General features: G+C 71.2%; 48 protein-coding genes, 1 tRNA gene and 2 pseudogenes (2 of these 51 only partly in view). 29 read left to right on the top strand and 22 right to left on the bottom strand.

Features of this window, described 5'->3' with window-relative positions:
• The 3 genes from ABT299_RS15805 to ABT299_RS15795 all read left to right on the top strand — a co-directional run.
• Positions 1–1,143 carry the 3' portion of a tyrosine-type recombinase/integrase gene (locus tag ABT299_RS15805; protein ID WP_500251186.1) on the top strand. It extends 294 nt beyond the left edge of the window, so only the last 1,143 of its 1,437 coding nucleotides appear in the window; its start codon lies beyond the left edge, outside the window; the stop codon is at positions 1,141–1,143.
• Between the two features lie 938 nt (positions 1,144–2,081).
• Complete coding sequence (locus ABT299_RS15800) at positions 2,082–3,137, top strand: hypothetical protein (RefSeq protein WP_500251185.1); 1,056 nt, start codon at positions 2,082–2,084, stop codon at positions 3,135–3,137.
• A 934-nt stretch (positions 3,138–4,071) separates the two neighbouring features.
• The gene (locus ABT299_RS15795) at positions 4,072–5,424 is read left to right on the top strand and encodes a hypothetical protein (RefSeq protein WP_500251184.1); all 1,353 of its coding nucleotides are present in this window, start codon (positions 4,072–4,074) and stop codon (positions 5,422–5,424) included.
• Positions 5,425–5,491: 67 nt separating this feature from the next.
• On the opposite strand, the pseudogene ABT299_RS15790 reads toward ABT299_RS15795, so the two are convergent.
• From ABT299_RS15790 to ABT299_RS15780, 3 genes and pseudogenes are all read right to left on the bottom strand, one after another.
• Positions 5,492–5,764: pseudogene (locus ABT299_RS15790) on the bottom strand (type III PLP-dependent enzyme); the annotation flags it as partial.
• Positions 5,765–5,917: 153 nt separating this feature from the next.
• Positions 5,918–6,529 carry an alanine racemase gene (locus ABT299_RS15785; protein ID WP_500251183.1) on the bottom strand — a complete coding sequence of 204 codons (612 nt, stop codon included), beginning with the start codon at positions 6,527–6,529 and terminating at the stop codon, positions 5,918–5,920.
• A 250-nt stretch (positions 6,530–6,779) separates the two neighbouring features.
• Positions 6,780–6,861 (bottom strand) — tRNA-Tyr (locus tag ABT299_RS15780).
• Between the two features lie 151 nt (positions 6,862–7,012).
• On the opposite strand from ABT299_RS15780, the gene ABT299_RS15775 reads away from it, so the two are divergent.
• Positions 7,013–7,501, top strand: coding sequence for a YajQ family cyclic di-GMP-binding protein (locus tag ABT299_RS15775; RefSeq protein WP_387029358.1), 489 nt, complete (start codon positions 7,013–7,015; stop codon positions 7,499–7,501).
• A 183-nt stretch (positions 7,502–7,684) separates the two neighbouring features.
• A complete protein-coding gene (map, locus tag ABT299_RS15770) occupies positions 7,685–8,452 on the top strand; it encodes a type I methionyl aminopeptidase (protein WP_500251182.1) in 768 nt (255 codons plus the stop codon).
• On the opposite strand, the gene htpX is transcribed toward map, so the two are convergent.
• The 7 genes and pseudogenes from htpX to ABT299_RS15735 form a co-directional block, all read right to left on the bottom strand.
• Positions 8,453–9,307: a zinc metalloprotease HtpX gene (gene htpX, locus ABT299_RS15765; RefSeq protein WP_387029355.1), complete on the bottom strand. Its 855-nt coding sequence runs from the start codon at positions 9,305–9,307 to the stop codon at positions 8,453–8,455.
• A 109-nt stretch (positions 9,308–9,416) separates the two neighbouring features.
• Entirely contained in the window at positions 9,417–10,907 is a 1,491-nt protein-coding gene (locus ABT299_RS15760; protein WP_500251181.1) for an NADH-quinone oxidoreductase subunit N, read from the bottom strand.
• The gene (locus ABT299_RS15755; RefSeq protein WP_500251207.1) at positions 10,907–12,502 is read right to left on the bottom strand and encodes a complex I subunit 4 family protein; all 1,596 of its coding nucleotides are present in this window, start codon (positions 12,500–12,502) and stop codon (positions 10,907–10,909) included. Before ABT299_RS15755 ends, ABT299_RS15760 begins: the two co-directional genes overlap by 1 nt.
• An 11-nt stretch (positions 12,503–12,513) precedes the next feature.
• Positions 12,514–14,565, bottom strand: a complete 2,052-nt coding sequence (locus tag ABT299_RS15750) for an NADH-quinone oxidoreductase subunit 5 family protein (RefSeq protein WP_500251180.1) — start codon at positions 14,563–14,565, stop codon at positions 12,514–12,516.
• Positions 14,566–14,717: 152 nt separating this feature from the next.
• A pseudogene (gene nuoK, locus ABT299_RS15745) lies at positions 14,718–14,999 on the bottom strand (NADH-quinone oxidoreductase subunit NuoK); the annotation flags it as partial.
• On the bottom strand, positions 14,999–15,568 hold the full coding sequence (locus tag ABT299_RS15740; protein WP_500251179.1) for an NADH-quinone oxidoreductase subunit J family protein: 570 nt from the start codon (positions 15,566–15,568) through the stop codon (positions 14,999–15,001). The gene ABT299_RS15740 and the pseudogene nuoK, both read right to left, overlap by 1 nt.
• Entirely contained in the window at positions 15,565–16,125 is a 561-nt protein-coding gene (locus tag ABT299_RS15735) for a NuoI/complex I 23 kDa subunit family protein (RefSeq protein ID WP_387029349.1), read from the bottom strand. Before ABT299_RS15735 ends, ABT299_RS15740 begins: the two co-directional genes overlap by 4 nt.
• 117 nt (positions 16,126–16,242) lie before the next feature.
• Between ABT299_RS15735 and ABT299_RS15730 the strand changes: the two genes are divergently transcribed.
• Positions 16,243–17,367, top strand: a complete 1,125-nt coding sequence (locus ABT299_RS15730) for a ComEA family DNA-binding protein (RefSeq protein WP_500251178.1) — start codon at positions 16,243–16,245, stop codon at positions 17,365–17,367.
• A gap of 47 nt (positions 17,368–17,414) precedes the next feature.
• On the opposite strand, the gene ABT299_RS15725 is transcribed toward ABT299_RS15730, so the two are convergent.
• Genes ABT299_RS15725 through ABT299_RS15710 form a run of 4 tightly spaced genes read right to left on the bottom strand, consistent with a single transcriptional unit; the run spans position 17,415 to position 20,489 of the window.
• Positions 17,415–18,371, bottom strand: coding sequence for a complex I subunit 1/NuoH family protein (locus ABT299_RS15725; RefSeq protein WP_190865669.1), 957 nt, complete (start codon positions 18,369–18,371; stop codon positions 17,415–17,417).
• On the bottom strand, positions 18,364–18,975 hold the full coding sequence (locus ABT299_RS15720; RefSeq protein WP_500251177.1) for an NADH-quinone oxidoreductase subunit C: 612 nt from the start codon (positions 18,973–18,975) through the stop codon (positions 18,364–18,366). Before ABT299_RS15720 ends, ABT299_RS15725 begins: the two co-directional genes overlap by 8 nt.
• Positions 18,972–20,057, bottom strand: coding sequence for an NADH-quinone oxidoreductase subunit B (locus ABT299_RS15715; protein WP_500251176.1), 1,086 nt, complete (start codon positions 20,055–20,057; stop codon positions 18,972–18,974). Before ABT299_RS15715 ends, ABT299_RS15720 begins: the two co-directional genes overlap by 4 nt.
• Before the next feature lie 60 nt (positions 20,058–20,117).
• Positions 20,118–20,489, bottom strand: a complete 372-nt coding sequence (locus tag ABT299_RS15710; RefSeq protein ID WP_190865665.1) for an NADH-quinone oxidoreductase subunit A — start codon at positions 20,487–20,489, stop codon at positions 20,118–20,120.
• Between the two features lie 152 nt (positions 20,490–20,641).
• Here ABT299_RS15710 and ABT299_RS15705 point away from each other — a divergent pair, with 152 nt between their 5' ends.
• The 7 genes from ABT299_RS15705 (at position 20,642) to ABT299_RS15675 (ending at position 29,924) form a co-directional block, all read left to right on the top strand.
• Entirely contained in the window at positions 20,642–21,973 is a 1,332-nt protein-coding gene (locus ABT299_RS15705) for an EGFR-like transmembrane domain-containing protein (protein WP_190865663.1), read from the top strand.
• Positions 21,974–22,092: 119 nt separating this feature from the next.
• A complete protein-coding gene (locus ABT299_RS15700) occupies positions 22,093–23,649 on the top strand; it encodes a LolA-like protein (protein ID WP_500251175.1) in 1,557 nt (518 codons plus the stop codon).
• A 66-nt stretch (positions 23,650–23,715) separates the two neighbouring features.
• Positions 23,716–23,862: a putative leader peptide gene (locus ABT299_RS15695; RefSeq protein ID WP_387029342.1), complete on the top strand. Its 147-nt coding sequence runs from the start codon at positions 23,716–23,718 to the stop codon at positions 23,860–23,862.
• A gap of 325 nt (positions 23,863–24,187) precedes the next feature.
• Positions 24,188–26,029: a 2-oxoacid:acceptor oxidoreductase subunit alpha gene (locus ABT299_RS15690; protein ID WP_190865659.1), complete on the top strand. Its 1,842-nt coding sequence runs from the start codon at positions 24,188–24,190 to the stop codon at positions 26,027–26,029.
• A gap of 79 nt (positions 26,030–26,108) precedes the next feature.
• Complete coding sequence (locus ABT299_RS15685) at positions 26,109–27,101, top strand: 2-oxoacid:ferredoxin oxidoreductase subunit beta (RefSeq protein WP_433155223.1); 993 nt, start codon at positions 26,109–26,111, stop codon at positions 27,099–27,101.
• A 236-nt stretch (positions 27,102–27,337) separates the two neighbouring features.
• On the top strand, positions 27,338–28,897 hold the full coding sequence (locus tag ABT299_RS15680) for a SecDF P1 head subdomain-containing protein (RefSeq protein ID WP_500251174.1): 1,560 nt from the start codon (positions 27,338–27,340) through the stop codon (positions 28,895–28,897).
• 49 nt (positions 28,898–28,946) lie between these two features.
• Positions 28,947–29,924, top strand: a complete 978-nt coding sequence (locus ABT299_RS15675) for a LysR family transcriptional regulator (protein WP_500251173.1) — start codon at positions 28,947–28,949, stop codon at positions 29,922–29,924.
• Between the two features lie 262 nt (positions 29,925–30,186).
• Here the strand turns inward: ABT299_RS15675 and ABT299_RS15670 are convergent, their stop codons facing one another.
• Positions 30,187–31,014: a YceI family protein gene (locus tag ABT299_RS15670; RefSeq protein WP_500251172.1), complete on the bottom strand. Its 828-nt coding sequence runs from the start codon at positions 31,012–31,014 to the stop codon at positions 30,187–30,189.
• Positions 31,015–31,095: 81 nt separating this feature from the next.
• Positions 31,096–33,738 carry an MFS transporter gene (locus tag ABT299_RS15665; protein ID WP_206700266.1) on the bottom strand — a complete coding sequence of 881 codons (2,643 nt, stop codon included), beginning with the start codon at positions 33,736–33,738 and terminating at the stop codon, positions 31,096–31,098.
• A 119-nt stretch (positions 33,739–33,857) separates the two neighbouring features.
• Here ABT299_RS15665 and ABT299_RS15660 point away from each other — a divergent pair, with 119 nt between their 5' ends.
• The 3 genes from ABT299_RS15660 to ABT299_RS15650 all read left to right on the top strand — a co-directional run bounded on the left by ABT299_RS15660 (position 33,858) and on the right by ABT299_RS15650 (position 38,638).
• Positions 33,858–34,484, top strand: a complete 627-nt coding sequence (locus ABT299_RS15660; protein WP_500251171.1) for a TetR/AcrR family transcriptional regulator — start codon at positions 33,858–33,860, stop codon at positions 34,482–34,484.
• 313 nt (positions 34,485–34,797) lie between these two features.
• Positions 34,798–37,380, top strand: coding sequence for an alpha/beta fold hydrolase (locus ABT299_RS15655; RefSeq protein ID WP_500251170.1), 2,583 nt, complete (start codon positions 34,798–34,800; stop codon positions 37,378–37,380).
• A 421-nt stretch (positions 37,381–37,801) separates the two neighbouring features.
• Positions 37,802–38,638: an ABC transporter permease gene (locus tag ABT299_RS15650; RefSeq protein WP_500251169.1), complete on the top strand. Its 837-nt coding sequence runs from the start codon at positions 37,802–37,804 to the stop codon at positions 38,636–38,638.
• Positions 38,639–39,164: 526 nt separating this feature from the next.
• Here ABT299_RS15650 and ABT299_RS15645 read toward each other — a convergent pair.
• The 3 genes from ABT299_RS15645 to ABT299_RS15635 form a co-directional block, all read right to left on the bottom strand.
• Positions 39,165–39,476, bottom strand: coding sequence for a hypothetical protein (locus tag ABT299_RS15645; protein ID WP_387029328.1), 312 nt, complete (start codon positions 39,474–39,476; stop codon positions 39,165–39,167).
• 331 nt (positions 39,477–39,807) lie between these two features.
• Positions 39,808–41,751: an ABC transporter permease gene (locus tag ABT299_RS15640; protein WP_500251168.1), complete on the bottom strand. Its 1,944-nt coding sequence runs from the start codon at positions 41,749–41,751 to the stop codon at positions 39,808–39,810.
• A complete protein-coding gene (locus ABT299_RS15635) occupies positions 41,745–42,482 on the bottom strand; it encodes an ABC transporter ATP-binding protein (protein WP_190865639.1) in 738 nt (245 codons plus the stop codon). The genes ABT299_RS15640 and ABT299_RS15635 overlap by 7 nt, the downstream gene beginning before the upstream one ends.
• A 422-nt stretch (positions 42,483–42,904) precedes the next feature.
• On the opposite strand from ABT299_RS15635, the gene ABT299_RS15630 reads away from it, so the two are divergent.
• Complete coding sequence (locus ABT299_RS15630; protein WP_500251167.1) at positions 42,905–44,227, top strand: sensor histidine kinase; 1,323 nt, start codon at positions 42,905–42,907, stop codon at positions 44,225–44,227.
• Positions 44,206–44,871 carry a LuxR C-terminal-related transcriptional regulator gene (locus tag ABT299_RS15625; protein WP_190865635.1) on the top strand — a complete coding sequence of 222 codons (666 nt, stop codon included), beginning with the start codon at positions 44,206–44,208 and terminating at the stop codon, positions 44,869–44,871. Before ABT299_RS15630 ends, ABT299_RS15625 begins: the two co-directional genes overlap by 22 nt.
• Positions 44,872–44,877: 6 nt before the next feature.
• On the opposite strand, the gene ABT299_RS15620 is transcribed toward ABT299_RS15625, so the two are convergent.
• On the bottom strand, positions 44,878–45,384 hold the full coding sequence (locus ABT299_RS15620; protein WP_387029324.1) for a GNAT family N-acetyltransferase: 507 nt from the start codon (positions 45,382–45,384) through the stop codon (positions 44,878–44,880).
• An 89-nt stretch (positions 45,385–45,473) separates the two neighbouring features.
• Between ABT299_RS15620 and ABT299_RS15615 the strand changes: the two genes are divergently transcribed.
• From ABT299_RS15615 to ABT299_RS15605, 3 genes are all read left to right on the top strand, one after another.
• Entirely contained in the window at positions 45,474–46,022 is a 549-nt protein-coding gene (locus ABT299_RS15615) for a TetR/AcrR family transcriptional regulator (RefSeq protein ID WP_387029322.1), read from the top strand.
• Positions 46,023–46,081: 59 nt separating this feature from the next.
• Positions 46,082–46,630 carry a YciI family protein gene (locus ABT299_RS15610; RefSeq protein ID WP_190865628.1) on the top strand — a complete coding sequence of 183 codons (549 nt, stop codon included), beginning with the start codon at positions 46,082–46,084 and terminating at the stop codon, positions 46,628–46,630.
• 63 nt (positions 46,631–46,693) lie between these two features.
• Positions 46,694–47,806 carry a PP2C family protein-serine/threonine phosphatase gene (locus tag ABT299_RS15605; protein ID WP_500251166.1) on the top strand — a complete coding sequence of 371 codons (1,113 nt, stop codon included), beginning with the start codon at positions 46,694–46,696 and terminating at the stop codon, positions 47,804–47,806.
• Between the two features lies 1 nt (position 47,807).
• On the opposite strand, the gene ABT299_RS15600 is transcribed toward ABT299_RS15605, so the two are convergent.
• Complete coding sequence (locus ABT299_RS15600; protein ID WP_500251165.1) at positions 47,808–48,170, bottom strand: hypothetical protein; 363 nt, start codon at positions 48,168–48,170, stop codon at positions 47,808–47,810.
• A gap of 70 nt (positions 48,171–48,240) precedes the next feature.
• On the bottom strand, positions 48,241–48,390 hold the full coding sequence (locus ABT299_RS15595; RefSeq protein ID WP_500251164.1) for a DUF6980 family protein: 150 nt from the start codon (positions 48,388–48,390) through the stop codon (positions 48,241–48,243).
• Positions 48,391–48,562: 172 nt separating this feature from the next.
• Here ABT299_RS15595 and rarD point away from each other — a divergent pair, with 172 nt between their 5' ends.
• The 8 genes from rarD to ABT299_RS15555 all read left to right on the top strand — a co-directional run.
• Entirely contained in the window at positions 48,563–49,453 is an 891-nt protein-coding gene (rarD, locus tag ABT299_RS15590; RefSeq protein ID WP_500251206.1) for an EamA family transporter RarD, read from the top strand.
• A 59-nt stretch (positions 49,454–49,512) separates the two neighbouring features.
• Positions 49,513–49,887 carry a hypothetical protein gene (locus tag ABT299_RS15585; RefSeq protein ID WP_500251163.1) on the top strand — a complete coding sequence of 125 codons (375 nt, stop codon included), beginning with the start codon at positions 49,513–49,515 and terminating at the stop codon, positions 49,885–49,887.
• A 386-nt stretch (positions 49,888–50,273) separates the two neighbouring features.
• Positions 50,274–51,641: a cytochrome P450 gene (locus ABT299_RS15580; protein ID WP_500251162.1), complete on the top strand. Its 1,368-nt coding sequence runs from the start codon at positions 50,274–50,276 to the stop codon at positions 51,639–51,641.
• Positions 51,641–52,594, top strand: coding sequence for a terpene synthase family protein (locus tag ABT299_RS15575; protein ID WP_500251161.1), 954 nt, complete (start codon positions 51,641–51,643; stop codon positions 52,592–52,594). The genes ABT299_RS15580 and ABT299_RS15575 overlap by 1 nt, the downstream gene beginning before the upstream one ends.
• Positions 52,591–54,276: a serine/threonine-protein kinase gene (locus ABT299_RS15570; protein ID WP_500251160.1), complete on the top strand. Its 1,686-nt coding sequence runs from the start codon at positions 52,591–52,593 to the stop codon at positions 54,274–54,276. Before ABT299_RS15575 ends, ABT299_RS15570 begins: the two co-directional genes overlap by 4 nt.
• A gap of 313 nt (positions 54,277–54,589) precedes the next feature.
• Positions 54,590–57,055, top strand: coding sequence for a sensor histidine kinase (locus ABT299_RS15565; protein WP_500251159.1), 2,466 nt, complete (start codon positions 54,590–54,592; stop codon positions 57,053–57,055).
• Positions 57,052–57,477, top strand: coding sequence for a roadblock/LC7 domain-containing protein (locus ABT299_RS15560; protein ID WP_190867929.1), 426 nt, complete (start codon positions 57,052–57,054; stop codon positions 57,475–57,477). The genes ABT299_RS15565 and ABT299_RS15560 overlap by 4 nt, the downstream gene beginning before the upstream one ends.
• Positions 57,474–57,671: the beginning of a DUF742 domain-containing protein gene (locus ABT299_RS15555; protein ID WP_190867931.1), read on the top strand. 231 nt of this gene lie beyond the right edge of the window; the window shows 198 of its 429 coding nt (coding positions 1–198); the start codon lies at positions 57,474–57,476; its stop codon lies beyond the right edge, outside the window. Before ABT299_RS15560 ends, ABT299_RS15555 begins: the two co-directional genes overlap by 4 nt.

Below are 57,671 nucleotides of genomic sequence, written 5' to 3'. Positions count from 1 at the left end.
AATCACCGGCGAGGTATCGCAGAGGCTCTCACGGACGCGACAGAAGCCCTCCTAAAGTCTCCGCAGGGCGCCCCGCACCGCGAGGAAATCCGCCACGCCCTGCGTAGCTGGGCTTACAGTGAGCGGCTCCAGAAGGGCGGAGAACCACCCGCGAGCATCGTTCCCACGCTCCGATGGTTGGAGCGGAACACCGTCGACATGGCGGACCTCTCCCCTGACCGGGGCGGCGCCACCATCGCGCGGTCCGTTCTCGACAGGCTCAGCCGGAAGAAGGACGGCAGCCCGGCCGCCGGCACCACGGCCACTCGGAAGCGCGTCACGTTCAACAACGCCATGGAGTACGCGTGTGAGCGCTCAATCCTGCCCGCCAACCCACTCAAGCGAGTGAAGTGGATCAGGCCCCGGATGGTACAGACGCTCAACATGCGGACGGTTGTGAACGCAGAACAGGCCGCTCGTCTTCTCAACGCCGTCAGGCAACAGGGCAAGCGGGGGGAGCGCATGGTCGCGTTCTTCGGCCTCATGTACTACGCCGCGCTGCGCCCTGAGGAGGTTATAGACATCAGACGCGAGAACCTCGTTTCGCTTCCGCCGGAGGGTTGGGGGGAACTGCGCCTCACACACTCCGAGCCCCGTAGCGGGTCCAGGTGGACCAACGGAGGCGCGGCCCGCGACCGGCAACCACTCAAGCACCGCGCCCCTGGAGAGACGCGTTCCGTTCCACTACACCCGGAACTCGTGCGCCTCCTGCGGCACCACATCGAAGCGTTCCGGGGCCATCCTGGCGCCCGCCTATTCATCGGACCGCGCGGCGGGATCATGACCGACCGGACGTATTTGAGCGCCTGGCGCACAGCGAGGGCGAAGGCGCTAACGCCCGAAGAGGCCGCCTCGCCACTCGCGGAGACGCCGTACTCCCTACGGCACGCCGCCGTATCCACCTGGCTGAGTGCGGGAGTTCCCCCAGCGCAGGTAGCCGAGTGGGCAGGCCACAGCGTGGCCGTCCTCCTTCGCGTCTACGCCAAGTGCGTGGCCGGACAGGAGGAGGAGGCCAAGCGCCGCATTGCGGAGGCAACAAAGGTCATCAGGAAGCCCACCGTAGGCGAGTCGGGCACCTCCGGAGGCTCTGGAGAGGTCGCCTAGGGGCTTCAGAAACGTGGGCCCGCGTTGGGCCTTCACAGCCGCAGACGTCCGCGTCAGAGACAACCGGACAGCGACAAGACGGCCTCTTGCCAGAGCCTTACCTGGCGAGAGGCCGTTCTTGTGATTGTTGCAGGTGCAGAGTTCGAACCTGCATAGGCTGAGCCGACGGACTTTCAGAGAGAACACATCTGCAGCCTTAGCCACATCTTGACTTGCACATATACTCAGTTAACGGCGCGACAACTCGGACCCAGTCCCGCCGGGATTCCCACGTGACTTCCTGCCGCCACACAAGCGCCGAACGGGCGATACTGGCCCGCGTTCTCTAACTCTTCTTAGCTCTCCCATTACAAGTTATCGCCACAAATCCAGCCATCGGCGTCAAACAAGGCCTGCCAGACTCATGCCAGGCGGCCGGGAAGGCGGCCGGCGTCTAAGGTGCAGGCAGGAGGCGATGGCCAGACGAAGAGCCGACCACTTTTGGCCATTGCCTCACTGGGCTGACCTATGCGAACTTAGATTCACGGGGTCAGTTCATTCAGGCGGCTCCTCCTTCAGACTATGTGACCGATCGGATAATCCCAGCAAGAGGAAGATGCCGCAGCGAATATACGTCCCCAAGGTGACAACAATGCGACTTAGCAAGCAATAACCAGAGATGAACTTAAGAGGGATCCTTACACATGCAGTTCAATCTCACACGATCGGCCACGTTAACGACAACTCGTCGCCACCTCATGTTCTTTGTCAATCTTATACGTCGCCAGATAAGCAAGCGAGCATATAAGCGCATAGCCGGGTCTGTCCGAAAAAAAATCCATGAAGAACTAAGGTGGGCCGTTGAACGCGTCGATGGGATTAAGCAACTCGAAGACGAAGATAGGGGCCGACTGCGCGCACGTGTTACTAGGCTGGCTATGCGGCGAGGAACATACTGGATGGTCACGCCCACATGGGGCTACACCCTGCATGGGATTGCTCTCATTTTTGTATTGGTTCTGGGCGTCTTATTTGGATCCGCGATCAGCGAACTGAGAGGAAGCTCCACTGGGCAAGCAGTGCGGTCGACAATGCTCGTCTTTATCGCTCTTGTGTGGCTTGCCGCTGCGCTTACTGCCCCGGCAAGTCGTCGACTTGACCACAAACTTAGTAGGTTGGATCTTAGAAAGCCCGGAAGGCGTCGAAAGTGGCAACTTCTTCTACTGTTCAGCGCACTTTGTTCTACTTATACGATTGCGACACCAGATCAGAAGGAGGGCGACCCGACCAGCGGAGACTGGAGCGTATTGGCCATTGAGATTTTCATTGCCACGATCTTCACGTTTGTCTGGCAGGCCGCTAGCGCCGACCTGTTTTATCTGTCATGGCGCCGAAAGAATCCCGGCCCAAGCCAGCTTGACCTCATTATGATGCGCATTCTCGACATTACATATTGGGTTGAATGGTGTACTCATGACAACAGATGGTCCAACAGATCATTCTGCGTAATCTTAACAGGTGAGCTAGAGAGAATTGCTCGCGAATCCGAGCGATTTGCATTGCGCAGAGTGCCCTGGTGGGACCTGCAAGCGCGTCGCGAAGCAAGGCGGCTTGGTTTACGACTAGCGGCTATTATTCGTATGCACAAGGTTCCACTCGCAACCGCCGTCGGCATGGGGGACTTTATTCGCGTTGAGGCGTCGCTCTTAGGCGGGTTGATTGCGTGGCAAAATGAAGATTTAGAAGAGCTTCTTAAAGCGGTTCCCGAGGTCGGCTTACGCGCCTGGATCCGCCCTCTACTGGGACGCGCTTGGTCAGGACTCATCCTTGCCTTAATGGCTCTCTGGTTGCCGAATACTTCGGCGTTTCACAATTCTCCGCAAGCGGCCGATAGCGTCAGGGCAGCCTTGCTCATTAGTGCCATCCTCGCACTGATAAGCGGCGGCGTTGCGGCTCCGGAACGCGTGAACGCGGTGCTTGATAAGGCCCTGCCATTCGGCCCAAAGAAGGAGTGACTGCCCTTAGAGTGCAACGATGGAGCGCACCTCGGTGGCGTACGACTGGCGTAGACGCTTATGGAGCGTCCCGGTTCGATGCGCAGCGTCTCGCCGGGCTGGGCAAGGCCGGCGAGCTCGGCACCGTACTGCTTCCAGTCGAATCGAGTACCGGGCGTGCTGTAGTCAACGGCCAAGCCGCCGCAGAGGTTGAACTCACGGGGCCCGGCATGGCCGGATCCTGTCCAGCCACGCACGGTCTCGCGCGATGATTTCAGCCAACTGGGCCGCCATGGTGGACGCGTCCAGCCCGGACGCCAGATGCGCGTGGATTCCGCGTTAGCGGACGTGCGGCAGGGCGGTCAGGATGTCCGGGTACGGGGAGATCTCCGGCACGCTCGGCGCCAAGAGTGCCGCCTTGCGTAGCCGGCCCGGGGGAAGAGGCCAAGCACCACTGGGAACCGAGGTCATCAGAAGGCCCGGCGACGGCCCGAGCGACGCCTGCGGCCGCAAACGATCAGAGACAGCCGGACAGCAGCGAAACGGCCCCTCGCCAGTGTCATACCTGGTGAGGGGCCGTTCCCTGCGAGTGTGGCGGGTGCAGGGTTCGAACCTGCGTAGGCTAAGCCGACAGATTTACAAAGGGACCTCGTTCTATGCTCGCAATAGGCTCTGACCTGTGGAAGCCATCCTCTCAGCAGCGATCCGCGCTTCCTCTGTCCCGTGATAAGCCCGAGAGCCCGTCATCCCCTGCGACTACCCTCGTATCTCCCCACCTCCGTAGACGAACTACCAGACTGGCGCAGCGACACGCATGGTTGCTGCGGCCTCCTACGCCCTGCGGCGCTCGCAGCACTCAGTCTTGTGATGTCTCGTGGTTGAAGACCACTTTAGGACGAAGTCGCTCTCCTGAACCCGGTGCGCTACCCATGAGCAGCGCCTTATGCTCTCCAGCATGACCGAAGAGGGAACGGAACTGCCCGCCCATGTAGATATAGATGATCTCAAGCGCAGACTTCCGCCGGACGATCCACGCCTCAATGTCGAGGCTCGATGCATCGCCGCGAATATCGATTATGAGTGGCTCGTGGAAGCCGTCGAAAAAAAGCTTCAGATCGGCTTGCGAGTAGACCTTCCCAACGGCAAAGAAAAACGGCCGGTTTATCTAAACTTTTCCGATTGTGTACGCCTACTGGGAGCGAACTTTCAGGAAGCCAAGTTTCTCGGTGATTACTGGGCGGTCCACTATATTGACGCTGGCATAATTGAGGCTCGCATAAAGGGGGTTGCAACGCCGCCGTCGGCACTGAGACGATTTTCTGGGGTAATGACTAAGCGTCAGTCCACCCTATTCGACGAAGACGAAGAATCATCCTTCTTTGAGGAGACAGACGACCCTACTTCACCATGGCGATTGCAGTTCAAAAACTCTGGATCACTTCCCCTGTCAGCCGAGATCGGTACCGCAAGTGATCGGTTCGCGATCCTGACGTCGATTCACCGTCCTCTGATCGTTTTGCGGCTAGAAGGAGTAAAAACCGTTCGCCATGACGAAGCACTGGATCTGCTTAGACGCGTATCCAGTGCCATCTTCTTCGATCTCGACGTCCGTCATGACATCGCGTGCGGACTGTCCGATTATCCGCGTACGCAAATTCGATTCGCCGGACGACGAAACAGACGCGCCGGGAGTGTTCCACAGCTCCCACGCTATGAATACCAACAAAAGCCCTTCGACTTGTATCAGTATGGCCGCTCGGCGCCAGGAATGCCGCTGCTGCAGTTCCTTGCCTTTTATCAGGTCTTGGAGTATAGCTTTCCTAGCTTCAGCCACAGGGAAGCACTCGACCGCCTCAAAAATGAGGTTCGCGATCCGTCCTTTGATCCAGAGAAAGACAGCGACATAGGGCGACTGCTCGCCTTAGCTCAGTCCTTCGGAAGGAGCTATGGCAACGAGCGTGACCAACTTAAGGCAACGATTCGCGGCTGCATAGACGACAACCGTTTGAAGGCCTTCGTCTCTAGAGACAAAGAGAGCCTCAAGTACTTCACAACCGCCCACCCGATACGTGGGCTAAAGCTGTTGGATCCACAAAACAAGAACAACGACATCCGCGATCAAGTCGCAGCTCGAGTCTACGACATCCGCTGCCGAGTCGTCCACACAAAGGATGAGGGAACTGAATCGGCGCCTGAGCTGTTGCTGCCATCTTCACAAGAAGCACAGTCCATGGACAAAGACATCGAGTTGGTCCGTTTCTTGGCCCAGAGAGTCTTGATCGCTACTGCATCCAAACTTCGCATCTGAAACCATTTTGAGCTCAAAATAGAAGACGGCTTCGCCGAACTGGTCGGCGAAGCCCTCTCATATGCCGTCACCCGTCTAGGTAACGGACGACGGGCTTTGGGTGCATGAGGAAATCGTGGTGAGAGATGTTCCAGGCGTAGGCGCGGGCCAGGGAGAAGGCGACCAGGTCGCCGACTGCGATGCGTTCCGTGGGGACCTCGCGTGCAAAGACGTCCTTTGGTGTGCGGAGCTGACCAACGAGAGTGACGGGCTCGTTGGCGGACCGCGGGACCGTCGCCGGTGCCGGTGAGGATGTCGAACGGCTGTGCTGCTTGGTGACCGGCGTCCGGATGTGCATGGTGCCGCCGCCTAGGACGGCTTACCACTGGCCGTGTGCCTTCTTCACGTCCAGTATTTCGGTGATGTACCACCCGGCGTAGACGCTGATGGAGCGGCCCGGTTCGATGCGCAGTGTGTCGCCCGGCTGCGCGAGGTTGGCGACCTCGGCGCCGTACTACATCCAGTCAAAGCTGGTGCCGGGCGTGCTGTAGTCGACTGCCATGCCACCGCGGAGGTTGAACTCACGTGCCCCGGTGTGGCTGATCCTGTCGAGCCACGCGCGGCCCCACGCAAGGATCTCGGCGGACTGGGCCGCCATGGCGGACGCGTCGAGCCCGGACGCTAGGTGCGTGTAGACGCCGCGTAGACGCACGTGCGGCGAGGCGGTCAGGGTGTCGGTGCAGGTGTCCATGAGTTCGGGGTCCATGCTGAATGGGCCGCTCATGGCCAGCGCGACGCCGCTGCGGTCGCCGGCGAGCTTGACCCGTAGCAGGACTTCGACCTCGCGCCCAGCCGCCTCGGCGATGCGCGCGAGGCGGGATAGTTCGTGCGGGCTTTCGACGTGGATGCGCTCAACGCCGAGGTTGAGCGCCAGTTCGAGTTCGTCATCGGTCTTGCCGGGGCCGCCGAGCGCCAACCGCGCGTCCGGGAAAGCCTCACGCACGTGCGCCAGTTCGCCGCCGGACGCGACCTCGATGCCGTCGACGTACGAAGCGAGCGCTCGAAGGATCGGGACGTCGGGGTTGGCTTTGGCGGCATACAAGATCTCCGGCACGCTCGGCGCCAAGAGTGCCGCCTTGCGTAGCCGGCCCGGGGGAAGAGGCCAAGCACCACTGGGAACCGAGGTCATCAGAAGGCCCGGCGACGGCCCGAGCGACGCCTGTGGCCGGTGTGGGGGCCGCCTACGCCCTCCGAACGCGGGCCCGTATTGGGCCCGCGTAGCCGTAGACGGCCGCAAACGATCAGAGACAGCCGGACAGTAGCGAAACGGCCCCTCGCCAGTGTCATACCTGGTGAGGGGCCGTTCCCTGTGAGTGTGGCGGGTGCAGGGTTCGAACCTGCGTAGGCTAAGCCGACGGATTTACAGTCCGCTCCCATTGGCCACTCGGGCAACCCGCCGTGGCGTCGCTCTCGCGACGGCACTGGAAAGAATAGCGGACGCGGCGAGTGGTCGTGACATCGGAGGCGGGCGGTGCGGAGCCGCGGGGGCGGGTCGCGAGTCGCTACGCTCTCAGGACCGCGAAGGTGCTGCTGAGGGGAAGTGTGCGCGATGGCCGACAGCTCGTTTGACATCGTCTCGAAGCTCGACCGGCAGGAGGTCGACAACGCTCTGAACCAGGCCGCCAAGGAGGTGGCCAACCGGTTCGACTTCCGGAACGTGGACGCCGGGATCAAGTGGTCCGGGGAGAGCATCGAGATCCAGGCGAACACCGAGGAGCGGGCGAACGCCGTGCTCGACGTGCTGAAGGACAAGCTGGTCAAGCGGGGGATCTCGCTGAAGGCGATCGATCCCGGCGAGCCGCGGTTGTCGGGGAAGCTCTACAAGCTGGGCGTCGGGCTGAAGGAGGGCATCTCCCAGGAGGACGCCAAGAAGATCGGCAAGATCGTCCGGGACGAGGGGCCGAAGGGGATCAAGGCCCAGATCCAGGGGGACGAGCTGCGGGTGAGCTCGAAGAAGAAGGACGATCTTCAGCAGGTCATCGCCCTGCTGAAGAGCAAGGACCTGGACGTCGCCCTCCAGTTCGTCAACTACCGGTAGAGCGGACGAGAGCGCGCCGGCCGCCTCCCCCGCAGAGGCGGCCGGCGCGCTCTCGTGGGTTATGACGCGGCGGCGGGCTCGTCGGTTCGCTCTGATTCGGAGAAAGGTTCGAGGCGGGCGGCGCCGAGGGTCCGGCCCCGGTCGCGCTGCTCGTCGGTGAGGGGCGTGGTTACCATCTCCGCCATGGTGACGTACCGAACCCCACTGGAGTGGGAGCTCATGCGGGAGGCGGGACGGGTCGTGGCCCGCATCCTCGCGGGGACGCGGGAGGCCGCGGAGCCGGGCCTGCCGCTCGCGGAGCTGGACGCGGTGGCCGGGCGGATCCTGAAGGAGAACGGGGCGACGTCGCCGTTCCTGCACTACAAGCCGAGCTGGGCGCCCGTGCCGTATCCGGCGAACATCTGCGTGTCGGTCAATGACGTGGTCGTGCACGGCGTTCCGGACGGGCGGGTGCTGCAGGACGGGGACCTGGTCTCGGTCGACTGCGGGGCGACGCTCGACGGGTACTGCGGGGACGCGGCCGTGTCGTTCTTCGTCGGGGCCGGGGACGAGGCGGGCCGGCGGCTTCTGGACGTGACCGAGACCGCGCTGCGGCGGGCGATCGCGGCGGCCGTGCCGGGGAACCGGATGGGCGACATCGCGAACGCGGTGGAGCGGACGGCGCGCAAGGCCGGGTTCGGGATCACGCGGGGCTGCGGCGGGCACGGCATCGGGACGGAGATGCACGAGGACCCGGCGGTGCCGAACGTGGGCAAGGCGGGCAAGGGGATGCCGCTGCGGGAGGGCCTGACGATCGCGATCGAGCCGATGTTCCACGAGGGCGGGTCGGACGACTCGCGGCTGCTGGCGGACGGCTGGTCGATCGCGACGGCGGACGGCGGCCGGGCCGCGCACTTCGAGCACACCATCGCGATCACACCGGACGGCCCGCTGGTCCTGACGGCGCCGTAGCTAGCGGCGGCCCGCCATGCGTTCGAGGCGGGCGATGCGCTCGGCGGTCGGCGGGTGGGTGGAGAACAGCTTGCCGATGCCGGCGCCGCGGAACGGGTTGGCGATCATCAGGGCGCTGGTGGTGGCGAGCTCGGGGTCCTGCGGCAGCGGCATCGCCTGGGTGCCCGCCTCGATCTTGCGGAGGGCGGACGCGAGGGCGAGCGGGTCGCCGGTGAGGCGGGCGCCGGCGGAGTCGGCGGCGAACTCGCGGGTGCGGCTGATCGCCATCTGCACGACGGCGGCGGCGACGGGGCCGAGCACCAGCATGAGCAGGGCGCCGAGGACGCCGGGACCGTCGTCGTCGTCCGCCCGCCCGATCGGCAGGAAGATCGCCAGGTGCGACAGGTACGTGATCACGGTGGCGATGGCGGCGGCGACGGACGAGATCAGGATGTCGCGGTTGTAGACGTGCGAGAGCTCGTGGCCGAGGACGGCGCGCAGTTCCCGCTCGTCCAGCATGCGCAGGATGCCGCGGGTGCAGCAGACGGCGGCGTTGCGCGGGTTGCGGCCGGTGGCGAACGCGTTCGGCTGGCGGGTCTCGGAGACGTACAGCCGCGGCATGGGCTGGCGGGCGGTGGTCGACAGCTCGCGGACGAGCCGGTAGAGCATCGGCGCCTCGACCTCACCGACGGGGTGGGCGCGCATGGAGCGCAGCGCGATCCGGTCGGAGAAGACGTAGGCGACGCCGTTGGTGGCGAGGGCGATGACCAGCGCGATGGTGAGTCCGGCGGTGCCGCCGAACGTCCAGCCGATCGCGAGCATCAGTGCCGACAGCGCAGCGATCAGTGCCGCCGTCTTGACGCCGTTGAACCGCACTCCGCACCGCCTCCCCGTCCGGACCCACCATGAACAACAACGGTGTGACCAGCCTCAACGTTCCCGCTTCGCGGGCGGCCGCCGGCCGGGCCGGGGCCCTGCCTCCAGGTTAGGTCGCGGCTGAGACGGTCTGGAGGACGATCTGCGGCGCGACCGACAGCACGACCGCGCCCGCGGCGGTCGCGGCGAGGGCGGCGCGGACGGGCCATCCGGGCAGCGGGTCGGCGAACGGGCGGACCGGCGGGGTGAACAGCCGGACGGCCCAGGCGAGGTAGTAGTACAGGCCGATGGCGGTGTTGATCGCCATGATCACGGCGAGCCAGGTGACGCCGCCCGCGACGGTGGCGCGGAACACCACGACCTTCGCGAACAGCCCCATGACGCCCGGTGGGAGGCCGGCGAGGCAGATGAGGAAGAACGCGAGGGCGGTCGCGGTGGCGGGGCTGCGGTGGGCGAGGCCGCGGTAGCCGTCCAGGGTGTCGCGGTGGGGCCGGGCGCCGTCGAGCCGGCGCCGCGCGAACCCGGTGACGACGGTGAACGCGCCGAGGTTCATGACGGCGTAGAGGGCGACGTAGGCGGTGGTGGCGGCGACGGCCTCGGGGAGGCGGTGCGACCCGACCGACAGGGGCGCGAGCATGTAGCCGGACTGGGCGACGGACGACCAGGCCAGCAGCCGGATCGCGGTCCGCTGGCGGAGCGCGAGGAGGTTGCCGAGGGTCATGGTGAGCGCGGCGAGGACGGCGATCACCGGGCCCCACACGTGCCCGTACGCGGGGAGCCCGAGGGCGAGGACGATGGCGAGTCCGGCGAACCCGGCGGCCTTCGACACGACGGACAGGAACGCGGCGACGGGCAGCGGCGCGCCCTCGTAGACGTCCGGGGCCCAGAAGTGGAACGGGACGGCGGCGACCTTGAACGCGAACCCGGCGAGGAGGAGGACGACGCCGACGGCGGCGACCGGGTCCAGGTCGGCGGGGACGCGGCCGAGGGCGGGCGCGATCCGGTCGAGGTGCATGGCGCCGGTCGTCCCGTACACCAGCGAGATGCCGAACAGCATGATCGCGGTGGAGACGACGGAGACGAGGAACAGCTTGAGCGCGGCCTCGGACGCGCGGCCGTCGTAGCGGCGGAGGCCGACGAGGGCGAACACCGGCAGCGACAGCGTCTCCAGCGCGACCAGCAGCAGGACGAGGTCGCGGGCGGCGACGAGCGTGAGGGCGCCGACCACCGCGCACAGCAGCAGGAAGTGGTACTCCCCCGCGGGGATCTCCGAGTCGGTGATCTCCTGGAGGGACAGCAGCACGACGACCAGGGCGGCGGCGAGCACGAGGCCCTGGAACAGCAGGGTGAAGTCGTCGGTGACGTAGGAGCAGGAGCGGGGGCCGCCGCCGCGCAGCGCGTCCGGCACGCAGAAGGTGGCGCGGCGGTCGCCGGGCGCCAGCGCGATCACCGCGATCAGCGCGGCGCCGAGCGCACCGCAGCAGGCCGGGCCGAGGACGCGGCGCGGGACGTCGAACGCGTCGGCGAGCAGCAGGCCGAGCGCGGCGACGGCGACGATCAGCGGGGGCGCGATCGCCGCGTAGTCGATGCCCTGGATCATCAGCCGCCTCCGAACAGCGCGCGGACCGGCGCGGCGGTCACGTCCAGCAGGGTCTTCGGCCACAGCCCGACGAGCAGGGTGAGCGCGATCAGCGGGACCCAGGCGGCGTACTCCTGGGCCGACACCACGGCGCCCGGACCGGCCGCGGCGGCGGGTTCGAGGTCGGCCGCGGCGGGTTCGGGGCCGCCCACCCCCGGTTCCGGCGCGGGCCCGGCGGTGGATTCGGGACCACCGGCCGGGGCCGGTCCGGCGGCGGGTTCCGGCGCGGGGCCGTGGGTGATCTTGGCGAGCATGCGCAGGAAGTAGCCGGCGGTGAGCAGCGCACCGATCCCGGCGACCGCCATGAACGTGACGAACGCGCCGCGCGGCAGGTCGGCGTGCGGCCGATACGCGCCGACCATCGCGAGCATCTCGCCCCAGAACCCGGCGAGCCCCGGCAGCCCGAGCGAGGCGACGGACGCGAAGGTCAGCACGGACGCCAGGCGCGGCGCGGTGCCGAGCATGCCGCCGCCGATCCGGTCCATGTCGGTGGTGCCCCAGCGGTCCTTCACCGCTCCGGCCAGGAAGAACAGCAGCCCGGTGATCAGGCCGTGCGCGATGTTGCCGAACAGTGCGGCGTTGATCCCGACGGGGGTGAGCGTCGCGATGCCGAGCAGCACGAACCCCATGTGCCCGACGGACGAGTACGCGATCATCCGTTTGAGGTCGCGCTGGGCGAGGCAGGCGAGCGCGCCGTAGACGATCCCGATCACGGCGAGGAGCCCGAGCCACGGCGCCCACACCCGCGCGCCGTCCGGAGCGAGCGGCAGCGCGACGCGGACGAGCCCGTAGGTGCCCATCTTCAGCAGCACGCCCGCCAGCAGCACGGACCCGACGGTGGGCGCCTCGGTGTGCGCGTCCGGCAGCCAGGTGTGCAGCGGCCACATCGGCGCCTTCACCGCGAGCCCGACGGCCATCAGCGCGAAGGCGGCGATCTGGATGCCGTGGGAGACACCGGAGCCATGCCGCGCGGCCAGTTGGACCATGTCGAGGGTGCCCGCGTTGACGGCCACGAGCAGCATCCCGGCGAGCAGCAGACCCGACCCGAGCAGCGTGTACAGGATGAACTTGGTCGCGGCGGCGCGGCGCCCGTCGCCGCCCCACAGCATGATCACCACGTACATCGGGATCAGCACGGTCTCGAAGAACACGAAGAACAGCACGAGGTCGAGGGCCGTGAACGTGCCGATCAGGCCGACCTCGAGGACGAGCAGCAGCGCGGTCAGCAGCCGGATCCGCCCGCCCGCCGGGGGATGCCGCAGCGTGTACAGGAAGCACAGGAACGTCAGCAGGGCGGTCAGCACGACCAGCGGCAGCGAGATCCCGTCCGCGCCGAGGTGGAACCGCAGCCCGATCGCGGGCGCCCACGCCCAGTCCGCCTGGAGCTGCGTCCGCGAGGTGTCGCCGAAGTCGAACGCGGTGAGCGCGGAGACCGCGACGAGCAGCGTCGCCGCGGACACGCCCGTACCGAACGCCCGGACGGCGAACCCGGTGCGCAGGAACCGGTCCGCCGGGACGAGCAGCGCCACCGCCCCGAACAGCGGGATCGCCATCATCCACAGGAAGATCACCGGAAGATCACCACCAGGGCCGTGATGACGACGACGCCCGCGAGCAGGCCCGTCAGGTACGTCTGCGGGTTGCCGTTCTGCGGGATCCGCAGCAGCCCGCCGAGCCGCCGCGCGCCCCGTCCGGCCCCGACGACGGCCGCGTCGACGCCGCGCCGGTCGAACAGCACGACACCGCGCGCGAGGGCCCGGACGGGGCGGACGATCGCCATCGCGTACAGCTCGTCCAGGTAGAAGCCCCGCGCGAACACCCGGCGCACCGGCCCGAGGGCGACCGCCGGATCGGACGCCGGGTCCCGGTTCCAGAGCAGGTACACCGCGCCCCCGCCGATGATCAGCAGCGCGATGCCGAGCAGCGCCGGGCCGGCGTGCGGGCGCAGCTCGCTCGCGCCGAGCCCGAAGAACCCGAGGATCGCGGCGGGCACCGCCAGCGCCGCCACCGTCCACGACATGAACTTCGACGGCTCGCGGATCTCGTACGTCCCGCGCGGCTCCCCGAAGAACGTCATCAGCCAGGCCCGCATCGCGTACGCCGCGGTCAGCGCGACCGTCAGCAGCAGCCCGAGGTACACCAGCCACGCCACCCCGGACGGCAGGTCGACATAGGTGACGCTCGTGGACAGCTCGCGCAGCGGGGTCTTCGCGAACCCCGTGATCTCGTCGCTGAACGGCGGCCGGCCGCCCATCACGGGCAGGTCGTGCGGGAGCCCGCTCGGGGACGGCCCCGGAAGCGGGGCCGCCGGCGGTGCGGCGGAACCGTCCGAGGTCAGCGGGGCGTAGGCGAACCAGCCGGCCTCGGTCGTCTCGTGGCCGTGGAGGGCGGCGTGCTGGGCGGCCTCGATGACGGAGTCCTTGCTGAACCAGCCGCTGAACGGCGGGACGCCCGCGAGGGCCGCGAACCCGGCCGTCATCGACCAGAAGGTGATCGGCATGCCGCGCCGCAGCCCGCCGTGCTTCGCGAGCAGCGTGGACCCGGTCGTCGCGATCACGCAGCCGGCGGCGAGGAACAGCAGCGCCTTGAACGCGCCGTGCGCCAGCAGGTGGAAGATCGCCGCGGACCTCGCGCCGACCGCGAGCGCGGCCGCCATCACGGCGAGCTGGCTGATCGTCGAGTAGGCGAGGACGCGTTTCAGGTCGTCCTGGGCGAGGGCCGCGAGCGCCGCGCCGACCATCGAGATCACCGCGATGACGCCGAGGACGGCCAGCGCGCCGGGCGCGGCGACGAACACCCCGTACAGCCGCGCGACGACGTAGACGCCGGCCGCGACCATCGTGGCGGCGTGGATCAGCGCGCTGATCGGCGTCGGGCCGGCCATGGCGTCCGGAAGCCAGGTGTGCAGCGGGAACTGGGCGCTCTTGCCCGCGACGCCGGCGAGCAGCAGCAGCGCGGCGGCGGTGAGCGTCGAGCCGGGCATCGTCCAGACCCGGGCGAGGACGCCGTGGATCTCGAACGTGCGGGCGCCGAGCCCGAGCACGATGATCCCGATGAGGAAGCCGACGTCGCCCAGCCGCGTCACCAGGAACGCCTTGACGGCGGCGCGGGAGTTGGCCCGCTCCTCCCAGTGGTGGCCGACCAGGAAGTACGAGCAGATGCCCATGACCTCCCAGCCGACGTACAGGACGATGAGGTCTCCGGCGAGGACCACCAGCAGCATCGCGGCGGTGAACAGCGAGATGAACGCGGCGTAGGACGAGTAGCGCCGGTCGCCGTCCATGTAGGCGACCGAGTACACCTGGACGGCGAGCGCGACGCAGCAGACCATCAGCGCGACGACCGCGGACAGGCCGTCCACCTGCAGCCCGATCCGGATCGGCACCGAGCCGGTGTCGATCACCGCCAGCGAGCCCGTCCGTTCGCCGGGGTCCCGCCAGACGACGAACGCGACGATCGCCGACAGGACGAGCGAGACGGCGACGGGGGCGCAGGCGATCAGCGCCGGGCCGTTGCGGCGGGGCGAGCCCAGCAGCCGCCCGAGCGCGGGGCCGAACAGCATGCCGCCGAACGCGGCGAGGAACGGCAGCAGGATCGCCAGGGACGCGAGCCAGATCACGGCGTCGCCCCCTCGACCGGCTCGGCGCCGGTCTCCGACCCGGTCTCGGCGGCGGGCTCCGGCTCGGGCTCGTCAGTTCCGGACTCGGGCTCGGCGGCGGACTCGGGCTCGTCGGCGGGCTCGTCGTCGGACTCCGCCAGCGCGCAGAGCCGGTCGATGTCGACCATCTGGCGGTTCCGGAACACCAGCAGGACGATCGCCAGGCCGAGCCCGACCTCCGCCGCCGCGATCACGATCGTGAACAGGGTGAGCACCTGCCCGCCGTGCAGCCGGTCGCGGAACCGCATGTCGAACGTGACGAGGTTCAGGTTCACCGCGTTCAGCATCAGCTCGACCGACATCAGGACGAGGATGGCGTTGCGCCGCGCCAGCACCCCGTACACGCCGACGGAGAACAGCAGCGCCGCGACGACGGTCGGGTAGGCCAGGTGCATCAGCCGCGCCCCTTCCCCCGGCCGGAGCGGCCGGAGCTGCTGGAGCCGTTCGAACGGTCGGAGCGGCGGGAGCCGATGTCCGTGCGGGACAGGACGATCGCGCCGACCAGCGAGGCCAGCAGCAGCACCGACAGCACCTCGAACGGCAGCACCCACGTTCGGAACACGCCGGCGCCCAGCGCGCTCGCCGACCCGCTGCCCGCGCGCAGCGGCATCCGCTCGTCCCGGAAGCCCATGACCATGACCGTGACCAGGACCGCGGCGGTGGCCACCGCGACCGCGGCGGCGGCCCACCGGTTGCCGGAGTCGAGGTCGGCGGAGTCACCGATCGGCGCGCGCGTCAGCATGATCCCGAACAGCAGCAGCACGACGACCGCGCCGACGTAGATCAGCACCTGCACCCACGCGACGAACTCCGCGGTCAGCACCAGGTAGCCGCCCGCGAGCGCGCCGAACGACAGCACCAGCCACAGCGCCGCGTGGACGAGCCGCCGCGTCGTCACGACCATGATCCCGGCCCCGACGGCCACCACCCCGAGCAGCGTGAAGACGATCTCCTGGCCGCTCACCGCCGGCTCCCCGGCGGGCCGGGCGGGCCGGAGGGCGGGCGCCGCGCGGCCCGCGCCGCCGCCTTCTCCGCCGCCGCGATCTCCTTCGGCGGCTCGGCGGCCGGGTCGTGGGCCTGCGGCGGCGGGACGGTCCACATCCACTCCCGGAGCCGCTCCTTCTCGTGGGTCAGCTCCGCGATGTCGTACTCGGCGTACTCGAACTCCGGCGACCAGAACAGCGCGTCGAACGGGCAGACCTCGATGCAGATGCCGCAGTACATGCACAGCGCGAAGTCGATCGCGAACCGGTCGAGGACGTTGTGGACGCGCGGCCGCCCGCCGCCCTCCGCGGGGACGGTCTCCTTGTGCGAGTCGATGTAGATGCACCAGTCGGGGCACTCGCGCGCGCAGAGCATGCAAACGGTGCAGTTCTCCTCGAAGAGCGCGATCACCCCCCGGCTGCGCGGGGGCAGATCGGGCTGCACCTCGGGGTATTGACGCGTGATGGAGCGCCGCGTCATAGTCCGCAACGTGACGGCCAGCCCCTTGGCCAGCCCGCCTCCTGGCAACCGTCCCACCCGCAACATGATTGCGCACGAAACGCCGCCGTGGAACGCGGCGGGTTCCGCGTTCGTCGGACGATACGCGGGCACCCGCGGTCCGCGCTCCTGTACGCCTGCGGGCAAGGAGGACATGTGAGCCACCATGCGGACGGACAGTACGACCCCGGAGCCGACCACGCCCGCCCGCAGCCCTCCGCGCCGCCGGGCCCCACACCGCCGAACACCACACCGTCGGACGCCGCTCCTCCGAGCGCCACTCCTCCGAGTGCCACGCCGCCGGGCGGGACGCCCGTGCAGGGGACGCCGCCGGGCGGCCTGCCGGTGCACCGCACCACCAAGCCGGACGGTTTCACGCCGCCGCGCGGCACCTCGGTGCCGCACCCGCCCGTCCCGCCGCAGCCCGCCGCCTCCCCACCGCATCCGGTCGCGCCGCCTCGTCCTGCGGCCGCGCCGCCGCCTCCACCGGCCTTACCGCCCCGTCCGGCGGCACCGCGTACTTCCGTCCCGCCCCCAGTGGACCCGCGGCGTCCCGTGCAGCCGCCGGGACCGCCGGACCGGTCCCCGACCTGGGGGTCCGGCGGGTATCCGCTTCCGCCGCTGCGTCCCGTGCCGCCGCTTCCGCCGCCGCCCGAGCAGCCGAACGGCGTGCTGTGGGCGATCATGCCGTTCCTCACGTTCGGCCTCGCGACGCCCGTGACGTTCTTCTACGCCGCCGTGAAGCGCGGATCGTGGAACTACGGGGCCGCCGCGGCCGGCTACGGGATCGGCCTCGTGACGATGCTGGCCGCCCTGAACAGCGGGAACGTGCTGCTGATCGCGCTCGGCACCATCCTGCTGCTGACGCTGTGGCCCGCGGGGACCGCGCACGCCTTCGCCGTCCGCCGCCAGGTGTACCCCCGCGAGGTCCCGCGCAGCCACAACAACGAGAACGCCGTCGAGTACGCCAAGTACCGCCGGAACCTGCGCGCCGACGCCCGCGCCATCGCCGCCGACGACCCGGCGCTCGCGCACGAGCTGCGGATCGGCCGCCCGGACGTCCCGCGCGCCTACGACGACGGCGGCCTCGTCGACGCCAACCATGCCCCGGCCGAGATCATCGCGGCCCTGCCGGGGATGACGGAGGAGCTGGCCGAGCGGGTCGTCGCGCACCGGGACGAGCACGGCACGTTCGTCTCCGTCGAGGAGATGGCCGTGGACTGCGACCTGCCGCCCGCGATCATGCCGCAGCTCGCCGAGTACACGATCTTCCTCCCCTGACCGTCCCGCCCCACCGTGTCCCGCCCCACCGCGTCGCGTAGGAAGGGCTAGGCGAACGCGACCTTGAGGACGCCGGTCAGCGCGAGCTGTACCAGCGACAGCGGGACGAGCCACGCCCACGCGAGCCTCTGGAGCTGGTCCTCGCGCATCCGCGGGTAGCTGACCCGCAGCCAGATCACGCAGAACGCCAGCACCGCCGCCTTGATCAGCGTCCAGAGCCAGCCCAGCTCGGTGTTCAGGAACGGGCCCTTCCACCCGCCGAGGAACAGCACGGCCGTCAGCGCGCACAGCACCACGATTCCGGCGTACTCCGCCAGGATGAACAGCGCGAACCGCAACCCGCCGTACTCGGTGTACGGGCCGAAGATGATCTCCGAGTCGGCGACCGGCATGTCGAACGGCGGGCGGCGCAGCTCCGCGAGGCCCGCGACGAAGAACACCACCGCGCCGATCGCCTGCCACGGCAGCCACCACCAGCGCCACTCGCCGACGATGCCCTGCAGCGACAGCGTGCCCGCGGCCATCGCCACCGACGACGCCGCGAACACCATCGGCAGCTCGTAGGACATCAGCTGCGCCGCGACCCGGATCCCGCCGAGCAGCGCGTACTTGTTCGCGCTCGCCCAGCCGGCCATGATCGCGCCGATCACCCCGACGCCCATCACCGCGAGCGCGAAGAACACCCCGACGCCGAGGTCCAGCGCGACCTGCCCGCCCGGACCGACCGGCACCACGATCAGCACCAGCAGGTACGGGACGAGCGCGACGCCCGGCGCCAGCTTGAACACCCACCGGTCGGCGTCGCGCGGGACGACGTCCTCCTTCTGCGCGAACTTCACGCCGTCCGCGACGAGCTGCGCCCAGCCGTGGAAACCGCCCGCGTACATGGGGCCGAGGCGGCCCTGCATGTGCGCCATCACCTTGTGCTCGGCCTGCCCGACCAGCAGCGGCAGCAGCGCGAACGCGGCCGCGACCAGCACCAGCTTCCCGATGGTCTCAAGCATCCGGACCCCGCTCCTGCGGTGGGCGGCCGGCCCGGCGGCGCTCCGCCGCCTCCGCCCACGGGCCCTCGTCGGGCACGCCGGGCGGCCGCACGCGGCGGCGGCTCGGCGCGCCGTGCCCCGACTCGCCGGGCTCCTTCGCGCCCGGCCACGGCTTCGCGACCCGCGCCGCCAGCACGAAGTCCTTGCGCAGCGGATGGCCCTCGAAGCCGTCCGGCAGCAGCAGCGGGACGAGGTTCGGGTGCCCCTCGAACACGACGCCGAACATCTCGGCCGTCTCCCGCTCGTGCCACGCGGCGCCCCGGTAGACGCCGATGGCGGTCGGGAGGGACGGCGCGTCCCTCGGCACCCGCGTCCGGACGAGCAGATGGTGCCGCCGCTCCAGCGAGTACACGTGGACGACGACGGCGAAGCCCTCGCCGAGCTCGTCGACGCCGGTCAGCCAGTCGAAGAAGGCGAAGGCCAGGTCGTCGCGGGCGAAGGTGAGCGCCTCCACCCAGCGGTCGGCCGGCACGCCGACGGACAGCCCGCCGGCCGTCTCCTCGGTCGTCACGTCGTCGCCGAACCGGTCCGTCCAGGCGGCGGTCAGCTCCGCGGCGGCGCTCACCGGCTCCGCCCGATCTCGTCGTCGTTCCCGTCGTCGGCGAGCCCCGGGATGATCGACGGGTCGTGCTCGGACCGAGGCCGCCGCCGCGGTTCGCCCGCCCGCGGCTCGTCGGCGGGCGGCTCTTCGGCGGGCGGCTCGGCGTACTGCGGCTCCTCGGCGGCGGGGATCGGCCGCGTCTCGTCGTCGGGACGCACCGCGCCGGGCTCGTCCGCGGGTTCCGGTCCGGCGGCGGGCAGCGGCATGGTCCCGCCCTCGGCGGCCGGGGCGGTGCGGGGCCCCTCGGCCTCCGGTTCGACGGGCGGAAGGGGACGCGTCTCATCGTCCGGACGCACGTCATCGGCTTCGGGCGCGGGCCGGCCCGCCGGCGGCGGCGGTTCGGGCGGCGCGACGGGCAGCGTCACGTCCGACGGCGACGCTTCTTCCCGCGCCGAAGGCTCGCCGGACGGCTCCTCGGCGGACGGTTCGTCGGCAGGCGGCTCGTCGGCGGGCGGCTCGTCGGCGGGCGGCGGCTGGAGGGGGCGGCGCAGGACGGTGGCCGAGAACGGCCGCGGCGCGGGCGGCGGGCTCATCGGGTCGCCGCCGTCGTAGCGGTCGCCGAGCGACTCGGCGGCGATCTTCTCCTGCAGGTGGACGATGCCCTGGAGGAGCGCCTCTGGACGCGGCGGGCAGCCGGGGACGTACACGTCCACCGGGATGATCTGGTCGACGCCCTTGGTCACGCAGTAGGAGTCCCAGTACGGGCCGCCGCAGTTGGAGCAGGCGCCGAACGAGATCACGTACTTGGGCTCGGGCATCTGCTCGTACAGCCGCCGGACGGCGGGCGCCATCTTGTCGCTGACGGTGCCGGACACGACCATCAGGTCCGCCTGGCGAGGGCCGGGCGCGAACGGGATGACGCCGAGCCGGATGAAGTCGTGCCTGCTCATCGACGTGGCGATGAACTCGATCGCGCAGCAGGCCAGGCCGAAGTTGAAGACCCAGAGCGAATAGCGGCGGCCCCAGTTGAGCACGAACTTGACCGGCTTGGGCGCGAGCCGCGACAGGGGTCCGACGCTCGGCGGCGGGAGATCGATGGTGCCCACGCAAGCATTGTTACAGCCCGGACGGGTCGCGCCGGAGGCTCGGGACGTCGAGCTGCGGGCTCAGACCCAGGACAGGACGCCTTTGCGGCCCGCATAGAGCAGCCCGACGGCGAGGAAGGCCAGGAAGACGAACATCTCCCCGAGCGTGGTGGCGCCATAGCCGGGGGCGGAGAAGACCGTCGCCCAGGGGAAGAGGAACACGGCGTCCACCGCGAAGACCACGTACAGGTAGGCGAAGACGTAATAGCGGATGTAGGAGTGCGCCCAGCCGCCGCCGACCGGGTCGACGCCGCACTCGTAGGTGGTGAGCTTCTCGGCGGTCGGGCGGTGCGGGCGGAGCATCCGGTTCGCGGCGAGGCCGCCGCCGACGATGCCGCCGCCGGCGATCACCAGTGCGCCGAGCGCGACATATGAGCTGAAATAGTTATGCACCGTCACGCTCCCGTCTGCGTCCAAGCAAGTATCCCCGAAAGGGCGTGCGCGAGTGTGACGTCGTACCTCCACCTCGGTGGATCACAATGTCATCGTTTTGCTGCACACTAGAGAACGCATTGGGGTCAGTTGACCTGGAAGGACGTGACCGGATGAGCAACCCTCCGCCGAACCCGGGCTGGGAGAACCCGGGTGGTGCCTCCTGGCCGCCTCCACCGCCTCCCGCGGGTCCCGGCGGCGCCCCCGGTCCGGGCGGCCCCGGCTACCCGGGTGGCCAGGGCGTTCCCGGTGCTCCGGGCGGTCCCGGCGCGCCGCCTCCCCCCGGCGGGTACGGCGGTCCCGGCGGCCCCGGCACGCCGCCGCCGTTCTTCCCGCCGCCTCCCGGCCCCGGCGGCCCGATGGGTCCCGGCATGCCGCCGCCCAAGCGCAGCAGCGGCCCGCTCATCGCGGCGCTCGTCGGCGGCGCCGTCGTGGTGATCCTGATCATCGGCGCGGTGGTCTTCATCGTGGCGTCCAACGGCGGCGGCAAGTCGCCCGAGGACAAGCTGAAGGCCGCCGCCGACTCGATGGCCGCCGAGCGCGTCGTCGGGCTGAAGGGCGACTTCGGCGGCGGCGCCGACAACATCGAGGGCCAGCTCGACGTCACCAAGGGCGGCCGCGCGACCGGCCCGGTGACCTGGAACAGCGACAACGTCACGCTGCTGTCGGCGGACGGCAAGCTGTTCCTGAAGGCCGACGCCTCGTACTGGCGCGACCAGATCGAGAGCACCGAGGGCACGCCGTACTACCTCGGCAGCGGGCAGCAGTGGGGCCGGCTGAGCGCCGACAAGCTCGACATCGACTTCAAGCAGGAGCTGTCGCCGACCGCCCTGGCCGCCAAGCTGCGGGCCGCGGCGACCGCCAAGGTCAAGCCGCTGAAGACGACGTGGGCCGGCAAGAAGGCGCTGAAGTTCACCACCTTCACCTCGACGCTCTACATCACCGACGCCGACGACGCCCAGCTGCTGCGCTACGAGGCGACCACGCCGCGCGTCGCGCTGGACGTCACGCCGAAGTCCTCGTCCGAGGCGTCCACGGTCATCTCCGCCATGCGCACCAGCATGGGCGACCTGAAGAACTCCTTCGACGCGTCGGCGCGCCCGTCGGTCGACGAGTGGAAGAAGGGCGGCTGCAACAGCAACTCCGGCTGCACCGTCGAGGCCAAGATCCGGCCGCCCTACGGGGCGTCCACGCCGCTGACGGTCGACGTCCGGTTCAACATCACCGCCGGCACGCTGACCGGCCGGGACCTCGGCAACTGCACCGACACGATCACGATCAACGACACCAGCTCGGTGTGGGCGAGCTGCCGGATCGCCACCTCCGCGTGGCAGAGCTGGGCCAAGTCCACCGGCGGCACGTTCTACAAGCACGCGCAGTACAAGGTGATCGGCGCCACGCCGTCGGAGGTCGCCTCGCTGCAGAGCGGGCTCGACAGCGAGTGAGCCCGCAGGTCGGGGCCGGGCGGCGCGGAGGCCGCCCGCCCCGGCCCTAGGTGGTGGTATGCCCGGCGATGCGCGGTTTCCGGTCCGGCCGCTCGCATCGTCGGGCATTCTTATGGCTTGTGAGCGCTGATCAGGACGACCCTTCTCCGGAGTCCGCACCTGGCCGGCCCGCACCGGACGACGTCCTCGTCGCCGGCGGCCCGCCCCGGACCGCACCCGCCACGCCGCCGCCCTCGCCGGCGCCGGGCGCCACCGCGCCGGACGGGATCCCGTACAACGGCCCGGCGCCCCACGGCGCGGACATGCCTCCCCAGGCCCCCGGAACGCCCGGCGCCCCTGAGATGCCAGTGATGCCCGGGATGGCCGGACCTCCCGGGATGACCGGGATGCCGCTGCCGCCCGGGATCGGCGGGCCGCCGCCGCGCGGCGGGCGGCTCAAGAAGCGGCTGGCGACCGGCGCGGGCGTCGCCGTGGTCGTGGCGGCCGCCGCGACCGTCGCCGTGGTGTTCATCTCCGACGACGACGCCCCCGGCAAGCCGCACCCGAAGCCGTCGAGAACCGCGCCCTCCGCCTGGGCGCTGGAGGCGGGACGGCGGCTCACATCCGGCCCCGGCTTCCGCTACCAGGGCACGCTCACCGCCGCGAACGGCCGCCCCGTCCAGGCCGACGTGCAGGTCACGGCGGCGGGATCGGCGATCGGCACGCTGGCGGCGGGCCCGCTGACCGCCGAGGTGGTGGCCGCCGGCGGCGACACCTACCTCAAGGCCGGGACGCAGTTCTGGCGCGAGTACGCGGGCGAGAGCGCGCACCCCGAGAACTACGCGGGCCGCTGGTCGAAGGCGCCCGCCGCCGTTCCCGGCTTCGACGTCCCGGACGTGCTGGGCGCGCAGGCGATCGCGAAGGCGCTCACCAAGGCGCCCGCGAAACCGCCCACCGAGACCGTGAACGGCGTCCGCGCCTACAAGATCAGGACGTCGGGCGCGAACTACCTGGTGTCGGCGGCGGCGCCGTACCGGCTGGTCGCCGTGCAGGCGGCCGGCGCCGACGCCGCCCGGTTCAGCGTCGCCGACCTGCCGAACCCCGCCGCGCTGTTCGCGCGGCTGCGGCCCCGGGTGAAGGCGCTCGCCGGCGCCGCCGACCCGAGCCTGCACTTCGACCCCGGCAAGCTCGCCTTCGTCAACTGCGACCAGAACCCGGCGGGCTGCACGGTGCGCGTCCCGGCGACGCTGTCGTCACCGGACACGGTGCCGGACGGCGCGCGCGCGGCGCTGCGCGCGTCGATCACCACCCGCGGCACCCCGCTCGGGTCCTGCACCGCGTCCGCGCCGGTGCCGACGAACCGGTCGTTCGTGCTGACCTGCACCGTCGCCGGACGGGCCTGGAGGACGTGGGTGAAGTCGGCGCTCGACCACCCCGGCTCCTACCCGTACTCGGCGCAGGCCCGCGTGATCGGCGAGGCCCTCACCGCCGCGGACGTCAAGGCGCTGCTGGCCAAGCTCGACAAGGAGCGGAGCGCGGTGGTGAAGAGCACACTGTCCGGCGCCCCCGGCGGCGCGACCGGCTCCCCGTCGCCCGGAACGAGCGGCGCGCCGGGCACCGGCGCGTCCGGCGCGCCGAAGAAGTCCGGTGCGACCGGGCCCCGCGCCGCCGGGACGGGCGGTACCGGCCGGCCCTGAAACCCCTACCCCCGGGGGCCGGGGCCGGTTGAACAGAACGAAATTCAGCCTGTCTACACTGCGGCTGTGAACTCCGTGCCCTCGGGGAGCGACGGCTCCCCGGCCCATCCCGCCCAGCTGGTCAGGCGGCTGCACGTCGATCTGTGCCGGCTGGCCAGCGCCCTGTGTTCAGCGGTGAACCCGGGGACCCGTCCGGCTCGTAGCACCGGTTAGGACCTGCCCGAATCCGGCCGGGACGCGTGATCTCCCACCCGAGGTGATAACCCTTGAAGTACGGGGTCATGACCTCCCCGAGGGCGGGATGTCGCACATGACGGGCGGAGCGACGGCCGCGGTCCGCGCCTCTCGGACCACGGCCGCCGCCGGCGAAGAACGGACGGCACCGGGCCGCACGCCCGGCGTCGCCGTACCGCTGAGCGGCCCGATCCCCGAGACCAGCATTCCATCCCGGACATACCATGAAGGTAAGCCTTAGTAGCATCACGATCCTGGGTGCCTCCCCCAGGACGGGTGCTGCGCGTCGAGGAGGTCTTCCTCTGTGACCAAACAGGTCCAGCAGCTCGACCGCGTCATCATCCGCTTCGCCGGGGACTCCGGTGACGGGATGCAGTTGACCGGCGACCGCTTCACCCAGGAGACGGCGGCGTTCGGCAACGACTTGTCGACGCTGCCGAACTTCCCGGCCGAAATCCGCGCCCCCGCCGGGACCCTCCCCGGCGTGTCCAGTTTCCAGCTGCACTTCGCCGACCACGACATCCTCACGCCGGGCGACGCGCCCGACGTGCTGGTCGCGATGAACCCGGCCGCCCTCAAGGCCAACCTCGGGGACCTGCCCCGCGGGGCGGACCTGATCATCAACACCGACGAGTTCAGCAAGCGCAACCTCGCCAAGGTCGGCTACGCCGCCGACCCGGTCACCGACGGCTCGCTCGCCGAGTACCGGGTGCACGCGCTGCCGCTCACCTCCATGACGGTGACCGCGCTCGAGGGCTACGAGATCTCCAAGAAGGACGCCGAGCGCGCGAAGAACATGTTCGCGCTCGGGCTGCTGTCGTGGCTGTACCACCGTCCCACCGAGGGGACCATCGGCTTCCTCGAGCGCAAGTTCGCCAAGAAGCCCGAGATCATGAAGGCGAACATCGCCGCGTTCCAGGCGGGCTGGAGCTACGGCGAGACCACCGAGGCGTTCTCGGTGCAGTACGAGGTCAAGCCGGCCGAGCACGAGGCCGGCCTCTACCGCAACATCACCGGCAACGCCGCGCTGTCCCTCGGCATCGTCGCCGCGGGCGTGCAGAGCGGCCTGCCGGTCTACCTCGGCTCCTACCCGATCACCCCGGCCTCCGACATCCTGCACGAGCTGTCCAAGCACAAGCGGTTCGGCGTCCGGACGTTCCAGGCCGAGGACGAGATCGCCGCGGTCGGCGCGGCGCTCGGCGCCTCCTTCGGCGGGTCGCTCGGCGTCACCACCACCTCCGGCCCCGGCATCGCGCTGAAGAGCGAGACGATCGGCCTCGCCGTCGCGACGGAACTCCCGCTGCTGGTCATCGACGTGCAGCGGGCCGGGCCGTCCACCGGCCTGCCGACCAAGACCGAGCAGGCCGACCTGATGCAGGCCATGTACGGCCGCAACGGCGAGGCGCCCGTCCCGGTCATCGCGCCCCAGTCCCCCTCGGACTGCTTCGACGCGGCGCTGGAGGCGGCCCGCATCGCGGTGAAGTACCGCACCCCCGTCATCCTGCTGTCCGACGGCTACCTCGCCAACGGCTCCGAGCCGTGGAAGCTGCCGGACGTGGCGGCGCTGCCGAAGATCGAACCGAACTTCGCGGCCCCGTCCGAGGAGCCCTTCGAGCCGTTCCGGCGCGACCCGGAGACCCTGGCCCGCCCCTGGGCGGTCCCGGGCACCGCCGGCCTGGAGCACCGGATCGGCGGCCTGGAGAAGGCCGACGTCACCGGCAACATCTCCTACGACCCGGCCAACCACGACACGATGGTCCGGCTCCGCCAGGCCAAGGTCGACGGCATCGCCAACGACATCGCGCCGCTCGCGGTCGACGACCCGTCCGGCCGGGCGCGCGTCCTCGTGATGGGCTGGGGCGGCACCTACGGCGCGATCTCCGCGGCGGTCCGGCGCGTCCGGGCGGAGGGCCGCGACGTGGCGCAGGCGCACCTGCGGCACCTCAACCCGTTCCCCGCGAACCTGCCGGAGGTGCTGCGCTCCTACGACAAGGTCGTCGTCCCCGAGATCAACCTCGGCCAGCTGTCGATGCTGCTGCGCGGCCGGCTGCTGATCGACGTGATCGGCTACAACCAGGTCCGGGGCCTGCCCTTCAAGTCGGAGGAGCTGCAGGACGTCATCCAGGAAGTGATCGACAGTGAGTGACACCAACGGAAACGGCGCCGTGAACGGCAACGGACGCAGCCTGCTCTCCCTGGTCCCCAAGACCGACCAGAAGCAGACGATGAAGGACTTCAAGACCGACCAGGAGGTGCGCTGGTGCCCCGGGTGCGGTGACTACGCGATCCTCGCGGCCGTCCAGTCCTTCCTGCCCGAGCTCGGGCTGCGCCGCGAGAACATCACGTTCATCTCCGGCATCGGCTGCTCGTCGCGGTTCCCGTACTACATGAACACCTACGGGTTCCACTCGATCCACGGCCGCGCGCCGGCGATCGCGACGGGCCTCGCCACGTCCCGGCCCGACCTGTCGGTCTGGGTCGTCACCGGCGACGGCGACTCGCTGTCCATCGGCGGCAACCACCTGATCCACGCGCTGCGCCGCAACGTCAACCTGAAGATCCTGCTGTTCAACAACCGGATCTACGGGCTGACCAAGGGCCAGTACTCGCCCACCTCCGAGACCGGCAAGATCACCAAGTCGACCCCGATGGGCTCGCTGGACGCGCCGTTCAACCCGCTGTCGCTGGCGATCGGCGCGGAGGGCAGCTTCGTCGCCCGCACCATCGACTCCGACCGCAAGCACCTGCAGTCGGTGCTGCGCGCCGCCGCCGAGCACCGCGGCACCGCGCTGGTCGAGATCTACCAGAACTGCAACATCTTCAACGACGGCGCGTTCGACCCCCTGAAGGACGCCGCCGTCCGCGACGACATCACGATCCGCCTGGAGGACGGCGAGCCGATCGTCTTCGGCGCCGACCGGCAGAAGGCCCTGCGCCGGACGCCGTCGGGCTCGTTCGAGGTGGTGAACGTCGCCGACGTCCCCGCGTCGGACATCGCGGTGCACGACGCCGCGAACCCGGACCCGTCGATGGCGTTCGCGCTGTCGCGGCTGGACCAGCCGGCGTTCGAGCACACCCCGATCGGCATCTTCCGCAACGTCGACCGCCCGTCCTACGACGAGCTGATGCGCGCGCAGGTCGAGGAGGCCGTCGAGACGCAGGGCGCGGGCGACCTCGCCGCGCTGCTCGCCGGCGGCGACACCTGGCGCATCGACTGACGCACCGTCCGGGGCCCGTCCCCCGGGCGGGCACTGACGCCGTCAGCGTTCCGGAAAGCCCGTCCCCGCATACCGCGGGGGCGGGTTTTCCGCGCTTTGGAACCGCGCGGACGGGGCAGTGTTCATCACGGGATGAGCAATCGGCGATCGTTGGCCGGGTTCGGCCGCGACACGATGCGGGACACCGTCTCATCCTGAAAGACTGTCGCAGATCTTGTCAGCCCGGGGAGGTGACGATGCGGGTCGTTCCGCGCCGCAACAAGGGTCGTCGGCAGGCAGAGGACACCGCTCCGCCCAGCCCTCCCCCGGCGGCCGCCCCGGACCGTCCGCTCGCCTGGCCGCCGCCGCCCGCGCCTCTCCTCGACCCGTCCGAGCGGTCCGCCCCATCCACGGACGCGGCGCCACCCGAGCAAGGCGCCCCGGACAAGCAGGACGCGCCGGACAAGCCCGCACAGGCGCACGACGCCGCGTCCCCCGAGCAGTCCACGTCGCCCGGGCGGACCACGCCGCTGGAACAGACCGCGCATGCTCGCGACGCCGCCTCTACGGAGCAGACCGCCCCGCTGGGCCAGGCCGCAGCGTTCGAGCACAGCACCCTGCCCGAGCAGGACGCGTCGCGCGAGCAGCCTCAGCCAGGCGCGCCGACCGAGCAGACCGCGCCGCTGGGCCAAGCCGCCGTACCCGGGCAGGGCACCTCGCCCGAGCAGGACGCGCGGACCGCGCCACTGGCACAGGCCGCGCCACCCGAACAGGCCGCGCCGCTGGAGCGGGCCGCGCCGCCCGAGCAGGCCACGGCGCCCATGCCGTCCGTCTCGCCCGAGCAGGCTCAGCGAGCCGAGTCCCCCACGCGCGCGGCGCAGGACGCCTCGCCCAGGCAGGACGCGCCAGGAATCGGCGAGCCCGCGCCGTTCGGACGGGGCGGAGCGGTCCCGTCGCCTGCTCAGGCGCTCGGGCAGGACGATCTGACCGGGCGGACGCCGACGGAGCCGTTCGAGCCGGTGCCCGGCCCCACGCTGATCCCCGACCCGGAGGGGCCGCCACCCGCCCGGCCGGTGCGAGCGGTGGGCTTCACGCCGCCCGAACGGCCGGAACCGGCGCCGGCGCGCGGTCCGGAGCGGACCACGGCGGTGCTGCCGGTCCCCGAGATCCCGGACGCGGACCGGCGGCGCCGGGCCCGCGCCGAGCAGCGGCGCCGCGCGGCGGCCGAGACCAAGCGCAGCCGCGCCGCGCGCCGCCAGGGCCTGGAGTACCGGGAACGGCCCGTCCCGGAGCCGGTCCAGGCCGCCGACCAGCACCGGTCCGCGCTGGTGATCATGGTGTTGACGCTCGGGCTGCTGATCGCCGCGGTCGCGGTGACCGGCGGCATGATCGCCTCGTCCATGCGGACGCGGCCGGTGACGCTGGCCGCCCCGCTGCACGTGTACCCGGTGACGCAGGCGTCGCCGGGGCAGTGCCCGGCCGGGACGCCCGGGATCACCGGGCAGGCCGCCGCCGGCGTGACCTGCTACCGGCTCGCGCAGGGCATCGCGATCCACAAGGTCGCCGACCTGCGGGTGCAGAAGTCGCGCGGGACGTCCGGGTACGACGTGGCGCTCACGCTCCGGCCCGTCGACCGGCACGCGTTCGCGCGGCTGACCAGCGCGACCGTGGGCCGCGACCTGGCGTTCGTGGTCCGCGACCGGCTGATCACCCTGCCGCGCGTCGACATGCCGATCCGGGACGGGAAGGTCGTGGTGACCGGCTCGCCGACCCGGTCCGCCGCGAACACCCTCGTCCGCGAGCTCAAGGGACGCTGACGGGCCCGCGCTTTGGCCCGTCCGGCGGTCGTCGGGCAGGCTGGACGGCGTGGACCTGGATCTCGCGCAGGTGCGGGCGTTCGTCGCGACCGCCGAGCAGCTGCATTTCGGGCGCGCGGCGGGCGAGCTGTTCCTCACCCAGCAGGCGCTGTCGAAGCGGGTCGCGCGGCTGGAGGACGTCCTCGGCGTGCGGCTGTTCGACCGCACCGGGCACTCGGTGCGGCTGACGGCGGCGGGCGAGCGGTTCCTGGAGCCGGCGCGGCGCGCGCTCGCGGCGGCGGACGACGCCATCGTGGCGGCACGGCGCGACAACCGGCCGCTGCGCTTGGACGTGTGGGGCCACCTGTTCGACCCGATGCGGACGATCCGGCGGGTCGTGACGCGCCGTCCCGACCTGCCGATCGAGCCGAACCTGAAGCGGGGGCTGTCCGAGGTCGTCACGGCGCTGCGGCGCGGTGACGGCGACGTGGGCTTCGGCCGCGTCCACGCGCTGGACGAGCCGCTGCCGGACGGGCTGGCGCACCGGCTGGTGCGGCTCGCGCCGATGGCGGCGGTGATGGGCGCGTCGCATCCACTGGCGGGTGCGGCGGCGCTGCGTCCCGCCGACCTCGCCGGGACGACGGTGTGGTTCCCCGCCGAGATCGGCAAGCTCGACTTCCTCGACCGGTTCCTGGCCGAGTTCGGGCTGTCCGGCGAGTTCGGCGGGGTCAACCTGGGGCTGGACTACTTCCTCGACCACCTGCGCGAGGAGCCCGGGCACGTGTCGCTGCTGCCGGCGGACGTGGCCGTGCCGGCGGACGTCCGGTCGGTGCCGCTGACCGATCCCGTCCCGCTGTACTCGTGGTCGCTGATCTGGCGGGCCCGCGAGCAGCATCCGGTGCTGCGGGCGCTGCTCGCGGAGTTCGCGGCGGCGGCGCGGGAGCACGGCTGGCTGGACTACGACCCCGCCGCGCACTGGCTCCCGGCCACCGAACTGGACACCCGCCCCACCGGCGCCGCGGAGACGCCCCGCCGAGCGCGCCCCTGAACAACGCCCGCCACTCCGACGCCCACGAGCCCGACCAGCGCCACCTGCCTCCACCGGCGCCGCCCACTTCCGCCGGGCGCCGCCCGGCTCTGCCAGCGCCACCGCCTCCGCCGACGCCGTCCGCTTCAGCCGGGCACTGCCCTCCACCGACGCCAACCGCTTCGGCCGGGCGCCGCCCGCCTCCGGCAGCGCCGCCCGCCTCCGGCGACGCCGTCCGCTTCCGCCGCCTGCCTCCGCGAGTGTCCGCGGCTTCGGGTGCCGGTCAGGCCTGGGGCAGCTCGGTGCCCTGGACGGCCTGGATCTCCAGCTCGACCTTCAGGCTCTCGCCGACCATCGCGATCCCCGCCTCCAGGATCTGGTTGTAGCGGATCGCGAAGTCGGTGCGGCGCAGCTCCGCCGTCGCGCGGAACGCCGCGCGCGTCCCGCCCCACGGGTCGCCGCCGCTGCCGAGGAACAGCATGTCCAGGTCGACGGGCTTGGTGACCCCGTTCAGGGTGAGGTGGCCGTGCACCGTCCAGCGGTCCGGGCCGGTCGCGGTGAGCCCCTCGCCCTCGTAGGAGACCACCGGGTGCTCGTCGACGTTCAGGAAGTCGGCCGAGCGCAGGTGGTCGTCGCGCAGCTTGTTGCCGGTGTCGATGGACGCCGCCTCGATCCGGGCCGCCACCCGGGACGCCTCCACCGGCTCGGTGATCTCGATGCTCCCCTCGAACGCGGCGAACCGGCCGCGCACGCTGGACAGCCCGAGGTGCTGCGCGACCGCCCCGACGTTCGAGTGCGCCGGGTCGATCGTCCACGGGCCGGGCGGCGGCAGCTCGGTGCCGCCCGCGCGGGCCAGCACCAGCGTGCCGAGGTCCGCCGCGCCGGACGCGTGCACGATCAGCGTCGACGCCGTCGGCTGGAACCCCATCGCCGTGACGATCACCGTGTAGGTGCCGGCGGGCAGCGGACCGGCGGCGAGCACGCCGTCCTCCCCGGTCTGCTCCCGCGCGACCTGCCGGCCCGCCAGGTCCGTGACCGTGACGATGGCGTGCCGCACCGCCCAGCCGTCCTTGGTCCGCACCGATCCGCGCAGACCGCGCCTGTCATCCATCAACGACCCGCACTCCAGTTTCGTGGCTCGTGTGATTGCGTCGGCCGGGGCCGCCCCGGTCGGGCGACCCCGGCGTCGGTCCTACTCGTCGGGGTAGCCGAGCTCCAGGTCGTGGTCGTCGAGGCCGCCGCCGGCCAGCGACAGGCCGCTCGCCACCGGCGGGTAGCCGGACGCGATGACGGTGTACTGGCCGCCGGTCAGGTCGGTGAACGCGTACTCCCCGTCCGGGCCGGTGATCGCCATCGCGACGACGTTGCCGGCCGCGTCCACCAGCGTGACGCGGGCGTCGCCGACCGGCTCGCCGGCGTCGTTGCGGACCGTTCCGCGGACGCGGGCGCCCGCGGGCAGCTCGACGTCCAGCCGGGTCTGCCCGCCGCCCGCCACCTCCACCGGGAGCGCGACCGGGCGGTGCGCCGCGGCGCTGACCGCGAGCGTGTACGAGCCGGTCATGACGTCCTTGAAGGCGTACTGGCCGGACGCGTCGGTGCGGCCGGTGCCGACGACCTCGCCGCGCACGTCGGTGACGACGACCATCGCGTTCGCGATCGGGCTGCCGCCGGCGCTGCGGACCGTCCCGCCGAGGCCGCCGTTGCCGGCCAGCATCAGGTCGAACTCGACCGGGCGGTCGCCGACGACGAGGGTCGCGGCCTGCGGCTCGTGCTCGCCGGTCGCGGCGATCAGCACGTAGGTGCCGGGGCCGGGGGTCGGCAGCGCGTAGCGGCCGTCGTCCTGGGTGATCGCGCGGCCGAGCTGGTGCCCGTCCACCCCGATCAGCGTCAGCGCGGCGGACGGGACGGGCGCGCCGTCGCCGGAGCGGACCACGCCGCGGACGGGGACGCCGCCCGCGCCCTGCCGCATGAGCCCGTCCTGCGCGAAGGCGTTCTGCTGCGCGAGGAGCCGGGCCTGCGCGGCCGGATCGGCCGCCGTGGACCCGCCGGGAGCCGCGGCCATACCGTTGGACGGCAGGCCGTTAGCGGGCATTTCGTTCATCGCCATCTCCTTGGGGACCGCACCTGCCCCGACCGACGCCAGCTGCTGCTCCACGGCCGGTTCGTGGCCGCGGGCGTGCCTGCCGACGGCCGTGGCGGCGCCATTGGGGGGCACCGGCGTGGACGGCTGGGCGTCCGCCGGCGTGGTGGCGGGGGCCTGCGGGGCCTGCTGGCCCGTGCCGGCCCTGCCGCGCAGCGGCAGCTCCTTCATCGCCAGCACCGTGATGAGGCCGACGACCGCGACCGGCACGCCGAAGATGAAGACGTGCTCCAGCGAGTGCGTGAACGCGGTGAGCACGATCGACTTGAACGGCTCGGGCAGCGCGTGCACCTGGGCGGGGGTGCCGAGGGAGCCGCCGCCCTTCGGCATCGGCAGGTGCGCCTCGCGCAGCCCCTTGGCGAGCTCGCCGGGCAGCTTGTTGTTCAGGATCGCGCCGAACGCCGCGACGCCGACCGCGCCGCCGAGGTTCCGGAAGAACGACACACCGGACGTGGTGGACGCGAGGTCCTCCATCTTCGCGGCGTTCTGCGCGGCGAGGATCAGGATCTGCATGGTCAGGCCGAGCCCCACGCCGAGCAGCGCGAGGTCGCCGCCGATCTCCACCTTCGAGGAGTCGACGTGCAGGCGCGACAGCAGGTACAGCCCGGCGCCCACGCACACCAGGCCGATCACCGGGTAGATCTTGTACTTGCCGAGCCGGGTGACGAGCTGGCCGGACGCGATGGAGGCGATCAGCATGCCGACCACCAGCGGCAGCGTCATCAGGCCGGACGCGGTGGGGCTCAGGCCCTTGACGACCTGCAGGTACTGCGGCATGTAGATCATGACGCCGAACATCGCCATGCCGACGCAGAGCGAGCCGAGCGAGGTCAGCACGAACGTCCCGTTGCGGAACAGCCGGGGCGGCAGGATCGGCTGCCGCGCGGCGCGCTCGGCGAACACCGCGCCGATCACCAGCACGACCGCGATCGCGCCCAGCACGTACGTCCAGGTGGAGGCCCACTCGAACTGGTTGCCGCCCATCGACAGCAGCAGCATCACCGCGGTCGCCGAGCCGGTGATGGTGAACGCCCCGAACACGTCGATCCGGGTGTCGCGCTTCACCTTCGGCAGCTTGAGGACCTTCTGGATCACCGCGAAGGCGACGATCGCGAGGGGCACGCAGACGTAGAAGCACCAGCGCCAGCCTAGACCGTCGGCGTCCACGAGGAACCCGCCGAGCAGCGGCCCGGCGACGGTGGCCACGCCGAACACCGCGCCGATGTACCCGGAGTAGCGGCCGCGCTGCCGGGGCTCGACGATGTCGCCGAGGATGACCTGCGCCAGCGCGGACAGCCCGCCGGCGCCGAGGCCCTGGACGGCGCGGGCCGCGATCAGCATGCCGATGTTCTGGGACAGCCCGCCCGCCACGGACGCGACCACGAAGATCAGGAGCGCGGTCTGGAAGGAGAGCTTGCGGCCGATGATGTCGGAGACCTTGCCCCACAGCGGGGTCGAGGCCGTCATCGTCAGGAGGGTGGCGCTGGCCACCCACGACAGCTGGTCCTGACCGCCGAGGTCTCCGACGATGGTCGGCAGGGCCGTGCTGACCACCGTGGACGAGATCATCGACGTCAGCAACGCCATCATCAGGCCGGAGAGGATCTCCAGGATCTGGCGGTGCGTGTACTGCGGTCTCGCTTGCTCTGGCGCCATCGGCCCCGCCGACGGCGCCACGCTCGCTTGAGCCACCATGCCCCCATGGAACGTAATTACCTGTGTTTTGCATATATGCTATGTACACGCTTGTTTACTTGCAACTCGGGGGATACTGGGGCGATTCGGTGATCCATACGGGGACGGATCGGGATTCGATGGTGAGCGTCGAGCAGGCCGAGCAGCGCGAGCAGCGCGAACACCGCAAGCGCGACCGGGAGGCGACCCGTCGCCGCATCCTGGACGCCGCTCGCGATCTGTTCGGCGAGCACGGTTACGACGGCGTCACGGTCCGCATGATCGCCTCCGCCGCCGACGCCAACACCGCCCTGGTCAACCGGTACTTCGGCTCCAAGGCCGCGCTGTTCGGCGAGGTCCTGGCCGGCGAGTCCGCGCTGCGCGGCGTCATCGCCGGCGACCCCGCCGGGCTGCCCCGCCGGCTCGCCGAGCACTTCGTCCGGCAGGCCTCCCTGCACCGCGTGACGCCCATGGCCCGGATGATCGACCGCTCGGCCGGCAGCCCCGAGGTCAAGCAGATCCTGCTCGGCTACCTCGAAGACGTGATCATCGAGCCGATCGTCGCGCAGCTCGACGGCCCGAACCCGCGCGCCCGCGCCCTGCTCGCCTCCACGATCATCATGGGCGGCGGCCCCGTCCGCCGCCTGCTCGGCCTCAACGACCTGCGCAGCGCCGACCCGGCCGAACTCACCGACCGCCTCACCGCGATGTTCACCGCCGCTCTCTCCCCCTACTCCCCCAGCCCGGCCCACCCCGCCACGGCCTAGCCACCTCCGCCCGATCACCACCCACTCCCGGGTCCGGCGTCGTCCGAACGAACCGCGAACACCGTGTTCCACGATCACCGTGGGACACGCACGGCGCGACGCCCGGGCGCCATCAGGTACGCGTGCATGGGCCCATGGGCGGCGTAAGCACGGACATGGCGTGAGCGTGCGCGCCGTGCGGCGCGGTGGAGAGTGATCGGGGCCTGGTACGCCGGGGGGTGTAACGGTGGAGCGGGGTGTACAACGGCGGGCGCAGGGGAGATCGGCGCGAGGGCGGAGGGGCGCGCGGCAGGGGCGCGAATAGGCTGCTGGCATGACGGCGGTGGGGGGCGCGATCCGGGCGCGATGGGGCAGGACGGGCCGCACGGCGCGCTGGACCGCCGCCGGGTCCGCCGTGGCGCTGGCCGCGGGCGCCGCCGTCTGGGGTGTCGGTGCCGACGGCCCGCCCCGCGTGCGCACCGTCGACCAGCGCGTCCAGGTCGTCGACGGCCCGCATGACGACCAGCGTGTGACCCTCGACACCACCTTCTACAAGCCGGTCGGGCACGGTAAGGCGCCGGCGATCCTGCTCGGCCACGGGTTCGGCGGCGACAAGTACGACGTCGCGGGCGAGGCGCGCGCGCTGGCCCGCGACGGCTACGCCGTCCTGACCTGGACGGCCCGCGGGTTCGGCGCGTCCACGGGGCAGATCGCGCTCGACTCCCCCGACTACGAGGTCAAGGACGCCCGGCAGCTCATCGACTGGCTGGCGAAACGGCCGGAGGTGCGACTGGACGGGCCCGGCGACCCGCGCGTCGGGATGACCGGCGAGTCCTACGGCGGCGCGATCGCGCTGATGACCGCCGCCTACGACCGTCGCGTCGACGCCATCGCGCCGGAGATCACCTGGAACAGCCTGCCGGACGTGCTGTTCCCCAACGCCGCCGGCGCCGGACCCGAGAAGGGCGTGTTCAAGAAGCTGTGGGCTGGCGTCTTCTTCAACAGCGGCTCCCGCGGCGCCGGGTGCGGACGGTTCCTGCCGTCCCTCTGCGCCATGTACCAGAAGGTCGCCGAGCAAGGCGGGCCCACCGCCGACGCGATCGCCACGCTGCGCCGGTCGAGCCCCGCCTCCGTCGCCGACCGGATCACGGTGCCGACCCTGCTCGTCCAGGGGCAGTCCGACTCCCTGTTCCCCCTCGACCAGGCCGACGCGAACGCGCGCGCCATCGCCCGCAACGGCGCGCCCGTCTCGGTCGTCTGGTACCAGGGCGGGCACGACGGCGGCGACCCCGAGACCGGACGCGTGCGCGGGCTCGTCCGCGACTTCTTCGACGCGCGGCTCCGGCACGGCGAGGTGCCCGGCACCCGGTTCACGGTGACCCGGGCGGGCGGCCTCGACTCCTCCACCCAGCAGGTCGTCGTGCAGGAGGCGAAGGCCCGCACGTACCCAGGACTGTCCGGCGACCCGCAGCACCTCCCGCTGGACGGGGTCGAGCAGACGATCCACAACCCGGCCGGCGGCACCCCCGCGGCGGTCTCCGCGCTCCCCGGGCTCGGCGCGCTGGGCTCGCTCGGGTCGCTCGGCGCCGCGGGCGGCGGCCTCCCCGCCGACATGCCCGGGCAGACCGCCACGTTCGACACCCGTCCGCTCGATCACTCCCTCCGCATCACCGGCGCCGCCACCGTCCGACTCAAGGCCGCGAAGGACACCACCACCAAGGACCCGGCGGAGAACGATCCCTCCGGCGACCCTCCTGCGGAAAGCGCCCCCTCCGGCGAGCCTTCTGCGGAAAGCGCCCCCTCCGGCCAGGAGCCGGCGGAAGGCGGACCGCTCTTCGCCAAGCTCTACGACGTGTCGCCGGACGGCTCCGCCGCCCCCGCCCGGCGGATCGCGGCGCCCTTCCGCGTGACCGGCGGCGAGGTCACCGTCACCCTGCCCGCGATGGACTACCGGTTCGACCGCGGCCACCGCCTCCGGCTCGTCATCGCCACCACCGACATGGGCTTCGCGACTCCGCCGCAACCCGCCGCGTACCAGGTGCGCGCCGTGTCGGGGCTGACCGTTCCGACCGACGCGTCCCTGCTCACGGCGCCCACCCCGATTCCCGCCTGGGTGTGGATCCTGCCTCTGGCGGGGCTCGCGATCGCCGCCTCGCTGCTCCTCGGCGTCCGCCGCAGCCGGTCCCGCGAACGCGACACCGACGTCCCCCTGGAGATCACCGGGCTCACCAAGGCGTACAAGAACGGCCACCTCGCGGTCGCCGACCTGTCGTTCCGCGTCGAGAAGGGCCAGGTGCTCGGCCTCCTCGGCCCGAACGGCGCGGGCAAGACCACCACCCTCCGCATGCTGATGGGCCTCATCCGCCCCGACGCCGGCGAGATCCGCATCTTCGGCCACCGCGTCACCCCCGGCGCGCCCGTCCTCGCCCGCCTCGGCTCGTTCGTCGAGGGCCCCGGGTTCCTGCCGCACCTGTCCGGACGCGACAACCTCGACCTGTACTGGCGCGCCACCGGCCGGCCCGCCGCCGACGCGCACATGGACGAGGCCCTCGCGATCGCCGGCCTCGGAACCGCCCTCGACCGCGCCGTCCGCACCTACTCGCAGGGCATGCGGCAGCGCCTCGCCATCGCGCAGGCGATGCTCGGCCTGCCCGACCTGCTCGTCCTCGACGAACCCACCAACGGGCTCGACCCGCCGCAGATCCGCGAGATGCGCGAGGTCCTCGTCCGGTACGCCGCCGCGGGCCGCACCGTGATCGTCTCCAGCCACCTCCTCGCCGAGGTGGAGCAGACCTGCACGCACGCCGTCGTCATGGCCGGCGGCCGCCGCGTCGCCGCCGGTCCCGTCGCCGACATCGTCGGCTCCGGCCGCCGGCTGGAGGACGCCTTCCTGGAGATCATCGGAGAGACCCCATGACCGCCCGCAAGGACGACCTCCCCTCCAGCAGGACGACGGTGACCGACACGACGCCGGGGCAGACGACATGACCACGTCCAGAGAACCCAAGGCAGGCGGAACGGCCGCCCACGGAGAGCCTGAACCCGGCGCACCCACGGTCCCCGAAGACCGCCCCGCGCCCGAACCGCGCGCGAACAGCACGCCTCCATCCGAAACGAGCCCGAACGGCACGCCTCCGCTCGAGGCCCGCCCGAACGGCACCTCACCACCCGAGACCAGCGCGAACGGCACCCCGCCACCCGAGGCACTTCCGAACGGCACCCCACCGGTCAAGGCGCCTCCGAACAGCACCTCACCACCCGAGACGAGCCCGAACGGCACGCCTCCGCTCGAGGCGCAGCCGAACGACACCTCACCGCCCGAGGCGCCGCCGGAGGGCATGTCTCCGGTCGGGTACAGCGTGCGGCGCACCCTTCCGCTGCGGGTCGAGGCGGTGCGGCAGTTCCGCCGCCGGCGCACTCTCATCGCGTTCGGCATCCTCCTCGTCCTGCCCTGGGTGCTGGTCGGCGCGTTCAAGATCGGCGGCTCGCCGTCCGGCAACGGGGTCCCGAGCCTGGTGGACGTCGCCACCTCCGGAGCCCTGAACTTCACGCTGTTTGCCCTGTTCGTCTCGACCGGGTTCCTCCTCGTCGTCGCCGTCGCCCTGTTCTGCGGCGACACCGTGGCCAGCGAGGCCGGCTGGTCGTCGCTGCGCTACCTGCTCGCCGCGCCCGTCCCGCGTGCCCGCCTCCTGCGCCAGAAACTGATCGTGGCCCTCGGCTACTCGGTCGCCGCGGTCATCACCCTCCCCGCCATGTCGCTGGTCGCGGGCACCGTCGGCTTCGGCTGGTCGGACGTCGAACTCCCCACGGGCGGCACCGTCCCGACCTCGACCGCGCTCGCCCGCATGGTGATCGTCGTCGGCTACTCCCTCGCCGCCCAGCTCGTCGTCGCCGCCCTGGCGTTCCTGCTCTCGGTCGTCACCGACTCCCCGCTCGGCGCGGTCGGCGGCGCGGTCGGCCTCGTCATCGTCAGCAACATCCTGGACGCCGTCACCGCCCTCGGTTCCTGGCGCGACTTCCTGCCGACGCACTGGATGTACTCGTGGATGGACGCCCTCCAGCCGCAGATCCAGTGGACCGGCATGGCCAAGGGGGCGGCCATCTCCTTCACCTACGCCGCCGTCCTCCTCGCGCTCGCCGTCCGCCGCTTCCACGCCCGCGACATCGTGTCCTGACCGCCCTTACCGCCTGGCGCCCCGGCAGCGGAACGATCTTCCTCGGCCACTTTCGGCCGCCACTGAACGTGATCAATTGACCACGTCAGGTCGACCTCGCTTCGCGAAAACCGGTCGAACCGGCAGGGGATGTCGCATAAGCTCGCTGAACCTTGCCTCCGGCGGCCACGTCCTATGGAGTACGGGTGACATCGGCTCGATCGACGGGTTAAACCCGGCCCGACGGGGGAGATGATCAACATGGCACGGCAGCAGCTCATCAAGCGCCCCAAGCCCCCACGTCAACCGAGCCCGCCAGACCTGAGGACTCCCTCGGGACGTCTCCTGCCGTACTGACACCCGTTCCCCGCCCGCCTCCTGAAACCCGACCCCGCCCCACCTGCCACAGGACCACCCACCACCCGCGATATCCACACCGGCGCCGCATCACGAGCGCGCCTCTCGATGGCTGTTCCGGCCCGGCAACGACACGATGCCTGGTCGCTGCCGAGTTTCTTTCCGGCCCGGCCCGGCACGACGCGGACGCCTAGTCGCTGCCGAGTTCCTTGCGGAGCGAGTCGGTGAAGGAACGCAGCGCCGCGATGGTCTGGTCGTAGTGCTCGTCACCGGGCGATCCGGCACGCCAGCACAGCCGGACGAAGGCGGTCGCGCGATCACGGGTCTCCTCGGTGCAGAGCAGGTGGATGACCGCCCGGCCTCTCTGCAACTGGGTCTGCCACTCGCGCAACTCGACGGGGTCGTGTCCTTCGACCCACTCCCTGCTGCCGCTGCGGAGCTCGTAGATGTTGGTGCCCGCGCTGACCATCTCCGCCGCGCCGGCCAGCTTCTGGTCACGCAACCATCTGTGCTGCTCACCCCGGCTCTTGATCCACGCTCCCAGGAGGGCCCCGGAAAGGCCCAGCAACGCACCGATGATCCCGGCCAGGACGTTGACCACACGCAGAGACTAACCCGATCATCCCGGACGGCCCAGCCGGAACGTCCACCAGCGGAAGCGCCTCGGCGGGACGGATCGAGCTGCACCACCAACGTCCTCAGAACGGCGGTCGCCCGTTCCCTCTCCGTCCTCGGCGGACCTTCGGTGGTTCTGCCCACCCGCCGAACACGCACCCTGATCAAATTCTCACCACCACGACGCCTTCGAACGCACGGCGGTCATGCATCGGCCTTCACTCCCGGGCGGCTAGGAGGGCGACTGGGCGGGGCTTGGTCGCGGAGTAGGTCGTCCAGATGCTGGCGGCTCCGGTGACGGCGAAGGCGGCGACCGTGGTGATCCCGAGGAGGGTCCAGGGGACGTCGACCAGGGGCCGGCCCGCGGCGCGGAGGGAGGCGGCGAGCATGCCGGCGAGGGCTCCCGCGGCGACCGTGCAGCCGAGGACGAGGCCGATGGCGGTGACCGCCCACGACTCGATCAGAGCGGCGCGGATCACCTGGGGGCGAGTCAGGCCCGTGACGCGGGCGGCGGCGAACTCGGTGCGGCGCTCGGTTCCGGCGATCATGACGGCGTTGATGACCGCGACCACCGCGTAGCCGCCGGCCATGCCCATGAGGACGGCGAGGATCCCCACGTTGCCCCGCTGCTGCGCGGCGGTCCTGTCGTCCGCCCACTGCGGGACGGTCTGGACCTTGTCGGCTCCCGCCGCGCGCATCGCCGTCCGGACCGTCGAACGGCTCGCGCCGGGAGCGAGGCGGATCACGGTCTCGGCCTTCGCCGCAGCGAGGGTGGAGGCGGGGACGAGGTCGCGCGGCACGAGGAAGGTCTCGGAGTAGTTCTCCAGCGTCGGCCGAAGGGCGGCGACGACCTTCAGCCGCGTCTTGTGGCCGTTGACGGCGGCGGTCACGGTGGAGCCGACCCGGATCCCCGACTCCGCCATGCCGGGACCGAGGGCGATCGTCCGGCCGTGAAGCCGGGTGAGCGAACCCGCACGGAGACGCAGATCGTGGGTGCGGATGTAGGCGGAAGCATCGATCGCGACGATGCCCGCATAGTGCGTCTGTCGCCATGTTCGGTTCACCTCGTGGTGTCGGGCGGTCACGCTCATGGAGAGGGACAGCTGCGGTGATGCGGCCGCGACGCCGGGGACGGCGGCGATGCGGTCCAGGTCGGCTCCGGACGAGGTCACCACCAGGTCGCCCCGGACGAGGTGGCGTTGCTCCTCGCCCGACATCAGGGCGAGGGACCCGAGGGTGCCGGTCAGGCCGAGGAGCAGGGCGACCAGGACGATGAGCGGGGCTGCGGTGGACGCGCTGCGGCGCACCCCGTCGCGGAGGTTGGCCTGGGCCAGCTCGCCGAGGGTGCTGGTGCGGAGGACGGTGCCGAGGACGCGTCCGGCGAGGGGGACGGCGAGGGGGCTCAGCGCGCTGAGCGAGACGGCGCCCATGATGGAGATGCCGAGGCCCATGAGCATGGCGCCGAGCAGGTCGGCGGACTGGGCGAGCGTCACCATCCAGATCGTGAACGCGAGGGAGGACAGCCCGGCCAGCCAGCGCACCGGGGTCATCACGCGGGCGGCGCCTCCGGTGTCGCGCAGCGCGTCCAGCGGGCGGACCTTCGCGGCGCGCCGCGCCGCGGCGAGCACCCCCACGAGGGCGACCGTGACCCCGACGCAGCCCGAGGCGATGAGGACACCGCCGTCCCAGACGAGCGGGAACCCGTCCGGCAGGAAGCCGAGCGCGATCAGCAGCCGAGCCTGCAGCCAGGTCGCCGGGAGGCCGACGAGCACGCCGAGCGCCGTGCCGGTGAGGCCGAGCAACAGCGCCTCACCGAGCAGCAGCAGGACGAGCTGGCCCCGGCCGCCGCCGACGAGGCGCAGCAGGGCGAGGTCGCGGCGGCGCTGGGCGACGGTGAAGGCGAACGTCGAGCTGACGATGAAGACGGTGAGGAAGGCCGACAGCATCACCGTCATGCCGAGCAGCGTGGCCGCCCCGGCGTAGCCCTCGCGGAGGTCCTCCCTGGCCCGGCCGGTGACGCCGGGCGGGATCGGTGCCCGGTCCGTGGCCACCATGACCAGCAGGGACGACTGGACGAGCGCCACACCGAGCGCCACGGCGGTGATGGCGCCCGCGAAGAGCCGCCACCGTTCCCGGAAGGTGTTCACGGCGAGGGTCAGCACGGGGCGGCCTCCAGCCGGGCGAGCCGGTCGGCCACCTCGCGGGCGGTGGGGCGGACGAGCCGGTCGACGAGCCGCCCGTCGGACATGAACACGACGGCGTCGGCGTGCGCTGCCGCGGCCGGGTCGTGAGTGACCATGGCGATGCTCTGCCCTTCCCGGTCGACCATGGCCCGCAGGAGCCCGAGAACCGTGCGGGCGGACGCGGAGTCGAGCGCGCCGGTCGGCTCGTCGGCGAACAGGACGGCCGGACGCGTGACCATGGCGCGGGCGATCGCCACGCGCTGCTGCTGCCCGCCGGACAGCTCGCGCGGCCGGTGCCGCAGCCGGTCGCCCAGCCCGACCGCGGCGAGCACCGCGCGCACCTCGTCGCGGCGGACGCGGGCGCCGGCGAGCTTGAGCGGGAGCGCGACGTTCTGCTCGGCGGTGAGCGAGCCGATGAGGTTGAAGCTCTGGAAGACGAAGCCCATCGTGCGGCGCCGCAGCCCGGTCAGCACCGCATCGGGCGCGCCGGTGATCTCCTGCCCGGCGAGGAGGACCCGGCCCCGCGTCACCCGGTCGAGCCCGGCGGCGCAGTGCAGCAGGGTGGACTTCCCGGAACCGGAGGGGCCCATCACCGCCGTCCATGATCCGGCGGGGAAGGCGATGGAGACGCCGTCGAGGGCGCGGACCAGCGCGTTGCCGCCGCCGTACTCGCGGGTGACGTCCCGCAGCTCGGCGGCGGGCGCCCCCATCGGAACCCGTGCCCGCCCCCCGGCCGCCGCTCCGGCTCCCGGTGCACCATCCGCGGGCGCGCCGACCACCGGCGCACTGCCGGACTCCGCGCCTCCTGGCGGCCCACCACCGACCGCCGCACCACTTGTCGGCACACCACCGACCGCCGCAGTGCCGGGCATCGCACCGCCCGCCAGCGCACCACCCGCCAGCGCACCGCCCGTCAGTTCACCACCGAGCGGCGCGGTGTGCGGGACGGTGTGCCTCGGGACCGCGCCGCCGGTCGCTGGGAGGGCCGGGGTGGGGATGCCGGGCGTCGGTGTGCTGGTCATGCCTTCACGGAACCATCCGGCCGCGGGGCTCCGCATGACGCCCAACCAGGATCTTTAGAGTATGGCCAGCCATACCGTCCCACCGCGAAAGCTTGACTAGCTTTGGTTTCATGACCGTCAGCGCGCCTCGCACCGCCCTGGAGGCCGCGGCCGGGCGGCGGTACCTGATCTCCAGCTGGCCCTGGCGGTGCGCGGGCTACCTGGTGTCGACGCCGGTTCCGATGCTCGCCGCCGCCGTCCCGTTCGGATTGCTGGTCCTGCCGTGGGCCGCCGCCCTGTCGTCCCGTCACGGGGTCGGCGCGCGCCTGCTGCTCGTGGCGCTGGGCGTCCTGTTCGTCGCGGGCCTGGGGCCGCTGGTGGCCCTCCCGGTCGCCGAGGTGGAACGCCGCCGGCTCCGCTTGGTGGACATCCGTCCGATCGTCTCCGGCCACTCGCGCGTGAACGGCTCGGAGCCGCGCACATGGTCGCTCGTCCGTTACGGTGAGGCGGCCATCTGGCGCGAGATGGCCTACGCGTCCCTCCTGGTGACCGTGGTACCCGTCCTGTACGGGGCCTTGCTGATGTACGTGTTCGCCGTCGGCGGCCTTCTCTTCAGCCCACTTCTCGCTCAAGGCGATGGCGAACCGGTGTCCCTGGGCCTGACCAAGGTGGCGACTCCGGCGGACGCCGTGCCGTATGCCATAGCCGGGCTCGCCTTGCTGCCCACCATCCCGTACATCGCAGCCGTCCTCGCGGGCGCGCACGGAGCGATGGCCAGAAGCCTTCTCGGGCGGGGTTCCGGTGAGCGGCTCCGCGCCGAACTCGTCGAGGTGTCCCGGTCCAGGGCCAGGCTGGTGGACGCGTTCGAGGCCGAGCGGCGGCGCATCGAGCGCGACCTGCACGACGGTGCGCAGCAACGCCTGATCGGTCTCACGCTCAAGCTCGGCATGGCCCGTGTGGACCTGCCCGCCGACTCCGACGCCGGCCGCAGCGTGACGGAGGCCCACGAGCAGGCCAAACTCCTCATGGAGGAGTTGCGCGAACTCATCCGCGGCATCCATCCGCGCGTCCTGACCGACCGAGGACTGCCCGCGGCGCTGCGCGAACTCGCCGACCGCTCCCCCATACCCGTGACGGTGGAGACGGACCTGCCCGAACGGCTGCCCCCGCATGAGGAGGGCACCGCCTACTTCGTCGCCGCCGAGGCCCTGTCCAACATCGCCAAGCACAGCGACGCCCGTAGCGGGCGGATAAGCGTGCGCCTTCGCGGCGACACTCTGACCATGGAAATCGAGGACGACGGCAAGGGCGGCGCGAACCCGTCCCTAGGGAGCGGTCTCACCGGTCTTGCCGACCGCGTAGCGGTGATTGACGGAAGAATGCTCCTGTCCAGTCCGGCCGGTGGGCCGACCGTCCTACGCGTGGAGTTCCCGTGCAGCCGACCGTCCGAGTAGTCCTCGCCGAAGACGGCGTGCTCCTGCGGGAAGGACTCGTCGGGCTGCTCGGCAAGTTCGGCTTCGACGTGGTCGCCGCGGTGGAGGACGCCGACGCCCTCAAGGCCGCGGTGGAGGAGCACTCCCCCGACCTCGTGGTCACGGACATCCGCATGCCGCCGGGCTTCAGCGACGAAGGGCTACGCGCGGCCGTGGAGCTGCGCAAGGCGCATCCCGGCCTGGCCGTCGTCGCGCTCAGCCAGTACGTGGAGCTGAGCTACTCCGCCGACCTGCTCGACTCCAATGACGGTACGAGCGTCGGTTACCTGCTCAAGGACAGGGTCGTCGACGTGGAGGAGTTCGTCGCCGCGCTACGCCGCGTCGTGGACGGCGGTACGGTCGTCGACCCGACGGTCGTCCGGCAGCTCCTGCGCCGCAGCCAGGATCCGCTGTCGCGGCTGTCCGCGCGCGAGCGCGAGGTGCTCGCCCTCATTGCGGAAGGGCATTCCAACACGGCCATCGCGCAGATCCTCACCGTCGCCGAGGTGACGGTGGGCAAGCACGTCGGCAACATCCTCACCAAGCTGGACCTGCCGTTGACGGACGACAAGAACCGCCGCGTGCTCGCCGTCCTCACCTACCTTCGAAGCGGCGCCGCCGCCTAGAGCCGCCTAGAGCGTCTTCTCGAAGCGCACACGGTCCTGCCCTGGCCCGTCGTATCCGGGCTCCGGCACGTGGACGTCGAAGCCCATGGCCCGGTGGAAAGCGATGGATCCGGTATTGGCGGGCGACGTGATGGCCTTGACCTTCGTACGGCCGGCGGCTGTGGCCTCTTCGAAGAACCTCTCGTAGAGGGCTCTCGCCACGCCGTCCTTACGGTGCCTGGGGTCGACTCCAACGAAATGGATGTACGCCTCATCGGGGTGGTCCGCCGAATGGAATCCCACGAGGAAGCCGTGTATGCCGTCGTCCCCGTCCATGACGAGGCTCGTCCCGGAGAAGTGCTCGAAGAACAGCCGAGGCAGCAGCAGCGTCAACTGGCGCGCCTGCTCCGGCGTGCGCGAATCGGCCCACCACTCCGGCATCACCCGCACGACCGCCTCGTGGTCTTCCAGCCGCGCCCGTCGGATCTCCTGCACCGCTTCGTCCTTCCGCCGTGGGATGCGCTCCGATCCCATCCTCCCGAGCCGCCCGCCGCGACCCTCACGCACCCTCGCGTCCGGCCCGGCGCCGTACACTGACCAGGGAGATCACGGTGAGGAGAGCCATGCCCAGGGCGGACGCGCAACGCAACCGCGCCCTCATCCTCACGACGGCCAAGAGGGTCTTCGCCGAACGCGGACCGAGCGCGCCTCTCGACGACATCGCCCGCCACGCGGGCGTGGGCAACGCCACCCTGTACCGGCATTTCCCCACGCGCCGCGACCTGCTCATCGCCGTTTACGCGGACGAGGTCACCGACCTCACCGCCAAGGGCCGGGACCTGCTGCGACACGACCCGCCCGCCGACGCCCTCTTCACATGGCTGAAGGCGTTCATCGCACACGTCGCCGACAAGGGCGACCTGGCCCGAGCCATTCCGGAAGACGGACGCTCTCCCCTCTTCGACGAATGGCACGCCGCCATGCACGCGACCGTGGCTCCGCTACTGGCGCGGGCACAGGAGGCCGGTACGGTCCGTCCCGACCTCAATGGTCCGGACCTCCTGGCACTGGCCGGCGGGATCGCCGCCGCAGGATCCGGCCCCGCACAAGCCGACCGCCTCCTCCGCCTTGCACGGGAAGGCATCGCGACCCCTGCACAGAACCTCGCCTGACCGGGCCGCGCTACCAGGCGACGGATCATGCCCTACCAGGGTGGTGAAGACTGTCCGGCATGGAGTTCTTCTGTTACCACCGCGATAGGCGCGGCTCTATGAACCTGCGTCACGAACTCGTGGAAGAGCACTGGTCCTACATGGACCGGTACGCGGCCGAGATGATCGCCCGCGGTCCTACCTTCGCCGACGACGGCGAAACGCTCACCGGCAGCGTGCACATCGTCGACCTGCCCGACCCCGCCACGGCCCGCGCGTTCGCCTTCGACGAGCCCGGCTACCAGGCCGGCGCCTACCGCGACGTGATGCTGCGCCGCTGGCACAACTCGCTCGGACGCACGATGTGGGAGTTCACCGGCGACCGGACCGAGGGCGGCCACTACCTGGTGCTCGGCCTCGGCGCAGGCCACACCGCCGACCGCGACCTGCCGCCCGACCACCACGCGCTGATCGCCTATGGGCCCCTGCTGTCCGACGACGGTGGCACTTGGCTGGGGACGGCGGCGCTGCTCCAGGCACCGGACCCTGAGACGGCCCGCACCGTCCTGAGTCCGGACCTCTACGCCGACGTCGAGGTCCACGCCTGGACCTTCGGCGGCCGAAGGTAACGACGCCCCGGAAACGGCCTGGTCAGGAACATGGACCCCCGGTGCCGAGGGCATGGGATGGCCATGGAGGGGCGACGCGCGTGGGCGGGCCGTGTCAAGCGGCCGCTGTTGACGTACGCGACGGTGGCGGTCGCGCTCGCGTTCATGCTGGCGATCACCGTGACGGACCTCGTCCTCGGGACCACCGTCCACCTCGGCCCCTTCCTGGTCATCGCGCCCGCGCTCGCCGCCTCCCTGACGACGACACGGCTGACCGCCGTCGTCGCCGCACTTGCGGTGGCGGACCAGGTGCTCATCGCGACCTTGCACGGCGGGCTGAGCACGACCAACCACATCGCGCAGATCACCGCGCTGACCGTGCTCTCCCTGCTGATCGTCTCCCTGCGCCTGGTCCGGGAGCGCCGCGAGCGGGCGCTGGGCCGGGCGCGGTCGGTGGCCGCGACGGCGCAGCAGGCCCTCCTGCGACCGCCGCCCCAGCGGATCGGCCCGCTGCGCGTGGCCTGGTTGTACCTGACGGCCGAGGACGAGAGCCTGATCGGCGGCGACCTGTTCTCGATCACACGCGCGGCCGGATCCGCCAGCCGCGTGCTGATCGGCGACGTCCGAGGCAAGGGCCTGAACGCCATCGCCGAAGCGTCGGTGGTCCTGGGCGCGTTCCGAGAGGGCGCACGCCGCTACGCCCTGCCCGCGCTCACGGCCGCCCTCCAGGACAGCGTCGACCGCGACCTCGAAGAGGTCGCCGACACCGAGGACGACCTCGGTGAGCACTTCATCACCGCGCTCGTCCTCGACATCGCCGACGACCACACGGAAGTCGAGATGATCAGCTGCGGCCATCCCCCTCCCCTGCTCGTGCACGACCACGGGGTCACGACCCTCCAGCCGGACGCCCCCGCACCCCCGCTCGGCGTGCCCAACCCCGCCCCGCTCACCGTCGACCGCTTCGCGTTCACGCCCGGCGACATGCTCGTCCTCTACACCGACGGCGTCATCGAAGCGCGCTCACCGGACGGAGACTTCTACCCGCTCACCGACCGCGTCGCGACCTTCCCCGCCACGGACCCCGACACGCTGCTCGACCACATCCACCGCGACCTGATCGCCCACACCAAGGACCACCTCGCCGACGACGCCGCCCTCCTCGTCCTCGAACGCACCCACCCCGCTCAGCACTGAGTCACGCCCCCACCCCACACCAGTCCGTCCGACTCGCATCGACTTCGTACCGAGCGAACACGGTCAGCAGAAGCTCGATGGACTCCCGCGTCCGGTCATCGGCGATGCCCGTGACTTCGACCGAGACTTCGTCGGCCTCAACTTCGCGTGCCAGGCGGATCTCCACCGGCCGGACGCCGACCAGCGGGTAGGCGTACCAACCGTCCGCCCGATCGTTGTCGGTGCTCGGCAAGGCCCTGGAGATGGCGAGCCAATCAGAGTCATCGAAGTCGTACTCGACGACCTCGGAGATCATCTCCAAGAGCGGGCGGACGTTGGACGCCCAGACCCACCCTCCTGCGCTCGAAGCCACCGGATCACCCATCCGCAGAGGCTACGCCGGCGGGGTGTGCCGTCTAGGCCGCAGCCGTTGCGCCTCCATGGGACCGGCTAGTTCAGCGGCGAGGGGTTCTCCAGGCGCTGGTCGCGATTCTCGCGCTGTACCTGATGAGTGCGTCGGGGCAGTCGAAGGGGTCTTCGTGCAGGTCACATGAATGGTCGGCCTGGCGCGTCATGGTCTCGCAGCAGTGCCGCTCCTCAGCCATCGGCGGATGCGATGCCGACCGGGCGGAGGAAGGCCGCGGAGCCTGGGGAGAGCATCGTGGGCCTTGCGGAGGCGGGCATGCGCTCATGTTAGGCCGGTGGAGGCCACGTCATGAGCGTTATCGCTTTGGGTGATTACTGGTTGGTATCGTGCCGGTCGTGGGGAATCGGGGGATGGCGTACGGGGTCGCGGCGTACGTCCTGTGGGGGCTGTTCCCGCTGTACTGGCCGCTGCTGAAGCCGGCCGGGGCGCTGGAGATCCTCGCGCACCGGATCATGTGGTCGCTGGTGGCGGTGGCGGTGGTGCTCGCGGCGGCCCGGAACTGGGGCTGGATCAGGACGCTGACGGTCCGGAAGGCGGGGCTGCTGGCGGCGGCCGCGGTGGTGATCACCGCGAACTGGGGCACCTACATCTACGCGGTCAACAGCGGGCACACGATCGAGGCGGCGCTGGGGTACTTCATCAATCCGCTGATCAGCGTGGTGTTCGGCGTGGTGATCTTCCGGGAGCGGCTGCGGGCGGGGCAGTGGGCGGCGGTGGGGCTGGGCGCGGCGGCGGTGGCGGTGCTGACGGCGGACTACGGGCGGCTGCCGTGGATCGCGCTGGTGCTGGCGTTCTCGTTCGGGACGTACGGGCTCCTGAAGAAGTTCGCGAGCATGCCGTCGGCGGAGAGCCTCGCCGTGGAGACCGCGGTGATGTTCGTGCCGGCGCTGGTGTTCGCGGTGGTGCTGGCCGGACGGGGCGACGCGGCGTTCGGGCATCACGGGGCGGGGCACGCGGCGCTGCTGGCCGGCGCGGGGATCGTGACGGCGATCCCGCTGATGCTTTTCAACGCGGCGGCGATCCGGTTGCCGATGAGCGCGATCGGGATGCTGCAGTACCTGGCACCCGTCCTGCAGTTCCTGATCGGGCTGCTGGTGCAGGGCGAGGAGATGCCGCCGAGCCGGTGGGCCGGCTTCCTGCTCGTCTGGCTGGCGCTGGTGATGCTGACGTGGGACGGGGTTCGCAGCGGACGGCGGGCTCGGCGGGCGGAACCGGATGCCGTGCCGGAAACCGCGCATTGAAGGCGCCGAGCCGAGCCACTAAAGTGCCGGACGTCACACGCCGCCTCCTGGGAGTCCTGTTGCGTTTGCTGAGCGTCACCATGCTGGGATCCGCACTCATCGCGGCGGGACTGCTGGCACCGGCGACAGGCGAGGCGACGACGTCCGGGCAGGACGGGTTGACGGTGCGGCCGGGCGTGACCCGGGCCGGGGAGAAGGTCGCCCTGTCGGTCCCCAAGTGCGGACCGGGGCGGCACTGGGCGTCGTCGGACGTGTTCGACGGGCGGGCCCGGCTGGACGGCCGGGACGGCACCGCGGTGCTCAAGGCCGACGCCAGGCCGGGGACCTACACGGTGCGGGTGCGCTGCGGGTCCCATTCGGCGTCCGGGAAGGTGCGCGTGGCGGGCCGGCTCGCCTGGCCGACGCTGCTCCCCGGCAGCCGCGACGGCATGTAGGGGCCGACCGCCCTTCCGCGCCGCAGGCGACGCCGTGGCGCCTTGATTCCGCGACGGATCCGGTGCTCCTCACGAAACGCTGCGTGAGATGTACACCTACCAAGACATCCGTCTACATATGCCATCAATGCCGACGAATAGCAAGAGGTTTGACTGAGTGACTCATGTCACTCGTCAGATGCATGTATCGGACACATTCGATCTTGATCCACCTGTAGGTCAATGTGATACTTCCACGGTATTGACCAGGTTTCGGCAAACTTATACCAGTACTTCTGGGATGCCCTTTTTGCCGCGAGAAGGGCGTCTCGCTGGAAGATTTCCCGCACGACTCGTGGAACACCGTCCTTCGCGCGAGAGACGTCCAGTCTGAGGGGCACGTCACGATGACCGTCACCGCCGGCCCGACACGGTCCCGGAAACCGAGGAACTTCCCGCTCTACCGCACGGTTTCCCGCTTCGTCCGCGACCCCCTGAGGGAGATCGAGCGGATCAGCACGGCGGCGGGGGGTGAGATAGCGAGGCTCGATCTCGGCGCCTCCCACCCCTATGTGGTGACCGACCCCGACCACGTCCAGCAGGTGCTGCGCAAGGAGTCGGAGAACTTCGTCCGGGACGGGACGTTCTGGCGCCCCCTGCACGGCCTCTTCGGCGACAGCATCATGTCCGAGTACGCCGAGTGGGAGCTCAGCAAGAGGATCCTCCAGCCGGTCTTCTCCACCCGCACCATCAGGTCCCTGAGCGACCACATGGCACGTGCCATCAACAACGCCGTCGCGAAGCTCGACGAACCGGCGCGCGAAGGACGGGCCGTCGAGGTGCTGCCGGAGATGGGCCGCATCGTCCACGACACCGTCATCAAGGTGCTCTTCGGCGACAAGATAAGGAAGGCCGAGGCGGACCGGCTCATCCCCGCGATGGAGCGGCTGGCCACGTCGATCGCGTTCCGATTCCTGCTGCCGTTCGTCCCGCGCTCCATCCCGCTGCCCGGCGACCGCGCGTTCTCCGCGGGGCTCGAGGTCATGGACGAGACGCTCTACGAGCTCGTCGACCGGTTCCGGTACGACCCGGGCGAGGGCTACGACATCTTCACGGCGCTCTGCAAGGCCCGGATGACCGAGGGAAGCGGGCTCGACGACCACTGGGTCCGCGACAACCTGCTCGCCATGTGGGCGACCAGCACCGAGACGACGACCGTCGCACTGACCTGGATATGGCCGATGCTCGCCGCGCACCCGGACGTCACCGAGCGGCTGCGCACCGAGATCGACGCCGTGGTGGGCGGCGAGGCGGTGCGGCCCGAGCACCTGCACCGGCTCCCCTACGTGAAGCAGGTCGTCCAGGAGCTGCTGCGGCTGTATCCGGTGGGCTGGATCTTCCCGCGCATCGCGCTGAACGACACCGTCATCGGCGGCGTGCCCGTGGCGGCGGGGCAGACCGTCCTGATCAGCCCGTTCCTCACGCACCGCCTCGAGTCGGTGTGGGAGCGGCCGCTGGAGTTCGCCCCAGAGCGCTTCACCCCCGAGCGTGTGCGCGTGCGTCACCGCTACGCCTACTTCCCCTTCGGCGGCGGACCGCACCAGTGCATCGGACGGCACGTGTTCAACATGGAGGCAGAGTTGATCCTGACCGCCATCCTGGGCCGTTTCCGTCCGGAGCTGGCGCCGACGGAGGGCCCGGTACAGGCGCGGATCGGCGCGACGCTCCGCCCCAACCAGCCGCTCCACCTCCTGCTGCACCCGGTGCAGCGCTGATGGACCGCATCAGCGGCGATACGGCCGCCCTTTCCCCCTCCCACGCTGCCCTCTCCACCGCCACAGGCGCCCCTTCCGCCCCGACCGCCGCACTGGAGGCCGGAACGACCTGCGCCGTCGCCGGGCAGGCGCAGCGGCAGATGCGCTCCTGGGCGGCCGGATACCCCGCGCTGTTCGACGCGAAGGCGTTCGACCCGGCGCTGTTCAGCACGCTCGCGCTGGCGGCGGCGTTCAGCGGGCCGGGCCTCGGCGCGGACCGCTTGGCGATGGCCAACAAGGTCTGCCTCTGGTGCTTCGGCCTGGACTGGTCGATCGACTACGCCGCGTCGTCCCGCGACGAGGTCGCCGGCCTGGTCGCCAGGTGCTCCGCCGTGGCCGACGGCGACGAGCCCGAACCGGGGACGCCGGCCGAGGACGAGCTGTGCCGGTTCCTCGCCGACATCCGGGACGGGCTGCGGGCCGAGCCCGCCTTCCCCCTGCTCCGCGACATCTGGCGGGACGAGCTGCGGCGGATGCTGGACGCCATGGCCCTCGAATGGGACTGGAAGGCCGCGCGGGACGCCGGCGGGGACGCCCCTTCGTTCGAGGAGTACCTGGCGAACGCCGACAACCTCGGCTTCGCGTTCGTGTTCGTGTCGCACTGGATCGCCTCGGGCGGCGGCGGGGACGTGACGGCGGTCCGCGAGGCGGGCTGGGCCGTCCAGCGGGTGATCCGGTTGCTCAACGACCTCGGGACCTACGAACGCGACCTCGAGTGGGGCGACCTCAACGCGCTCCTGCTCGGCCGCCCCCGCGCGGAGGTCCAGGAACGGATCGCGGCGCTGACCGCGGAGGCACGGGTTCTGATCGCGCGCGCGCGAAACGGCGCCCCCCGCCTAGCCGACTACATGGAACGGCAGATGGACTTCTGTGCCGGCTTCTACGGGGTGACCGACTTCTGGGGTTCCCTGTGAGCATCGACGACCGGCCCATCGCGGGCACCACCCTCCCCCCACCCCGGCACGAGACCACCCGCCCCCCTCATGAGCCGGACCCCGATCTGCCCCGCGCCGCCGCCCGGCTCATCGACGGTCTGACCGAGCACCCGTGGGGCCGCACGTCGCCGTCCGTCTACGAGACGGGCCGGCTGGTGACGCTCGCGCCGTGGCTCAGCGGGCACGAACGCCGCGTCTCGTACCTGCTGGAGCGGCAGCGGCCGGACGGCATGTGGGGCGCGCCGGAGCCCGGGTACGCGCTCGTCCCCACCCTGAGCGCGACCGAGGCCCTGCTGAAGGTGATCACCCGGGAGGGCGGGGTCGACGGCGCCGGCCGCGACCGCCTCGCCCGTGCCGCGGCCTTGGCGCTCGGCGCCGCCGCCGCGCGCCTGTGCGGCCCGTCCGCCCCCGCCTTCGCGCTGCCCGACCTGCCCGCCATCGAACTGATCACGCCGGCGCTCCTCGAAGGGATCAACGCGTCGCTGGACCGGCTGCGGGACGCGCCCGTTCCCGGCCTCGGCGCGTGGGCCGGGCGGAGGCTGGACCCGCCGCCCGGGATGGACGGCACCAAGCTCGGCCTCGTCCGCGCGCTGCTCGTCTCCGGCGCCCCCGCCCCGCAGAAGCTCATGCACGCCCTGGAGGTCGCCGGACCGGCGGCCGCCGGGCTCCCGCACGCCCGCCCCGAGCCCACCGGGACGATCGGCGCGTCGCCCGCCGCCACGGCCGCCTGGCTGGGCGCCGAGACGCCGCCCGAGCCGGGCGATCCGGCCCGCTGGTTCCTGGAGACGGTGGTCGCGCGGCACGGCGGTCCGGTCCCGTGCGGCATCCCGCTCACGGTGTTCGAACGCGGCTGGGTGCTGGCATGGCTGGCGCGCGCGGGCGTCCCGCTCACCGTGCCGCCCGAACTCGTCCTCAGCCTGACGGCGCCGCTCGGACCGGCGGGCACCGCCGCCGCAGCGGGGCTCCCGTCGGACGCGGACACCACCGCCGGCGCACTGTACGCGCTGGCCCTGCTGGAGGCGCCCTGCCGCCCCGACTCCCTGCTGCCCTACGAGACGGAGACGCACTTCTGCACCTGGCAGGGCGAGGACGGCGCGTCCATCACGACGAACGCGCACGTGCTGGAGGCGTTCGGCCAGTACCTCGCCACCATGCGGAACCGCGTCGGCGCCGCTTCGGCCGAGCGGTACGCGGCCGCCGCCGCCAAGGCGGCGTCGTGGCTCTGCGAGCAGCAGCGGAGGGACGGCGGCTGGGAGGACCGGTGGCACGCCTCGCCGTACTACGCGACGGCGTGCGCCGCGATCGCGCTGGCGGCGTTCGGCGGCGAGCGGTCCGCGGGGGCCGTCGCGGCGGCGCGCCGCTGGGTCCTCGCGACGCAGCGCGCGGACGGCTCCTGGGGGCGCTGGGAGGGGACGGCGGAGGAGACGGCGTACGCGGTCCAACTCCTGCTGCTGACGGGCTCCGGGAGCGACGCCGACGCCGCGGCGGCCGCCGCGCGCGCCAGGCCGCACCTGCTACGGGGCCTGACCAGCGCGGACGAGCAGGCCGACGAGGAGCCGGCGCTGTGGCATGACAAGGACCTCTACAGGCCCGGCGCGATCGTCCGGGCCGGGATCGTCGCCGCGCTTCATCTCGGCCGCGGGTCCGGCGTGTTTCGGTGAGGTGAATTTCACCACACCGGCTCCGCCGCACCCGGCGCTCAAATGCGACAAAACCGAGCGCGTTGACGATTCACCTTGAGGGGGTATCGCCCTGTTGCTAGTCTTCTACGCCGTATGGAACGGCGACTAGCCGCCGCCCCTGCGGACCACGACACCAGCAGGCTCGCACCCGCGAAACGCCATGCGTTACCGGTTGCGAGCCAATTCACATATTGTTGGGGCGATTGTAATGCGCTTCCGCAACTCGCGCCTGCGAACCAAGATCACGGCGCTGTTGCTCTCCCTGACCGCGCTCTGGATTTTCGCGGCCTGGGTGACCCTGCGAGAAGGCGTCAATCTGCTCGGCGTCACGACCCTGGACAGCGCGATCGCCCAGCCGACCGACCCGCTGCTGGCCGAGCTCCAGAAGGAGCGCCGGCTGTCCATGATCGAATTCTCCCGGCCGAGCGCGTCGGTCCGCAGCGCCCTGGCCGCGCAGCGGGCGCGCACCGATGACGCGAGCGCCGAGGCGATCAAGAAGGCTCGCGCCGGAAAGGTGAAATGGTTCGCGGGCGACCTGCTCGAGCACCGCATCGACGAGATGGTCGGCAGGTTGCGCGGGGTGGACGCCATCCGCCGCACGGTCGACGCGCACGGCGCCGACCGAACCCGAATCGCCGCCGGATATTCCGACGTCATCGAGTCCATTTTCCGCGTCTACGATTCTCTGGCCACGCTGGACGACAAGGACTTCGCCAGCGACACCCGGACCGAAGTCGAGCTCAACCGCACGTGGGAACTGCTTTCGCAGGAAGACGCGATGGTCGCGGGATCTCTCACGGCGGGCCGGTTCAGCCAGTCCGAGCTCATCACCTTCACGCAGATGGTCGGCACGCGCCGGCACAACATCTCCGCCGCGCTCATCGCCATTCAGGATTCGGACGGCACCCTTTACAACGCGCTGACGAAGAACGCGAAGCTCGCCCAGGTCCAGTCGCTCGAAGACCAGATCATGCAGAACCGGCGGATCACCTCCGGGAAGCCGCCGCACACCGTGACCCGGCCCGCGGTCACCCTCGACCAGTGGACGACCGCGGCGACGCCCGCGCTGAGCGAGGTCCGCGCGAGCATCCAGGCGGGCGGTGACCGCCTCGTCGACCGCGCGAAGCCGATCGCCGCCGGCGTCATCCTGCGGCTGCTCCTCGCCGGTGGTCTCGGGCTTCTCGCGGTCATCGCGTCCATCGTCGTGTCGATCACCACGGCGCGCGCCCTCGTCCGGCAGCTCGAACGGCTGCGCATCGCCGCGTGGGAGCTGGCCGAGCAGCGGCTGCCCGGCGTCGTCGAGCGCCTCGGGCACGGCGAGAAGGTGGACGTGTCGGTGGAGGCGCCGCCGCTGCAGTTCGGCAGCGACGAGATCGGGCAGGTGGGACGCGCGTTCAACGCCGTCCAGGAGACCGCGATCCGCACCGCCGTCGAGCAGGCGGAACTGCGCCGCGGCATCCGCGACGTCCTGCTCAGCCTGGCCCGCCGCACCCAGACGCTCGTGCACCGGCAGCTGACCATGCTGGACACCATGGAGCGCCGCCGCGACATCGAGGTCAAGGAGCTGGAGGAGCTGTTCCGGCTCGACCACCTCGCCACCCGGATGCGGCGCAACGCGGAGAACCTCATCGTGCTGTCGGGCGCGCTGCCCGCCCGCGGCTGGCGCAGCTCGGTCCCGATGATCGACGTCGTGCGCGCCGCGGTCGGCGAGGTCGAGGACTACACCCGCGTCACCGTGCTGCCGTTCGGCCCGGTCGAGCTGGCCGGACGCGCGGTCGGCGACGTCACCCACCTGCTCGCCGAGCTGATCGAGAACGCCGTGTCGTTCTCCCCGCCGGATACGGTCGTGCAGGTCGGCGGCCACCTCGTCGCGAACGGCTTCGCCATCGACATCGAGGACCGCGGGCTCGGCATGACCGACGAGAAGCTCGCCGAGATCAACGCGCGGATCGACGACCCGCCGGACTTCAACCTGCAGAGCTCGGTGCAGCTCGGCCTGTTCGTGGTCAGCAAGCTCGCCGAGCGGTACGGGCTGCGCGTCCAGCTGAAGCGGTCCGCCTACGGCGGCACCACCGCGGTCGTCGTCATCCCCAAGGACCTGGTCGTCGAGGAGGGCGACCGGACCCGTCCGGCGCCGGCGGCGGCCACCACGACGCAGAACGGGCTGGAGGTGCGCCAGCCCACCGCGGTCGGCGCGGGCCGTTCCGGCGGCGCGGCGGCGCTCACCGCCGGCGGCACCGGGCCGCAGCCGGCGCCGTCCGGGCCCGCGCTGGTCGCGGTGCCCCCGCCCGCGCCGGAGCCGGCGGACGCACCGGACCCGGCCGGCGCGCCGGTCCCGCGGTCCGGGGGCGCCCCCGGCGGCGACTCCCCAGAACATGGCCTGCCCCGACGGCAGGACGAGCCCCCCGCGGACGAGGCGAGCTCCCCCGACGGCGCCGCGTCCCTCTCATCCGGCCTCACCGGAACCGGCGGCGGGCATCCCGAACCGACCCAGCCGGAGGACCTGCCACCCGTGCCCGACATCTCCACCACACCGTCCGGCCTGCCGGTCCGCGTGCCGCAGGCGAACCTCGCCGAACCGCTGCGCACGGACGAACCGCTCGTCTCCGATGAGCACGACGAACCGGACGACCCGGGCCGCTCGCCCGAGGAGATCCAGCGGATCATGGGCTCGTACCAGCGCGGCACCCGGCAGGGCCGGTCGGACGCGGCCGAGGCCCTCGGCAATCAAGCAGCGGAAGGCGAGGAAGGTCAGTGACGCAGAAGACCGGTTCTTCATCCGATCTGGGTTTTTTGCTGGACGACCTGGTCCATCGGTTGCCGCACGCGCGCAACGCGGTGGTGCTGTCCGCCGACGGCCTGCTGATGGCCTCCTCGGCGGGCATGAGCCAGGACGACGGCGAGCACCTGTCCGCCGTGGCGGCGGGCATCCAGAGCCTCGCCAAGGGCGCGGGCACCCGGTTCGGCGGCGGCCCCGTCCGGCAGACGATCGTCGAGATGCAGTCGGCGTTCCTGCTGGTGTCGGTCGCCGGCAAGGGCGCCTGCCTGGCGGTGCTGGCCGGTGAGGAGGCCGACGTGGGCCTCATCGCCTACGAGATGGCGATGCTCGTCACGAGCATGGGCCACCATCTCACCTCGCCGTCGCGATCGGAGGCGGCGGAGGAGGGCCGGCCCGCATGATGCCGCCCGAGGAGCCGGGGCAGGAGCCCTGGCCGCAGGACCCCGCGCTGCACACCCCCGGCCATGAGCGGATCTACGACGAGAGCGCCGGCCCGATGGTGCGCCCGTACGTGATGACGAGCGGCCGCATCGAGCCCGTACACGGCAAGTTCGACCTGATCACCCTGGTGGTGGCGGCCGGGCCGGAGCCGGAG

The organism is Spirillospora sp. NPDC000708 (genome assembly GCF_040299565.1).
GTDB lineage: Bacteria > Actinomycetota > Actinomycetes > Streptosporangiales > Streptosporangiaceae > Spirillospora.
Note: the sequence above shows the minus strand (reverse complement) of the source record. Positions and strands in the feature narration are given on the sequence as shown.

Coding starts and splice junctions, on each gene's coding strand:
- ABT299_RS15575 (WP_500251161.1), top strand. CDS start 51,641: ATGGACCGCATCAGCGGCGATACGGCCGCCCTTTCCCCCTCCCACGCT.
- ABT299_RS15665 (WP_206700266.1), bottom strand. CDS start 33,738: ATGGTGGCTCAAGCGAGCGTGGCGCCGTCGGCGGGGCCGATGGCGCCA.
- ABT299_RS15655 (WP_500251170.1), top strand. CDS start 34,798: ATGACGGCGGTGGGGGGCGCGATCCGGGCGCGATGGGGCAGGACGGGC.
- map (WP_500251182.1), top strand. CDS start 7,685: ATGGTGACGTACCGAACCCCACTGGAGTGGGAGCTCATGCGGGAGGCG.
- ABT299_RS15630 (WP_500251167.1), top strand. CDS start 42,905: ATGACCGTCAGCGCGCCTCGCACCGCCCTGGAGGCCGCGGCCGGGCGG.
- ABT299_RS15610 (WP_190865628.1), top strand. CDS start 46,082: ATGGAGTTCTTCTGTTACCACCGCGATAGGCGCGGCTCTATGAACCTG.
- ABT299_RS15760 (WP_500251181.1), bottom strand. CDS start 10,907: ATGATCCAGGGCATCGACTACGCGGCGATCGCGCCCCCGCTGATCGTC.
- ABT299_RS15705 (WP_190865663.1), top strand. CDS start 20,642: ATGAGCAACCCTCCGCCGAACCCGGGCTGGGAGAACCCGGGTGGTGCC.
- ABT299_RS15685 (WP_433155223.1), top strand. CDS start 26,109: ATGAAGGACTTCAAGACCGACCAGGAGGTGCGCTGGTGCCCCGGGTGC.
- ABT299_RS15670 (WP_500251172.1), bottom strand. CDS start 31,014: ATGGATGACAGGCGCGGTCTGCGCGGATCGGTGCGGACCAAGGACGGC.
- ABT299_RS15660 (WP_500251171.1), top strand. CDS start 33,858: ATGGTGAGCGTCGAGCAGGCCGAGCAGCGCGAGCAGCGCGAACACCGC.
- ABT299_RS15580 (WP_500251162.1), top strand. CDS start 50,274: ATGACCGTCACCGCCGGCCCGACACGGTCCCGGAAACCGAGGAACTTC.
- ABT299_RS15600 (WP_500251165.1), bottom strand. CDS start 48,170: ATGGGTGATCCGGTGGCTTCGAGCGCAGGAGGGTGGGTCTGGGCGTCC.
- ABT299_RS15775 (WP_387029358.1), top strand. CDS start 7,013: ATGGCCGACAGCTCGTTTGACATCGTCTCGAAGCTCGACCGGCAGGAG.
- ABT299_RS15795 (WP_500251184.1), top strand. CDS start 4,072: ATGACCGAAGAGGGAACGGAACTGCCCGCCCATGTAGATATAGATGAT.
- ABT299_RS15605 (WP_500251166.1), top strand. CDS start 46,694: ATGGAGGGGCGACGCGCGTGGGCGGGCCGTGTCAAGCGGCCGCTGTTG.
- ABT299_RS15595 (WP_500251164.1), bottom strand. CDS start 48,390: ATGGCTGAGGAGCGGCACTGCTGCGAGACCATGACGCGCCAGGCCGAC.
- ABT299_RS15635 (WP_190865639.1), bottom strand. CDS start 42,482: ATGGGGGCGCCCGCCGCCGAGCTGCGGGACGTCACCCGCGAGTACGGC.
- ABT299_RS15615 (WP_387029322.1), top strand. CDS start 45,474: ATGCCCAGGGCGGACGCGCAACGCAACCGCGCCCTCATCCTCACGACG.
- ABT299_RS15755 (WP_500251207.1), bottom strand. CDS start 12,502: ATGATGGCGATCCCGCTGTTCGGGGCGGTGGCGCTGCTCGTCCCGGCG.
- ABT299_RS15620 (WP_387029324.1), bottom strand. CDS start 45,384: ATGGGATCGGAGCGCATCCCACGGCGGAAGGACGAAGCGGTGCAGGAG.
- ABT299_RS15680 (WP_500251174.1), top strand. CDS start 27,338: ATGCGGGTCGTTCCGCGCCGCAACAAGGGTCGTCGGCAGGCAGAGGAC.
- ABT299_RS15725 (WP_190865669.1), bottom strand. CDS start 18,371: ATGCTTGAGACCATCGGGAAGCTGGTGCTGGTCGCGGCCGCGTTCGCG.
- ABT299_RS15800 (WP_500251185.1), top strand. CDS start 2,082: ATGGTCACGCCCACATGGGGCTACACCCTGCATGGGATTGCTCTCATT.
- rarD (WP_500251206.1), top strand. CDS start 48,563: ATGGCGTACGGGGTCGCGGCGTACGTCCTGTGGGGGCTGTTCCCGCTG.
- ABT299_RS15650 (WP_500251169.1), top strand. CDS start 37,802: ATGTCTCCGGTCGGGTACAGCGTGCGGCGCACCCTTCCGCTGCGGGTC.